Annotated in this window: 59 protein-coding genes and 4 tRNA genes; 3 read left to right on the top strand and 60 right to left on the bottom strand. The window is 28.4% G+C overall.

What is annotated here, in order from left to right:
* Nucleotides 1-165: 165 nt before the first annotated feature.
* The 23 genes from KGF42_RS11190 to KGF42_RS11080 all read right to left on the bottom strand — a co-directional run bounded on the left by KGF42_RS11190 (nucleotide 166) and on the right by KGF42_RS11080 (nucleotide 20,196).
* The gene (locus tag KGF42_RS11190; protein WP_413927012.1) at nucleotides 166-363 is read right to left on the bottom strand and encodes a DUF2268 domain-containing putative Zn-dependent protease; all 198 of its coding nucleotides are present in this window, start codon (nucleotides 361-363) and stop codon (nucleotides 166-168) included.
* Nucleotides 364-419: 56 nt separating this feature from the next.
* Nucleotides 420-869, bottom strand: coding sequence for a GNAT family N-acetyltransferase (locus KGF42_RS11185; RefSeq protein ID WP_227820912.1), 450 nt, complete (start codon nucleotides 867-869; stop codon nucleotides 420-422).
* A gap of 175 nt (nucleotides 870-1,044) precedes the next feature.
* Nucleotides 1,045-1,449 (bottom strand): YmaF family protein, encoded by a 405-nt coding sequence (locus KGF42_RS11180; protein ID WP_054275464.1) that lies wholly within the window; start codon nucleotides 1,447-1,449, stop codon nucleotides 1,045-1,047.
* Between the two features lie 113 nt (nucleotides 1,450-1,562).
* Nucleotides 1,563-2,429, bottom strand: coding sequence for a pentapeptide repeat-containing protein (locus KGF42_RS11175; RefSeq protein ID WP_227826328.1), 867 nt, complete (start codon nucleotides 2,427-2,429; stop codon nucleotides 1,563-1,565).
* A gap of 588 nt (nucleotides 2,430-3,017) precedes the next feature.
* The gene (locus tag KGF42_RS11170) at nucleotides 3,018-3,362 is read right to left on the bottom strand and encodes a zinc ribbon domain-containing protein YjdM (RefSeq protein WP_227826327.1); all 345 of its coding nucleotides are present in this window, start codon (nucleotides 3,360-3,362) and stop codon (nucleotides 3,018-3,020) included.
* Between the two features lie 180 nt (nucleotides 3,363-3,542).
* Nucleotides 3,543-4,160: an ABC transporter ATP-binding protein gene (locus tag KGF42_RS11165; protein ID WP_003435768.1), complete on the bottom strand. Its 618-nt coding sequence runs from the start codon at nucleotides 4,158-4,160 to the stop codon at nucleotides 3,543-3,545.
* A gap of 4 nt (nucleotides 4,161-4,164) precedes the next feature.
* A complete protein-coding gene (locus KGF42_RS11160) occupies nucleotides 4,165-6,327 on the bottom strand; it encodes a DUF1430 domain-containing protein (RefSeq protein WP_227826326.1) in 2,163 nt (720 codons plus the stop codon).
* Between the two features lie 132 nt (nucleotides 6,328-6,459).
* Nucleotides 6,460-6,708: a hypothetical protein gene (locus KGF42_RS11155; protein ID WP_227826325.1), complete on the bottom strand. Its 249-nt coding sequence runs from the start codon at nucleotides 6,706-6,708 to the stop codon at nucleotides 6,460-6,462.
* 23 nt (nucleotides 6,709-6,731) lie between these two features.
* Nucleotides 6,732-6,974 carry a hypothetical protein gene (locus tag KGF42_RS11150; protein WP_227820918.1) on the bottom strand — a complete coding sequence of 81 codons (243 nt, stop codon included), beginning with the start codon at nucleotides 6,972-6,974 and terminating at the stop codon, nucleotides 6,732-6,734.
* 160 nt (nucleotides 6,975-7,134) lie between these two features.
* A complete protein-coding gene (locus tag KGF42_RS11145; RefSeq protein ID WP_227826324.1) occupies nucleotides 7,135-7,767 on the bottom strand; it encodes a ketohydroxyglutarate aldolase in 633 nt (210 codons plus the stop codon).
* A gap of 96 nt (nucleotides 7,768-7,863) precedes the next feature.
* Complete coding sequence (gene dapA, locus KGF42_RS11140) at nucleotides 7,864-8,769, bottom strand: 4-hydroxy-tetrahydrodipicolinate synthase (RefSeq protein WP_227820920.1); 906 nt, start codon at nucleotides 8,767-8,769, stop codon at nucleotides 7,864-7,866.
* A gap of 4 nt (nucleotides 8,770-8,773) precedes the next feature.
* The gene (locus tag KGF42_RS11135) at nucleotides 8,774-9,373 is read right to left on the bottom strand and encodes an SIS domain-containing protein (protein WP_227826323.1); all 600 of its coding nucleotides are present in this window, start codon (nucleotides 9,371-9,373) and stop codon (nucleotides 8,774-8,776) included.
* 56 nt (nucleotides 9,374-9,429) lie between these two features.
* A complete protein-coding gene (locus KGF42_RS11130) occupies nucleotides 9,430-10,701 on the bottom strand; it encodes a PTS ascorbate transporter subunit IIC (protein WP_227820922.1) in 1,272 nt (423 codons plus the stop codon).
* A 26-nt stretch (nucleotides 10,702-10,727) separates the two neighbouring features.
* Entirely contained in the window at nucleotides 10,728-11,015 is a 288-nt protein-coding gene (locus KGF42_RS11125) for a PTS sugar transporter subunit IIB (RefSeq protein ID WP_054275472.1), read from the bottom strand.
* 14 nt (nucleotides 11,016-11,029) lie between these two features.
* The gene (locus tag KGF42_RS11120) at nucleotides 11,030-13,117 is read right to left on the bottom strand and encodes a PTS sugar transporter subunit IIA (RefSeq protein ID WP_227820923.1); all 2,088 of its coding nucleotides are present in this window, start codon (nucleotides 13,115-13,117) and stop codon (nucleotides 11,030-11,032) included.
* Between the two features lie 785 nt (nucleotides 13,118-13,902).
* Complete coding sequence (locus KGF42_RS11110; RefSeq protein WP_227820924.1) at nucleotides 13,903-14,727, bottom strand: type II CAAX endopeptidase family protein; 825 nt, start codon at nucleotides 14,725-14,727, stop codon at nucleotides 13,903-13,905.
* Between the two features lie 103 nt (nucleotides 14,728-14,830).
* The gene (locus tag KGF42_RS11105; RefSeq protein WP_227820925.1) at nucleotides 14,831-15,625 is read right to left on the bottom strand and encodes a MerR family transcriptional regulator; all 795 of its coding nucleotides are present in this window, start codon (nucleotides 15,623-15,625) and stop codon (nucleotides 14,831-14,833) included.
* A gap of 15 nt (nucleotides 15,626-15,640) precedes the next feature.
* Nucleotides 15,641-15,769 (bottom strand): hypothetical protein, encoded by a 129-nt coding sequence (locus tag KGF42_RS19865; RefSeq protein ID WP_255643218.1) that lies wholly within the window; start codon nucleotides 15,767-15,769, stop codon nucleotides 15,641-15,643.
* A gap of 389 nt (nucleotides 15,770-16,158) precedes the next feature.
* On the bottom strand, nucleotides 16,159-17,013 hold the full coding sequence (locus tag KGF42_RS11100) for an acetyl-CoA hydrolase (protein ID WP_413927011.1): 855 nt from the start codon (nucleotides 17,011-17,013) through the stop codon (nucleotides 16,159-16,161).
* 31 nt (nucleotides 17,014-17,044) lie between these two features.
* Nucleotides 17,045-17,557, bottom strand: a complete 513-nt coding sequence (locus KGF42_RS11095) for a DUF1097 domain-containing protein (protein ID WP_227820927.1) — start codon at nucleotides 17,555-17,557, stop codon at nucleotides 17,045-17,047.
* Nucleotides 17,550-17,774, bottom strand: a complete 225-nt coding sequence (locus tag KGF42_RS11090; protein WP_107594883.1) for a hypothetical protein — start codon at nucleotides 17,772-17,774, stop codon at nucleotides 17,550-17,552. The genes KGF42_RS11095 and KGF42_RS11090 overlap by 8 nt, the downstream gene beginning before the upstream one ends.
* Before the next feature lie 52 nt (nucleotides 17,775-17,826).
* The gene (locus KGF42_RS11085) at nucleotides 17,827-18,780 is read right to left on the bottom strand and encodes an NAD(P)H-dependent oxidoreductase (protein ID WP_227820928.1); all 954 of its coding nucleotides are present in this window, start codon (nucleotides 18,778-18,780) and stop codon (nucleotides 17,827-17,829) included.
* 27 nt (nucleotides 18,781-18,807) lie between these two features.
* Nucleotides 18,808-20,196 carry a hypothetical protein gene (locus tag KGF42_RS11080; protein ID WP_227826322.1) on the bottom strand — a complete coding sequence of 463 codons (1,389 nt, stop codon included), beginning with the start codon at nucleotides 20,194-20,196 and terminating at the stop codon, nucleotides 18,808-18,810.
* 270 nt (nucleotides 20,197-20,466) lie between these two features.
* On the opposite strand from KGF42_RS11080, the gene KGF42_RS11075 reads away from it, so the two are divergent.
* Entirely contained in the window at nucleotides 20,467-21,348 is an 882-nt protein-coding gene (locus KGF42_RS11075; protein ID WP_227826321.1) for a LysR family transcriptional regulator, read from the top strand.
* A 76-nt stretch (nucleotides 21,349-21,424) separates the two neighbouring features.
* On the opposite strand, the gene KGF42_RS11070 is transcribed toward KGF42_RS11075, so the two are convergent.
* The 20 genes from KGF42_RS11070 to KGF42_RS10980 form a co-directional block, all read right to left on the bottom strand.
* Nucleotides 21,425-22,417: a sugar kinase gene (locus KGF42_RS11070; RefSeq protein WP_227826320.1), complete on the bottom strand. Its 993-nt coding sequence runs from the start codon at nucleotides 22,415-22,417 to the stop codon at nucleotides 21,425-21,427.
* 4 nt (nucleotides 22,418-22,421) lie between these two features.
* Entirely contained in the window at nucleotides 22,422-23,162 is a 741-nt protein-coding gene (gene dagF / locus KGF42_RS11065; RefSeq protein WP_227826319.1) for a 2-dehydro-3-deoxy-phosphogluconate aldolase, read from the bottom strand.
* Between the two features lie 72 nt (nucleotides 23,163-23,234).
* Nucleotides 23,235-24,344, bottom strand: a complete 1,110-nt coding sequence (locus KGF42_RS11060) for a DgaE family pyridoxal phosphate-dependent ammonia lyase (protein WP_227826318.1) — start codon at nucleotides 24,342-24,344, stop codon at nucleotides 23,235-23,237.
* 17 nt (nucleotides 24,345-24,361) lie between these two features.
* Entirely contained in the window at nucleotides 24,362-25,495 is a 1,134-nt protein-coding gene (locus KGF42_RS11055) for an amidohydrolase/deacetylase family metallohydrolase (protein ID WP_227822752.1), read from the bottom strand.
* 1 nt (nucleotide 25,496) lies between these two features.
* Complete coding sequence (locus KGF42_RS11050; RefSeq protein ID WP_227822751.1) at nucleotides 25,497-26,591, bottom strand: MupG family TIM beta-alpha barrel fold protein; 1,095 nt, start codon at nucleotides 26,589-26,591, stop codon at nucleotides 25,497-25,499.
* Nucleotides 26,592-26,723: 132 nt separating this feature from the next.
* Nucleotides 26,724-28,025: a PTS transporter subunit EIIC gene (locus tag KGF42_RS11045; RefSeq protein WP_227822750.1), complete on the bottom strand. Its 1,302-nt coding sequence runs from the start codon at nucleotides 28,023-28,025 to the stop codon at nucleotides 26,724-26,726.
* Between the two features lie 219 nt (nucleotides 28,026-28,244).
* The gene (locus tag KGF42_RS11040; RefSeq protein WP_227822749.1) at nucleotides 28,245-28,946 is read right to left on the bottom strand and encodes a GntR family transcriptional regulator; all 702 of its coding nucleotides are present in this window, start codon (nucleotides 28,944-28,946) and stop codon (nucleotides 28,245-28,247) included.
* A gap of 212 nt (nucleotides 28,947-29,158) precedes the next feature.
* On the bottom strand, nucleotides 29,159-29,476 hold the full coding sequence (locus tag KGF42_RS11035; protein ID WP_227822748.1) for a PTS lactose/cellobiose transporter subunit IIA: 318 nt from the start codon (nucleotides 29,474-29,476) through the stop codon (nucleotides 29,159-29,161).
* 47 nt (nucleotides 29,477-29,523) lie between these two features.
* Nucleotides 29,524-29,835, bottom strand: coding sequence for a PTS sugar transporter subunit IIB (locus KGF42_RS11030; RefSeq protein WP_255643424.1), 312 nt, complete (start codon nucleotides 29,833-29,835; stop codon nucleotides 29,524-29,526).
* Nucleotides 29,836-30,149: 314 nt separating this feature from the next.
* Nucleotides 30,150-30,692, bottom strand: a complete 543-nt coding sequence (locus KGF42_RS20475; protein ID WP_413927010.1) for a transposase — start codon at nucleotides 30,690-30,692, stop codon at nucleotides 30,150-30,152.
* 39 nt (nucleotides 30,693-30,731) lie between these two features.
* Nucleotides 30,732-31,310, bottom strand: a complete 579-nt coding sequence (locus KGF42_RS20470) for a transposase (RefSeq protein WP_413927009.1) — start codon at nucleotides 31,308-31,310, stop codon at nucleotides 30,732-30,734.
* Between the two features lie 121 nt (nucleotides 31,311-31,431).
* On the bottom strand, nucleotides 31,432-31,608 hold the full coding sequence (locus KGF42_RS11020) for a hypothetical protein (RefSeq protein ID WP_227826317.1): 177 nt from the start codon (nucleotides 31,606-31,608) through the stop codon (nucleotides 31,432-31,434).
* Between the two features lie 204 nt (nucleotides 31,609-31,812).
* A complete protein-coding gene (locus tag KGF42_RS11015) occupies nucleotides 31,813-33,366 on the bottom strand; it encodes a hypothetical protein (RefSeq protein ID WP_227826316.1) in 1,554 nt (517 codons plus the stop codon).
* Entirely contained in the window at nucleotides 33,341-34,015 is a 675-nt protein-coding gene (locus KGF42_RS11010) for a restriction endonuclease (protein ID WP_227826315.1), read from the bottom strand. Before KGF42_RS11010 ends, KGF42_RS11015 begins: the two co-directional genes overlap by 26 nt.
* Nucleotides 34,016-34,163: 148 nt before the next feature.
* On the bottom strand, nucleotides 34,164-34,643 hold the full coding sequence (rlmH, locus tag KGF42_RS11005) for a 23S rRNA (pseudouridine(1915)-N(3))-methyltransferase RlmH (RefSeq protein WP_227826314.1): 480 nt from the start codon (nucleotides 34,641-34,643) through the stop codon (nucleotides 34,164-34,166).
* Nucleotides 34,644-34,715: 72 nt separating this feature from the next.
* On the bottom strand, nucleotides 34,716-35,018 hold the full coding sequence (locus KGF42_RS11000; protein ID WP_255650953.1) for an EAL domain-containing protein: 303 nt from the start codon (nucleotides 35,016-35,018) through the stop codon (nucleotides 34,716-34,718).
* 40 nt (nucleotides 35,019-35,058) lie between these two features.
* On the bottom strand, nucleotides 35,059-35,505 hold the full coding sequence (locus KGF42_RS10995) for a hypothetical protein (protein ID WP_227826313.1): 447 nt from the start codon (nucleotides 35,503-35,505) through the stop codon (nucleotides 35,059-35,061).
* Nucleotides 35,506-35,523: 18 nt separating this feature from the next.
* A complete protein-coding gene (locus KGF42_RS10990; protein WP_227826312.1) occupies nucleotides 35,524-35,991 on the bottom strand; it encodes a hypothetical protein in 468 nt (155 codons plus the stop codon).
* A 12-nt stretch (nucleotides 35,992-36,003) separates the two neighbouring features.
* The gene (locus KGF42_RS10985; RefSeq protein WP_227826311.1) at nucleotides 36,004-36,801 is read right to left on the bottom strand and encodes an MBL fold metallo-hydrolase; all 798 of its coding nucleotides are present in this window, start codon (nucleotides 36,799-36,801) and stop codon (nucleotides 36,004-36,006) included.
* Between the two features lie 84 nt (nucleotides 36,802-36,885).
* Nucleotides 36,886-38,349: a M1 family metallopeptidase gene (locus KGF42_RS10980; protein WP_227826310.1), complete on the bottom strand. Its 1,464-nt coding sequence runs from the start codon at nucleotides 38,347-38,349 to the stop codon at nucleotides 36,886-36,888.
* Nucleotides 38,350-38,473: 124 nt separating this feature from the next.
* Here KGF42_RS10980 and KGF42_RS10975 point away from each other — a divergent pair, with 124 nt between their 5' ends.
* Nucleotides 38,474-39,532, top strand: coding sequence for a DnaD domain protein (locus KGF42_RS10975; RefSeq protein ID WP_227822744.1), 1,059 nt, complete (start codon nucleotides 38,474-38,476; stop codon nucleotides 39,530-39,532).
* A gap of 8 nt (nucleotides 39,533-39,540) precedes the next feature.
* On the top strand, nucleotides 39,541-40,533 hold the full coding sequence (locus KGF42_RS10970; RefSeq protein ID WP_227822743.1) for an ATP-binding protein: 993 nt from the start codon (nucleotides 39,541-39,543) through the stop codon (nucleotides 40,531-40,533).
* 376 nt (nucleotides 40,534-40,909) lie between these two features.
* On the opposite strand, the gene KGF42_RS10965 is transcribed toward KGF42_RS10970, so the two are convergent.
* The 17 genes from KGF42_RS10965 to KGF42_RS10885 all read right to left on the bottom strand — a co-directional run.
* Nucleotides 40,910-40,984 (bottom strand) — tRNA-Thr (locus KGF42_RS10965).
* Between the two features lie 34 nt (nucleotides 40,985-41,018).
* A tRNA-Val gene (locus KGF42_RS10960) sits at nucleotides 41,019-41,094 on the bottom strand.
* Nucleotides 41,095-41,098: 4 nt separating this feature from the next.
* Nucleotides 41,099-41,173 (bottom strand) — tRNA-Glu (locus KGF42_RS10955).
* A gap of 6 nt (nucleotides 41,174-41,179) precedes the next feature.
* Nucleotides 41,180-41,255 (bottom strand) — tRNA-Lys (locus KGF42_RS10950).
* 328 nt (nucleotides 41,256-41,583) lie between these two features.
* Entirely contained in the window at nucleotides 41,584-42,873 is a 1,290-nt protein-coding gene (locus KGF42_RS10945) for an adenylosuccinate synthase (protein WP_054275498.1), read from the bottom strand.
* A gap of 81 nt (nucleotides 42,874-42,954) precedes the next feature.
* Nucleotides 42,955-43,263 carry a hypothetical protein gene (locus KGF42_RS10940; RefSeq protein WP_227822742.1) on the bottom strand — a complete coding sequence of 103 codons (309 nt, stop codon included), beginning with the start codon at nucleotides 43,261-43,263 and terminating at the stop codon, nucleotides 42,955-42,957.
* Nucleotides 43,264-43,467: 204 nt separating this feature from the next.
* Nucleotides 43,468-44,796, bottom strand: a complete 1,329-nt coding sequence (gene dnaB / locus KGF42_RS10935) for a replicative DNA helicase (RefSeq protein WP_054275500.1) — start codon at nucleotides 44,794-44,796, stop codon at nucleotides 43,468-43,470.
* 18 nt (nucleotides 44,797-44,814) lie between these two features.
* Nucleotides 44,815-45,264, bottom strand: a complete 450-nt coding sequence (gene rplI / locus KGF42_RS10930) for a 50S ribosomal protein L9 (protein WP_054275501.1) — start codon at nucleotides 45,262-45,264, stop codon at nucleotides 44,815-44,817.
* Nucleotides 45,265-47,259 carry a DHH family phosphoesterase gene (locus KGF42_RS10925; RefSeq protein ID WP_054275502.1) on the bottom strand — a complete coding sequence of 665 codons (1,995 nt, stop codon included), beginning with the start codon at nucleotides 47,257-47,259 and terminating at the stop codon, nucleotides 45,265-45,267.
* A 10-nt stretch (nucleotides 47,260-47,269) separates the two neighbouring features.
* A complete protein-coding gene (locus KGF42_RS10920; RefSeq protein WP_227822741.1) occupies nucleotides 47,270-48,226 on the bottom strand; it encodes a YybS family protein in 957 nt (318 codons plus the stop codon).
* Nucleotides 48,227-48,233: 7 nt separating this feature from the next.
* Nucleotides 48,234-48,554 (bottom strand): MazG-like family protein, encoded by a 321-nt coding sequence (locus tag KGF42_RS10915; RefSeq protein WP_003420530.1) that lies wholly within the window; start codon nucleotides 48,552-48,554, stop codon nucleotides 48,234-48,236.
* A 141-nt stretch (nucleotides 48,555-48,695) separates the two neighbouring features.
* Nucleotides 48,696-48,923, bottom strand: coding sequence for a 30S ribosomal protein S18 (gene rpsR, locus KGF42_RS10910; RefSeq protein WP_003420527.1), 228 nt, complete (start codon nucleotides 48,921-48,923; stop codon nucleotides 48,696-48,698).
* Nucleotides 48,924-48,941: 18 nt separating this feature from the next.
* Complete coding sequence (locus tag KGF42_RS10905; protein WP_003420524.1) at nucleotides 48,942-49,376, bottom strand: single-stranded DNA-binding protein; 435 nt, start codon at nucleotides 49,374-49,376, stop codon at nucleotides 48,942-48,944.
* A gap of 36 nt (nucleotides 49,377-49,412) precedes the next feature.
* Nucleotides 49,413-49,691, bottom strand: coding sequence for a 30S ribosomal protein S6 (rpsF, locus tag KGF42_RS10900; RefSeq protein ID WP_054275504.1), 279 nt, complete (start codon nucleotides 49,689-49,691; stop codon nucleotides 49,413-49,415).
* A gap of 216 nt (nucleotides 49,692-49,907) precedes the next feature.
* A complete protein-coding gene (locus KGF42_RS10895) occupies nucleotides 49,908-51,104 on the bottom strand; it encodes a PLP-dependent aminotransferase family protein (protein WP_054275505.1) in 1,197 nt (398 codons plus the stop codon).
* Between the two features lie 102 nt (nucleotides 51,105-51,206).
* Nucleotides 51,207-51,392 (bottom strand): DUF951 domain-containing protein, encoded by a 186-nt coding sequence (locus KGF42_RS10890; protein ID WP_227822740.1) that lies wholly within the window; start codon nucleotides 51,390-51,392, stop codon nucleotides 51,207-51,209.
* A 157-nt stretch (nucleotides 51,393-51,549) separates the two neighbouring features.
* A partial coding sequence (locus KGF42_RS10885) for a transposase (protein WP_227826309.1) occupies nucleotides 51,550-52,308 on the bottom strand: 759 nt, incomplete at its 5' end.

Here is a 52,308-nt window from a genome sequence, read left to right as displayed (position 1 = left end):
ACATGTAATATTAGATACTTTAGATATGAAATCTTAAAACTTTTATATATTGAAATACTTCTATATATATATTATTGTATATTTCTTATAATTTATTGTCAATTTATTTTTTCTCAAAAATAGAATAATTGCATAATTTTTTTCAAATTATGCAATTCATAAAATTTATTCCCAAAACTCTTTTATTGCTTCTATTATCTCACTATAAGGCAATGAAGTAGCTTCGATTATTGATTTGTTTGTCTTTTCTAAATAATACTTAATCATATGATATCCAAAATCGTATCCTGCACAATAAGGTAATCCCACTGGAAAATATCCTTGCATTTTAGCTATGTCATCACCATAAAGATAGGATGTTATATTTTGAAATCCAGTTTCTTTTAAGGCATTTTTGTGAATAAGTGAGAAGTATAATTTTAAATTAATTTCATATGTAATATTGGAAATGGATTACCTTGTCCATCTATTTCAGACCTATCAAACTCTTTAAAGCCTAAGTGAATATAAAATCCCACAGCTTTTTTATTTTGTTCATTTACATCAACATATTTTACATTGTATTTATCTATAGCATATGTTATTAATTTTTTACCAATGCCATTTCCTCTATATTTATCTTCTATAAACAGCATCTCAACTTTATCTTTATCTATCCCTATAAAAGCCTTTATTGAATCATTATCTTTTATACAAACTATATGTTCTACTTCTTTAAGCCCAATTTCAACTAATGGTATCAAAGATTCAATATCTTTTTCTGTTAAAAAATTATGAGTTGCTCTTACTGACGATTCCCAGACTTGCAACATTTCTTCATATTCTGTTGAATTTATTTGTTTCATTTCAAAAATTATTCCAGATTTCATAAAAATTTCCTTTCTATATTACTTTTAATTGTATAACACTTCTTTATACAAAACTTAGAAAGGACTATGAAGGTTAAATATCATAGTCCTCATTAAGTTTAAATATTATCTATTATATATTTTTAGCATTTATATACTATAATCTAGCAAATTTACTACAATAATTCACATTAGTTTATACTAAAGGAGCTTCTATTTGAGTAGTAAAAAGGAATTTATGGCAGTGACCATCATTAACAGTAGTTTCTCCACATACTAAGTGAATGTGTTTATCAGTTCCAGGTATTCTAATTGCTGGTCCTGTTGTAACACATATCTTATGGAAATGGTCAAGGAAATCTACATTATCATTTATTTTATGAACATGATTTGTACCACCATTTATTGGTATAACTTCACCAGTAACTCCTGCTGCACGGTGATTATGTCTATCATCACATTCTTCTGCTAACTTAACACTTTGTGAGTATTCATGAACATGTGTCATTTCCTCATAATCATTATAGCACTTGTTACATTTATTATATTTATAATCATCATATACATAATCTCTTTCACATTTATAATTTTGATAACTCATTTTTATATCTCTCCCTATATTATATTAAGAAATTCTTTTAAGGAATCTCTAATATATAGTATGAATTAAAGTCAAAAAAGTTCATATTTTGTAAAATTATGTATTTATTTTAATTATTTTTCCCAGTATTTAGGATGTACTAGTGAGGTTGGCAACTTCGTATTAGAGTCTCCTTTTGCAGTATTAACTTGTAATTGTGTTAAAAATATACTATTCTCAAGATTAGCACCTCTAATATCACAATCTCTTAAATCTGCTCCTATTAAATTTGCTCCACTCAAATCTGCATCCTTTAAATTTGCTGCTATTAGAAATCGCCACTTTAAATCTGCTCCTATTAGATTTGTTTTTCTAAGGTCTGCTCCTATTAAATCTATATTTTTTCTTAATTTTTTCATATTTTTAAGAGTAGAAGTCTTGATAAATGATTTAGCTTTTTCCATTACAGAATCACTCGCTTGTGATAATAATGAATTAACCTTTGCTCTATGTGATGTGATATCCAAATCAATTAGCTTTTCTGGAGTCATATTAGTTATCTTTTCAGTTTCTTCAATTATTAAGTCAATTTTTGATTTGATTGTGTCTGATATATTTAATACAGATGCTTCTTTAAGGTACCATAACATTTCATGTAGCTGTCTCATAATTAAAAATACTTCAGACATTTGATTTGATACTTCTGGTGATTGCATCCAGTCTATACCCTTATATGTTACTTGTGCTACTTTTTGACCTGAACCAAAACAATCATATGCAGTGCACCCTTTAAAACCTCGCTTCATAAGATTATTATGTACAGAACATTTAAAATCTGATTGCAAATTAATACAGGGCTTTCCTGATTCCTTATCAATAGGAAATCCATCTGAAGCAGAAAAATAAAGAGCTACACAACAAAGTCCAAAACACTTCTTACAGTCAATTTTTAGCTCATCAAATAACTTATTATTGTATATATTTTTATGTATATTTATCATATTTTCTCCTTTTAAACTTTTTTTAATAATATATTATTTATAACTAAGTTATAATCAAATCTCTTATTTAACATTTCTTATGCTTAATTATAATTTAAGATATCATTTATTCCAATAGTATACATAAGTTTCTTGATATTTGTAACAATACTTTTTATGCTAAAGTTTATTTTAAATATAGTTGTAGAGGAGAGAATATTTTAGTATCCAATTATTTTCATATTTCTTCTGAAGATTGAGGAAATGGGGTATGTTGGTTACAAGACATCATTATTTCATATTACTATGGAAAAAGCTCAAAGCCTTTAGTAAAATCCAGTCGTCCTAAAGTTTTTACTCTGTATAATAGATTGGATAAATGTATTGGTGAATATATTAGTAGAAGTGATAACAGACTTTATGAGCGAATAGGTAAAATGTTCAGAATATCTATTGAGGAATAAACCTATTTCAACTATACATTAATAAAATCTGTACTTAATAAAACCATAAGAAAATATAAAGATAAATAAACTTTAATTACTTAATAGACTCTTATGGTTTTATACTGTAATAGAAAATTATAAACAACATAGTTTATTTATAATTTTACGCTTTTTTAACAACAGAAGATTTTAGTTTCATAGCTCCAAAACCATCTATCTTACATTCTATATCATGTCCATCTGATGGGTCATGGATTAAACGTATATTTTTCACTTTTGTTCCAATCTTTATAGATGATGAACTTCCTTTTACTTTAAGGTCTCTAATTACTGTAACAGAATCTCCATCATTTAATACATTTCCATTTGTATCTTTGATAATATTTGAATCTTCTTCAGCTCCCAATCCTAATGCCCATTCATGAGAGCATTCTGGGCAAACTAAAAGAGTTCCATCTTCATAAGTATATTCTGAATTACATTTCGGGCAATTTGGTAAATTTTCCATCTTTATATGTCCTCCATTTGTTATTTTTAGATTTCTTATTATATAAAATTTCTTTTGAGCCTTTATGATATCATATTATACTTATATTTACAAACTACTAATTTACTTAATGTTTAAATTCTATTCGTGGTATTATTAAACTTGATTTAGCTGTAATCTCTTTCTTATATGTTGATATTATTACAATTTTATGACTCTATCTGCCTGCTCCGATAACTCTAAATCATGAGTTACAAATACGATAGTTTTACCATTCTTATTTAGACTTTTAAGTATATCAAATACTATGTCTCTATTTTTTTTATCTAAATTACCTGTAGGTTCATCTGCAAATATTACTTCACATTCTTTTAATATTACTCTTGCTAACGCTACCCTTTGTTGTTCTCCTCCACTCAATTCGTATATCTTTTTTTTATTGTATTTTCTAAGACCTACAGACTCAAGTGCGTAATTTATTTTTTCATTATGGTTGATATTTTTTTGATACTTTAAAGCAATTTTCAAGTTATTTTCAACATTTTCATTCTCAATTAAAGCATAATTTTGAAATAGATAACCATAAAAATCCCTTTGTAAAATTCTTATCTGTTTACTATTTGGATTTTTTATATTATTTATTATAATATCACCAGAATTAGGTTTTTCTAATAATCCCATTATATTAAGTAAAGTTGTCTTACCTGAACCACTGTTTCCTGTTATCGCTACAAACTCGCCCTTAGAAATTTCTAGGTTAAATTTGTCTATTATAGATTTATCTTTAAATTTTTTCGATATATTTATTAATGAAATCATCTTTTTAATGTTCTCCTTTTATAATTTTATTAAATGAACTATTTGAGATAATCTTGTCTAATATAATAGATATAATTAATTCTACAACTAATATTAGAAGTCCTAATAAGATAATGTTGTTATTTAAATCTACTCTTGTTGATATAATGCTTATTGGAATAATATTTGTTAATATTAATGAGATTATTAACAATATACTTCTAGATGTAGTCGAATAACCAAATATTTTTTTAATATATAGCTTATATTTGTTTCTTTCATAGTAGCTAGCTACTATATTGTAGGTAATCATTAAGTTTGATATTGCTATTATTATTATAGTGAAAATCTCACTATTCAAAGATTTTTCTAGTTTATTTATTTCTAAACCATACTCATTGTAAACAGCATGTAAACTTTTAATATACGCTTCTACATCTTGAGCTTCAATAATGTTACTTATATCTGCAAGAGCATCTAATTTCTTAGAATTAAAATAGACACATCTAGATATATAAGAAAGATAAAAAGAATCATCAATATTATCTATGTCAATTATTGCTATTGGGTCATCAATGAGATTTCTATTGTCATCCATAACAAATGAGTTATAAGTAAAATAGCTTTGATTATTATCTACATATATTATGTTAACATTTAAATCTGATTTCTTTGTTTTATTTAAATCTCTATTTAACTCCTCATTATACATATTTTCTACTTCTATTTTTTCAAAGTAAAATAATTCTCTAAATTCTTTTTTAATCTCATTTTCATGTACTTGTAATTTTTTAGGAACTAATAAATTTATAGTCTTATCGTCATAATTAATTAGATTAAATATTTCTTTGCCATTTGAATAAATAGGGTTAACTTTAAGATAGTTCTTATTTATCTTTATATTTTTACCATATTGACTTACTTCTGGGTTTTTACCCCTCGAGTTTATTTCATACATGTAACTTCCATTTTCAAGTTTTTCAAAATTAGTTGTATCAATTAAGAAAGCATCTTTTTCTTCTACTAAACTTTTATAGAAGCCTTTAATCTTAGCATTTTTAATTACTTCTTCCTTTCCTAAAGATTGTTCGCCTGTATCTTTAAGAGTAAGATTATAAACATTTTTTGCTTTATCCCACTCAGATAGATTTCCCAACTGAGTTTGTAGCATATTATAATTTGAAATACAGTTATTTATGGATAATACAAGAAATGATACAAATACAATTTTCAGTGTGAAATGCATTATATTTATAAAACCATAAGATTTTTTCCCATTTAGAGCTAACACATATTTAGAACTTCTACTATTAAAACTAACTATTAATGTGGTTATAAAAATATTTATCAAAATACATGCAATTGAAAATATAACAAAGTATAAACATGCTTTAACACCCAAGTTTAACTTTAAAATATAGATTATATATATTAAGAATGCTGTGATAGATGATAAAATCATAATTCTAAGTATATTTCTTAAAACTCTAATAATTATATCTAACTTAGAATATCCATTTAATCTTAAAATAGAAGCCTCTCTACTCACACTAACTGAATAATGTATTATTGTAGCCAAGAAGCAAAGAATAATTAATATTAAATCTCTAATTATTGAAGGATTTAAGTATAAATTTGAATCAACATATCTATCATGTAGTTTTGCTACAAAAACACTTCTGTCTACATTTAACTCTTTTAATATTTTATTTATTGTATCTTCATTTTGAGTTGAAATATATAAGATTCCTGATTCTCCAACTTCACTTATTTTATCAAAATCTCTAATCAAAATTGATATGTCTTTACTCATAGTTGAGAATTTACCTACTTGATTACTATTATTAGTATTTATATTACTAATAAATTCATTTGAATTAGCATTAGGGAATTCTCCTAATTTTAACTTTATGTTGTTATCCAAACTTGTATCAGTCGTATATATAGATAATTTTTCATTATTATTAAAAACATACTTTGATATGGTCACATCATTTTCATCTGCAATATCTTTAATCCACTTACTATAATTTTTATCTAATTTTTTATAATCTTTAAACATTACAGATATACTTGTTGTATCATTATACAAAATATTATTAATTTCATTATCTTTAACTATATTCAGACCTAATAAAGATACTATTAATAGTTCAATTGTAAATAATACATATATTATCTTTTTCATTTATAGCTCCCCTCCTAATTATTTTCATTCTAAAAGCAAAAATACATTTTACCTTAATTAAAGTATAATATTTTATACCTCTTCTAAACAACTACTATATTGTCACATTCTAAATGGCAAGTGTCTATTTTGTCATAAAGATAAAAATAACCTTAAAACAGTTAATTTTTTATAATCAACTGTTTTAAGGTTATTATTTATTTTTACCAAACAATATTTCAATGATAATGTACTTATTTCTTCTTGCGTCCATAGACATAGCCATGTACATTCATCAAATCCAATAAATCCATTGAAAACTTTACCTTCTCTACATGCACATTGAAGGGTAGAATGAATACATTTGCTAAAGAACAATGCTTCTAGCTCAGGTCTTAACATGTGAATATATCGGCAATAAAAAACTAAATCATCCACAAAAAGATTTTCATAATCTCCATAACACTGAAATCTTTATTGTTTGTTCTACCTTTTTTATTTACACATTCTATCAAATAACCAATTCCCATACCTATAAAACTACCTACTACTCTCCACATAAAATTATCTGTAATAAATCCAATTGATATCCCCACTATAAAACCACATATCATGAAATTCTCTAAAAGTTCATCTTCTGACTTATTTAAATTTTTTCCAAAGTTCAATATTATCACCTCATCTCAACTTAATTATATTTATATATTAATCGATTCACAATCCTTATATAGTTGCATTACTGATTTTATCTATATTCTAAATTAAGGTAACAAAGATTAAAAAGGCTGTATCATAGCAATTATAAACTACTATGATACAGCCTAAAGGTTAAACTTCTCTTATATTTTTAATAATTTCACGAATCTTTTTAGCATTTTCAGCAATATCCCCAACAGTACCTTTAGTTAATAAACCACCAAATCCGCATACATCAACTCCATTTTCCAGCCATACATGTAAGTTTCCAAAATTAATTCCACCACTTGCTAAAACCGGCATATCAGGTATTGGCGTTTTAAATACATTTACTAGTTTAGGTCCATAGAAATCTGATATTGGAAAAGCCTTGATAAAGGCAGCGCCTAAACTCAGTGCCTCTACTGCTTCAGTCAATGATGTACATCCTGGAGCATAAGCAATTTGATATCTATTGCAAGTTTTTGCTACATCTTCATTGTAATTTGGTGCAATAATAAATTGAGCTCCATGTAAAATAGCATGACGAGCTGTTTCACTATCCAAAACCGTCCCTGCTCCCACACAAAGTGCTTCGCCATATTTTTTATTAAGCTCTTGAATTGTTTCTCCAGCATTATTCAAGGTATAACTCATTTCTATAACTGTTATGCCACCTTTTATACAACCTTCAGCAATTTCACATGCACGATTAAGTGTTTCTTCTCTTACAATTGCAAGAGCCCCACATTCTGCCATTCTTTTAGTTATATTCACCTTTTTCATATCATCACCTCTATATTCATCAAACCACTTCGCTTCTCCATTAATTTAAACCTCATTTTATGATACATATGTTAGTCATATACCAGTCTAATTGCCCTATCTACTCTCACTATTTTTATTAAATAATACTCTATAATTTTCAACTACTCTCTTAATTTCTTCAAGTACTTCTCCAGTTGGTTCAGTTACAGGAAGTCGTGCATTCCCAACATTAATTCCATTCAAGGCAACAGTTTTCTTTATAACAGATGGAATTGTTCCAAGCTTTAAGATACGGCGAAGTTCTTCTATACTATTTTGAGCTTTTTGAGCCTCTTTCAAATTACCTTTCATAAAGTTATCATAAATGGCAATATCAATTTCTGTAAGAAAGTTTGCTGTTGCAGCAACAGCACCTTGAGCACCAGCTCTCAAGCTTTCAAGAATAAGTGAATCTGAACCTGAAAATACACTGAAATCCTCACTCTTAGTTACTTCAATATAAGCTTTCATGTTGTCAAGTTTACCACTACTATCCTTAATTCCAATAATAGTCTTTATCTTTGACAATTCACACACTGACTCTGGTTCAATATTAATTCCAGTCTTCCCTGGCATGTTGTACATCATAATAGGTAAATTAACTGAATCAACAATAGTTTTATAATGTAAAATTAATTCCTCCTGTGTTGGTGTTACAAAGTATGGTGTAATAATAGATAGCGCACTTGCTCCAATAGTTTCCATTCTCTTGGATAAACTTATAACTTCACGAGTTGAATTACCGCCTGTTCCAACAAAAACAGGTACACGGTTGTTAGTGTGATTGATAACAATCTTTGCAAATTCAACTTTTTCATCATCTGTCAATACATGACATTCACCATTAGTTCCCAAAATAAATAATCCATAGATTCCTTTTTCAATTAAATAATCGATTAATTTGCATGTTGCTTGTTGATTTATATTTTGATTTTTATCAAATGGTGTTATCATTGCACATATAATGCCTTTATATTTCATAAAATTATATTCCCTCTCTAATAGACTTTCCAAGACTTCCTGCTGGATGCCACTTCAAATACTGTTGTGTCTTAAGACCTTTAGCATATTGTAATGCGACACTTAATGATTGTAATACTATTGTTTCAGCTAGAATTGAAGCACGAGGAGCTTTATTAAGACAATCCCCTTCCTGATTAACTCCTGCGAACAAGAATATATCACAAATATTCTTTAAAAATGAATTAGCATTACCACTTACACCAATTATCCTTGCTCCATTTATTTTTAGTGTTTCAATAGTTGCTTTTAACTCTTGAGTTTCACCACTATTTGATATTGCAATAACAACATCTCCTTCAACTACTTGACCACTTGACCCATGTACTGCTTCTGTACCATGCAATATATATGCTGGTGTTCCAGTAGATGAAAGCAGTGAGGAAATATATCCTGATACATGCCCTGGTTTACCAATACCAGTCACATGTACACGTCCATGATTCCTTTCAGCTTCAAAAATTAAATCACATGCTTTATTTATAGACGTCTCATCTATTGAGGCAATAAATTCTGATACTTCACTAGATAGAGTGTCTAAAAATGCAGATAATGTATTTTCCATAAGACTATCCTCCTTGAAATTATAGTGACTATACTTAGACTTTTACATAATTTAGTCTAAATAGGTTTTATGAATTGTAAAATATTATGTAATATTGAACCAACTACGTTATAATCAATGTTAGGGAAAGTTGCACCCTCTATACCAAGAGTTCCATAAACTGGATATAGTATAACTGGTAAAAATGCAAGTAATAATCCTACAACGAACGACCCAGCAATAGCCCCTCTCCATCCACCTGAAGTATTACCAAATATTGCAGCTGTACCACCTGAGAAGAAACATATGTGAGCAGCTGGAATAATTACTACAGGGAATATACTAGGAAATGATGCCATAATAGCAATCGCTAATAGACCAGCAGCATATGCTGAGATAAATCCAATAATAACTGCATTTGGTGCATATGGGAATACTGTTGGAACATCTAGTGCAGGACGTGACCCTGGAATATACTTTTCTGAAATGATTACGAATGCTGCAGTTATTTCGGCTAAGAACATACGAACACCTGACATCAGTATTGACATACCAGCTACAAATGTAAATGCCTCTATAAGCGGAAATACTAACCAATGTGTTGAGCCAGCAATCTCTTGAGTAAATGCTTGACCAGCTTTTAATGTTGCAATATAAAATAAGATTAGCATAACTATGGATAGACCCATTAAGAAGTCTCTGAATATTGATAACCACTTAGGAAATTCTATAGTCTCTGTTGTATCATCTTTATGTTTCGAAAATAAACGCCCAATATAACCTGATAGACCATAACCAATCATATTAAAGTGACCAATAGCTTGTTCATCACCGCCTGTTAATTCACGCATAAAGGGTTGACAGAATTGAGGCAATGCAGCAGACATAAATCCTAATATAGCTCCACCTATTAAAATAGTGATTGTATTATCGAATCCATGTGCTTTCATGATTAAAACTAATACACAAGAAAAGAATAAACTATGACCTGTTGTAAAGAAAATATTCTTAAACTTTGTAATACGTGCAAATACTAAATTTAATATGAATCCAAGAATTAATGTACATGAAACTGCAAAACCATATGTACCTTGTGCAAGTGCTGTAGCTGCTTCTGGTGAAGCTATAACACCAGTAATTCCAAAGCCATGTTGGAACAGTTTATTGAAATTTTGAAGTGCTCCTGTCATAGCAGAGGCACCAATACCAAATATCAAAAAACCGATAAGTGTTTTTGAAGACCCTGTAAATACTTCAACAGTTGATTTCTTTTGAAGAATCAATCCTATACATGCAACTACACCTAGCAAAACAGCAGGCGTACTCAACAAACTAATAATAAACTCCATAAACATTCCTCCCTATTTTCTTAAATTTATACCTCTTTTGAAGCAAGGAATTTTTCTAGTGCTGTCTTAATTTCGTTTCGGTCAACAATATTGTGAATTCCAATTATATCAAACTTCAAATTTTTATTTTTTAGTTCTTCAGCAACATCAATTAATGTTTCTACAGCATCTCCATTGAATCCATTTAATGAATCCAATGAACCATGTTCTACTTCAATTGGAAAGTTATTTTCCTTAATAATTTGTTGAGTCTTTATTTTTAACATTAAACTTGAGCCAACTCCTGCTCTACATGCGATTAAAATCTTATACATAATTAAATCCTCCTTTATAGTTCGTGTTTTTTTATAAAATCAATAATTTCTTTAGCTTCTTTAGCACTATCCAAAATCTTAAAGAACTCATCTTGTTCCAATAATTCAACCAGTTCAGACATAGCACGTAAATGACTATTATTATCTATTGCACTTAGGCAAAATACATATTTTACAGGGTCATTCTCATCATTTCCAAACTCAATAGGGCTATCTAAGGTAGCAATACCTATTGCAATCTCTTTTGCCCCAGCTTCTGGTCTAGCATGTGGAAGCGCAACATGTTTTGTAATTACTATGTATGGTCCAGATACTTTTGCCGAGTTAATCATGGCATCTACATATCCCTCAGTCACTTTGTTATTTTCAACTAATGCAGAAGCTGACTGTCTAATAGCCTCCTCCCAATTCTTAGCTTTTACCTTTATTTTTACTAGTGTTTCATTAGTAATCTCACTTAGCATAGGCTCCTCTCTTTCCTTAGATGTAAAATTTTCTACTTGTGTAAAATAGGCTAATAACTCACTTGAAAGAATACTTTCAGAAGTTACTTTTGCATATTTTTTTATTATCTCCATAACCTCATCTATTTTAGGTTGTCTTAAAAAAATATCACCTAATTGAATGTACACTTCACGTGTAATTTTATATTTTTCTTTTGTGGTCATAACAGGGCTTACTTTAATCACTGGCACATCTGTTTTTAGACCTTCTGTATTATAATTAGTAGTAAATACAATGTCTACGGGTTCACTGATATTTTCCAATCCAACTGATTCTGACATTGGTATAAAATGTAAGTCAGGGAATAAGTTCGTAAGTTCTGCATGTAAAATAGCTGAACTACCAACACCATTTGAACAAACTATTAATGCTATCCTTTTTCTAAAACCATCAAATTCTTTTTTATTTGAAAAAAGTGTTGCAAAGTGCATTGTCAAGTATGCTAACTCCTCTTCTTGAATTTCTTCTCCAAATAATCCACAAAACTCTTTCATTGCATTACTTACAATTCTATAAACTAATCTATATTCTTCTTTTACTTTTTCGCAAATTGGATTATAAATAGGTAGTTTAAATAAAAGTCTGTAATAGGCCGGTCTAAAATGAGAATATAATTGTTTAAATACTTTTTCTTGACTTATATAATAAACTCCACTTAGATATCCGAATCTTGTCATCATTTTATTTACAATTTTTGAAATTACATCCTTATCTTCTGTATCTTCTTCATAGTTTCCTACTGATATACCTAAAATCCAAGCACTAATATACATTACATTATGAGGTTTTATCTTCTCTTCATTCTCATATACTTCTAATAATTCCTTAGCAAATTTATATTCCTTCATTGAGCTCATAACTGAAATATTGGGAATATCTACATTTTCTTGAATAACTATTCTAGTTGAACACATCCTTGCTTTTAGAAAGATAAATATATATATAAATTCTATTAATCTATCTTCAACAAAAGTAATTTCATATTTTTTTATTAGCTTCAATATAATTTTTTTAGCTTCTTCAAAACTGTCTAAATTATATTCTTTAATAAAAATATCAAATACTCTTGAACTTTTTTCTTTAGACAAAGTTTCTATAATGTTCTTAATAAGTACTCTCCTTATTTCCATTTCATTTCCAACTAAGTAATATCCATTTATACGATTATTCTTGACTTCTATACCCTTTTTTTCAAGATTTGGTATTAAGTCTTTAAAATCTAGATTTACAGTAGACCTGCTTACTTTTATAGAATTTATAAAATGATTAATTGAGATGTCCTCCATATTAATAAAAAGCATTAAATACATATATAAAAGTCTTTCAACTTTACTAAAATAGTAAGTATTCTTAGAATAGTTTTTTTCTAGAATTTCTTTAATTGCTTTTTTTGTTTCTTTTCTAACGATAATATCTTTATCAGCTCTTAAACATATAAGTGGTACGTTTTTTACTTTAAGCATGTCATTGATTTTATTTATTCTATAAGTAATTTGTCTCTTTGATGAGTTAGATTCATCTTGTAATCCATTAGTTGTAATCAATGTGCTATTTAATAAAATCTGGAGAATTGATACAATTTCTTTGTCCACTACCATTAATCCCTACTTTCCTCTTAAGATTAGTCTTCATATTATCATTGGATTTTTTCATCACCTCCACAATACTTATTTTATTTGAGAATTTTATCGTTTTCAATTTCATTTAAGTATAACTTTTGTTTTAGATTGAGACAAAAATTAAACTTATCTAAAATAGATACTATAGTACACCTGTAGATTTTATAAATAAAAAAGGTTTCTTTAGGTAAAGAAACTTAAGAAACATTTATTTAAAGAATAGAAACTATACTAATTATGAATAAATTACTACAAGTAAAAAGCACATTAATTTAAAATAAAATTGATGTGCCTTATTTATAATTCTAATGTATTAAATTTGTTTTTTAACTTGTAATTTTACATCCTTTTTTCTTCAATTAACTCATCTAAATGAAAGATTTAATAATATCTGTTCCTTCTGATTTTAATATTTTAATCCAAGCAAGTTAAAGTTTTTTCTTATATAATAAGTTGATACTTATCTATTTCATTCTTTTAAGTATTTCATCTAATGAAATACACTCTGCATACCTTCCATTCCAGATAAATTCATTGTAATATTTATATGATTGTTATGATGACAAAAATGAATTGTCAATAGTTGTATTTGTGTAAGATGGAACTATTATAACAAGCAATTCTATCCTATAAATTTTTATTTGTGAAAAATCTACTAAAAATATAGTAAATCTTAAGATAATACTTACAAATATTTATTAATTAAAATTAATTAATAAGGAGAATTATTTCACTCATTTGTGATATGGTTCTCACTTATATTATTAAAGCATTTGTGTTGTGTTTTTAGAAAATTTTTTATATAGTGCATTTCCTGGATTTATAGCTATCAATACAATTGCAACTATTAAATATAACATTGCATAGTACTTTATAAGCTCTATTAAATCTCCATTAATTGTCCCAATAAAAAAATTAAATAGTTGATGTATTGTAATAGGTATTATTAAAGTTTTATTTAGATTATAAAAAGTTGTCATTATAATACTAATTGATATAATTGCAATCATAAAAAATATAATATATTTTATTAAATCAACTTCTTTAAATCCTGTTGTAAACCATATTGGTAAATGCCACATCCCCCACCAAAAACCTACTATTATTGATGCTTTTAAAGGAGAATTTTTTTTCTGAAGGTGATTTTGAACAAATCCTCTCCAACCTAATTCCTCACCTAATGGTCCTGCAAATAAATTTTTTAAGAAGAAATATATAAGCACTCCTAATGACGAAATTTTAAAGTTAGGTATTGTTCCATGATTTTTAGATGCTAATATAAGTATAACTACTATAGTTATTAAAACTTGTATACTAATTGCTATTGATACTATTGAAAATTTAAATTTATTTCTAAATTTACCTTTTATATATACTAAAAAATTTTTATCTGGGTAAATTTTTTTAAATAATATCATAAATGCAAAAGTTGATGACCAAGATGATATGCACAGAGCAATATCAGATATCACTGCTGGAAGTTTTAGCATTATAGTTGCTAGTGTCAATAAAAAAAGTGGTAAAAAAATTATATTTGTTAGAATAATAAAACTTACTATAGGTCTTTTTAATACTTTATCTGTTCTCATAAATAATCCTCATTTCAAATTAATATTTAACTGCTATATAAGTTATAACTGCTTATATCATGAGTTTAAACCTATGAGTAAGTCTCAGGTCAATGCTTTTATGTTATTTTATAGGTGCATAAAGCTCTAAAAATATACGCTCAATACCTTCTTCATAAGTAGTAAGCAATATATTAACATAGACTATTCCAAGTAATTCATATTCATTTTCTATTGCTATTTCTCTTAATCTGTCTTTCACTTTATTATCAATACTTTCTCCTCCAGTTGACCATCTGCCATCTTCAATAATAGTATAAATGCAATTAGGATGAGATAAAACTTCACCTTCTATGATTTTGTCATATTCATCTACTTCCCTTACAATTATAAATTTTTCTTCTACTATACCTTCTTCATTAAAACTTATTACTCTTCTTAAATCAGTTAATGTAACTGCTTTTTTTAAGTTGTTTGTATTCTCTTTTAAGACCTTATATTCATCATAGTCAGTAACATGTTTTATTCTACCCTTTACCTCTAAAGGCTTCATTTCTTTTATTATGTATTTCCCAAAATATGTTTTGATTTTGTCACAATCTTCTTTGACTAACTGAATTTTTTTTAAGAGAAGCTTTTTATATTCTATTTCTTCTAGTATGATTTGTTCCTTCTCTTCTAGTAAAAGTTCTAAATCATTTATACTCTTACTTTTTCTTATTTCTTGAATCTTTTTAATTTCTATATCAATTTCTCTATAAAAGTTTATCGTTGTAATATCATATATATCAAACTGATTATATATTCTATATCCATTTTCTTCATTTTTCTTAGGATTTACTAATCCTTTGTCTTCATAAAATTTTAGTGTGTCTCTAGACATTCCTAAAAATTTAGATACTTGTCCAATTGTATACATTATGTCCTCCTATTATTAGATAAATTCTTTATGCTCATTAAACGTATTTCTATTAACAACTACAACATCACCTAAACTTTGAAGTATCAAAACCAGCATAATATTTACAATCTTTGGAATTACTCTTTTTATTTCATAACCCAAGTGTAAACTTGTTAATATAATACGTTATAAATACTATATTGTCTACATATTTCTAACAATGGTTCTTTCACTTTAAGATGTTCTTAAACATATTTAACTTTTATTTCAAAAGATTTCCTATAGATAAAAATGTTCCCTTCATGATAACAGTTTTATTATTTCAACTATCTGTCACCATAAAAGGAACATCTTAATCTTTAAACACATTCTAAATACTCTTTTAACAAATATTATTAAATTATTCTAATGCTATTGTTTCATATTTATTAGTCTTATTTTTATATAAATTTAAATATAAAACTATATATTCACCTACTTTTAAGGGTACATAAGTCTTCTTCTACTAGCAATAGTAAGTGCATCCTCTACTTATCATAAACTATAAATTTTTATCTCATTGTAATATATCCATGATACTGTGAATATGCATCCATAGTTGCTATATCACCTAAGAATACTGATGCAATATTGAATTGTGGTTTTAAATACGGGAATTCCTCTTCTTGTGCCCATTCTGGCTTTTTAATAAAAGCTTTTGCCTCTTCAACCACAGCTTTATACCATTCTTCTTCTCCTTCAAACCATAGTTCTACTACACGGTCAAAGGCAGTTGCTCCATAGTTAATTATTATTTTACTACTGACAAAACGATTAACATAGCAACAGTTTGTAAAATATGGAACTATTTCATCATAAAACCATTTTTCTCCTTCTTCTTTAGAAATTCCATCTGGATACTTAATCATAAATTGCCAACGATAGTTTGGTCCATCTTGTACAGTACGTCCTTTTCCTCTAAAATCTTCTTCCCAATTTATTGGAACAAAGGCAAATATAAATGGTGGACATCCGTTATCTCCACCTACTGCACGTCCTACATCTCCACTTTCTGCATTCTCATGAACCTTTTTATTCTCTACATCTGGTATACATCCTTGCCAACGTAGAACATCCATAGGCATATATTCTGTCATAATTCTATTTGCCATCTCAGGCATATGCTCATCCACAAGCCAATAATGTTCTGTTAGTTGCATCTTACGTACACCAAAACGCTCACCTTCATTTGGTGTAGGATATGCTTGATAAAAGGCATATTTAGTACAATATGGTCCAAAAGTACTAATACTATCTGGAATATGGTGACGATATAACCAGTCCATTAATTTAGGTCTATACTCTTCCTTGGCAAGCCCTACATATATTAAACTTCTCATTATTTTAAATTCAAAACCCATAACCATTCTCCTATAATCAAAGTATATTCACATACTTTCAATTTTCCTTTTTCTTATCTTTACTCAAAATATATCTTGTAAACAAATCTACACCTGCACCCACATACCACACTCCTACTGCCATAGCTACAGCAATTTGAATACAAATATCTTGTAAGTTAATAATATTTTCACTTGTCATAATAGTTAGACCTATAGCCCAACCACAAAGCCATGATGGTAGGAAAATTATTTTTTCAAATAAGGATGCAATTATAACTGCAAAAAAACCTAATATACTAAGTGTTAAAAATAATTCTAGGTTTTGATTGAAGTTTATATATTCCATAATTAAAATAGTCAACACTGCCCATAAATCTCCACACCAAAAACCAAACATTATTTTTAATCCATCTTTTTGTTTATTACCATTAGTTACATATAATCCTGCACAGATTAGTGCTACAGCTCCAGTTTTTATTCCTATATAAGGTGCTAACACTGCCCATAAAGGAGGTAGTAAAGCAATCCCCATAGACAGTGTTAATATTTCTTTTTTCTTTCTATACATTTCCTATATCGTAATTAGTAGCTTCTCTAGCTTGCCTTATCTCTAATAGCTTCATTGCTATTTGATTTGCAATCATAGATACTACAAAATAACTTAAGTATAGTGGTATAAATATAACAATAAATGCTGGAGTTAATCTAACATTGTAATATGTAAGTACTAAACAAATAACTACTAGAATAATTTCAATTTGTTTAAAGCTTGGCTTTTCATTCATACAATAAGCCTCCTATAATATCCCTTAAAAAAGAGTCTTAGTATTTTAATTATTATCCTAATGAAACTCCAGCTTGATTTTCTTTAGTTAATGGTTCTATAAAATTATAAGCTGTTTTTCTTTCTTTAAATTCTGGTGTTTTACGAACTTCTTCATAATGACCTTCCATTTTTTTAATATCATCACCATGTATAAACTTACCTGCTAAAGTATCATGGGCATGACCTAATTGTTCTTCTGGGAAACTAAATACAGTTTTTCCACTTGTAGTATCTAATTCTCCAACTATACCACATAGAGCACATATTGATTTTTTAGTACCTGGCTCAAGGTAGAATAATCTATTGTGACAATGTGGACATACTCCCTCTTCTCCTTGGTATGAAGCTTTTTCAAAATTTTTTGCTGCTTCAACTATATTTAAACCTATTTGATGAACTTGAGCAAGTTTTGTATCATCCATTACCAATTCCTTTGCCCATGGAAACCAAGCATTGTCTATAACTTTCCACATTGGTATTAGAGCTAGCATAGCATGTTCACATTGAACTCTTGTACCCCAGTCAGAACCTCCTATTCCCATGAATGATATTACTTTATCATTAAGTATTCTTGAATCTGGAATTTTTCCTCCTGTAGCTTCTGAAACTTTTGTTCCTATAATATTATTTCCTCTATCTGCTCTTGGTCCAAAACGATCCATTATAGTATGGAATAATCCTGATGCTCCCTCTTCAAAGATAGGGTCTGAAATTATTATCCCATCAGCATCTTTCATTTTGTCAAGTAACCATTCAAAATCATCTTTTAATACACACATACTACCTTTTCCAGATAATAAAGTCTTGACACACGCACAACATCCAGTACAATGTTTAATGTTAATAGATGACATTTGAATAAATTCTACTTCAGCCCCTGCTTCTTGAGCACCCTTAAGTGCAACTTTACACATTGTATCATTATTTCCATTTTTTGTTCCCAAAGAAATACCTAGTATTTTCATTTTTAACTCTCCCTCTTTAGTGTTTATTTAACCTTCTTTCATTTTTAATATATAGAATCCATCATCTAAGGCATCTATGATGATGTAGCCTCTATCATCAACAATAAGATCTTCTGTTACTGCTAAACGTGGTCCTGGGAATCCTGGGAAATAAGATTCTTCTGGCGTTTTATTGGGATTTGGTGGTATAAAATATGCCAACTCTTTGATGTAATATGGATCTGATACATCATAAACCCTTAAACCTGCATGGAAATAACAGCAATATACTCTATCTCCTCTTTGCTCTAGCCATGGCTTATTATCCATTGGTTCATGAAGGTTATGTGGACCAAATGGTCCTGGTTTTCCTAGTCCTGCAACATTAAAGTTAGGATATGGGAAATCTTTTGGCACTTCAGGATATGGGAATTGAGCAATTAATGTTGGTTTTGTTGGGTCACTAACATCAACCATATGTATATTATTCATAGCTTGAGCCTCTGTAATACTCTCTGGTTTAAAAAATTGAAATCGTTCTCCCTCATTTTGAACAACAACTAAATCTCTTCCTGGTAATGGTAGTGCTGTATGAGTTCTTGCTCCTGCAAGCCTACTAGAAAATGCAGGCATAAATGGTAATTCACCTAAGCATTTTGGTCTTGTTAAATCCTCAACATCTAGTACAACTAAGCCAGCTCCTCCATAACCACAATATGCTTTCCCATCTCTTACAAATGGAGGTCCATGAAGCCATCCTTTATCCATAAATTCTGGGCAATGAGGTGCTCCTGGGTCAAAAGTTCTATTTGGATACCCATCTGCATATTGGTCTGGTCTCCACCATTTACCTATTTCCACTGGATTGGTAGGATTTATTATATCTATGACCCTGTAAATCAGACCTTCAAATCCAGCACAGTCACTTGATAAATGTACATATCTTCCTCCGTTATACATAAATCTATGGACACCCATTACATGCTTTAAGCCACAATCCCAATAACCTAAAAACTTAGGGTTTAAAGGGTCTTCTTTTAAACTATATATTCTAATTCCTGCTTCACACTTAATACTTGCTAACTTAGTTTGGTCAACAAGTGCCCCTGGTCCACTTCCACAACTCATAGCTACTATCATTAAATCATCTGCTATTTGAATTTTTGGAGTTGTTGTTGTAGGATACTTTTTGGGGTCTAACATTTGAAAATGTTTTATAAATTGTGGACTATAAGGATTTGTAACATCACTAATCATTACTCCATTTTTTTTACTTCCCCCAAAACAACATCCATATAAATAGTATTTTTCATCTCTTTTATACAGAGCCATTTGAAACATTCCACAAGTCCCATCTAAGTTATTAAAGGAACAAACTTCAAGATTTTTAATATATCCATTATTTCCTTTGCCTTTTGAATAAAATTTATCTTCCATTTTTTCTCCCTTCTTATTTAAAGTATTATCAATTGATATACTTTCATTTTATGAGACAAATTTACTTAAATCCAATATCGTTTTCATGGGAATATATAAGTTATTCTTATTAATAAATTTATAAAATCTGATAAAAATATATACTCAAAACATATATTTTTATACAAATATTTTTCAATATTCTTTAAAAGTAAATTTTCTTATACTATAATAAGTTTTAATTATATAAATAAGGCTTATAAACAATTAAGTTTAAATAGGGGTGATTATTTGAATACTAAACAATTAGAATATTTTATATCTGTAGCAGAAACTCTAAGTTTTACCAAAACAGCAGAAAAATTTTATATTTCCCAAACTGCTGTTACACAGCAAATAAAAGCTTTAGAAGAACGAATAAATGTAACTCTATTTACAAGAAGTAAACGACATGTTGAACTAACACCAGCTGGGAAAGTTTTTTTATCTGAGGCTCGCACTATAATAAAAAATATTAATGATGCTATTGCAAAAACACAACAATTTGCGCATGGTTTTTTTGGAACTTTGAGTATTGGAATCTTAATAGGATATGAAAAAAACAAATTTCAACAATATTTAAAAGAATTTTCTAATACATACCCTAATATATCTATGGATATTTGTACTAATGAGATAACCGAACTTTTAAACTTAGTAAAAAATAATTTTATGGACCTTGCCTTTGTTATTAATCCAGAAAATCAACCGTTAAAAGACTTTGAATATAAAACTGTAGAAAGATATTCTTTGGTAGCCCTTTTACCGTCTGGTCATCCACTTTACAATGAGGATTCTATTGATTTAATTGAACTACAGCATGATAAGTTTATTTTTGTAAAGGAAACAGGAGATGAGTATGGACAAAAATCCATGATACAAAATAGATATCGTGAAGCGGGATTTGTACCTAATGTTGTACAACGTTCAAATAATCTTAATACTATTGAATCATTAGTAGCCTCTAACATGGGGATATCCATTTTACCTTCATTTTGTGTTACAGATACAATGCTAGAGCGTGATATTGCAATAGTCCCTATAAATGAAGTACAAAATAGAATTGAGGTTGTAGTTGTATGGAATAAAAACAATACAAATCCAGCATTGGAAAAATTTATTTCTATAATATAAAATTAATTAATATTGACTATAAAAATAGCATTAGCCACTTTTATATGGTTAATGCTATTTCTACTTAATAAAAATACTATCTCAATATATCTACTTTTTCATTATTCATCAATCTAAATACATGACTTATACTTACTAAAGAATTATCTCCATAAGTTGTATGTGCTAACACTGAACTAGCAACCCCAAACTCAACTATATCTTCATTACTCATATTTTCCAAATATGAATATATAATTCCTGCCACATATCCATCTCCAGCACCAACCCTGTCATATATTTCCAACTTATATTCTTTACTTTCAAAATAACCATCATTATTTGATATATATCCCTTTATAAATCTATTATTCATATCATCAAATCTTCTCATAGTTCCAGCTACAATATCTATATCATACTCTTTTTTAATCAATTCTGAACTCGATTTTATATCTAGATTATCTATATTAAGAATTTTATTTATATCTCTATAACTAGCAAATAATCCGTGGCAATATGGTAGTATTTTCTTATAATCATTTACTAAATCATCATAAGTCTTTTCTGGGTTTAGTGATTGTCTAAAATTAAAATCAAAGAATACTTTTATCCCCTTTTCATAAGACTTTCTAGCTAGTTCTAAAGCAATCTCTTTAACTGAATCTGTAAGTTGCATAGCAATACCACAAATATGGACTACATCAATTCCTTCTAGACATTTATCAATATCATAGTCTTGTAATCTACTCTCACAGAATGAACTATTTAACCTATTTAAATAAGTCACTTCTGAAGGCCTTTCTCCATATCCACTTTCAAGAAAGTATACTCCTATATGATTTCCTCCATATGTAATAAAATCATCTTTTACCCCAAGCTTTCTTATATTTGCACTTGATGCTTTGCCTACGTTATTATTGGGCAATTTTGTCAATATGTAGGTATTGTATCCAAAGTTCTTAAGCCCAGATAATATATTTAATCCTGTACCTGTAATTACATAATTTAGTTCATTGGTTTGTGTTAAGAACTTATAATCAGGCACTGACAGTCTCATCATTATTTCACCAAAAGCTAATATATTCATAAATCTATCCCAATAATTCTTTCATTATTTTGTAAAGTGTTTTTATATCTTCCACTTTTGTATCACCTGTTTTTTTATCGATTATTGATGTATAAACATGAGGGATAACTTTTTCTACACCAGCATCAAGTGCAATTTGAACTATTTCTTTAAAGTTATCTAAGTCTATACCTCCTGTTGGTTCTAGATAAAAATTCTGCTTTGCACAAGCTTTTGCAACTTCTATATATTCATCCTTTGTTTTAAGTCCTCCCATAGGGAAAAATTTAATTGAGCTTCCTCCCATATCTTTCATCATGGCTATGGCTGTTTCTATAGGAACTATACCATCTTTTTCTTTTGAACTTAATGGACCTGTAGATATTTTTACAAATCCTGGTTTACCAGTTGGAGAAACTAATCCATTTATTATACTATCATTTTGACCAAGCAATGCTCTAGATGTAGCCACACCTGTAAACACTTGATTTATATGTTGTGGCTGAAGTTCTTTAGAAATCTGAGATACCATATTTGACTGATTTGGGTCTCCAGCTCCAAGTCCAACAGATACTGCATTATCTATTTCTTTTGAGTATTTTTTCATATCTTCAATAGCTTCTTCTATAGTGCTATAATTCTTCGATAATACTCCTACTAGTACATGCCCATCACAAGCATCATATACTTCTTTAGCATTTTTTATGCTTCCTGCAAGAACATTTAAACAAACTCTATTTTTATAATATTGTGGTATACAATTCATATTTATTCCCTCCATTGGTAAAATTTAATTTATTAAATCACTATAATGTCACTTATTCTATTATCTACTTTTCTACTTCTCTATTATCTCTTTTATTTTATTATAGATTATATCTAAATCACTTCCAGTTACACTCCTTATATCAATCTCAATCTTACCTTCATTGGCCTTATAGTCCCTAGTGTATATGGCTATCTCTCCTCCTCTAAGTTCATTTATAATTTGTTGTGTTGACTTATTTATTATATCTTCATTAAATTCAATTTCTCCACGAAGTATTTCTCTACCTGCTGAATCTCTAGTTATACTAGCACTCACTCCCTTTAGAGTATTTATCTTATCTATAAATGGATTTAGCTTGTCCACCATTTCTTTTAAAGTTACCTTATCATTATTTATATATCTCTCAATTGCACATGTTAGACCTATGATATTTTCTTTTCCTATTTTCATAGCCCTTCCTATACCCTTTGATTGAAGCTTTACATTATCTATGTATTTTTTCTTACCTATTACTAACCCCGAGCTAGGACCCTCTATAGCCTTAGCACCACTGTATATTACTAGGTCTGCGCCCAATTCATAATATACACTTAAATCTTCTTCTGCCGCTGCATCTACTATCAAAGGTAAATTATATTCTTGGGAAACTTGTACTGCATCTAACACACTCAGCATACTCTTTTGAACACAATGATGCGATTTAATATACATAATTGCTACTGTATTTTCATTTATCTCTCTTATTATATGTTCCTTGTTACACATATTGGAATAACCAGCCTCAACAACTTCTCCTCCTCCAAGTCTTATCATTACTTCTACTGGAACTCCATAATCAACATTGTGCCCTTTTGGAATTATTATTTCCCTTTTTACTTGTTTCTTAGGACTATTTACATTGTAAACTAGACCCATATCATCTTTTGCTATTACTGCTCCCACACTCTGTGCAATCCCAGCAGATGCACTAGAAACTATTACTGCACTTTCACACCCTAATAAATTTGCTATATATTCACCTGTTTTATTTACAAGTTCTTCTATTATAAAGAAATTTTTACACCCTTCACCTATTGCTTCAATAACTTCCTTATCTACTGTTGATACTCCTAGTATAGTCATCTTTCCCGAAGCATTTATAACTCGTCTTACAGAGTACTTTTCAAATATACTACTCATACAATAGTTTCTCCCCTCTACTCATTCTCTTCTATAGACTCGCCTATATTTAAATATTCTCCATTAACTATTACCGCTCTTGGCTTTATAGATGTGTTTGTGATTACTGACTTACTCAAAGAATCTTGAAGTTCTTTTTCTTCATTGACCACATCAAATATAGTTAAATCAGCATCATATCCTTCTTTTATTAAACCTTTATTTTTTAAACTTATTGCATCTGCTGCATTCTTAGTAACTTTATTTATTGTATCTTCAAGTGAATAGCCCATATATATAAACTTTTCCATTGTTGTAGACAGGTTATAGACTGGACCATTTATTCTGTTTTTAATATATATATCTGTACTTATGGTGTCTGGAAAAATCCCTGCATCCTTAGATTTCATTGCAACATCTATACTAAAACTTTCTGTACCATGACCTACATCAAGGATTATACCTCTTTCTCTAGCTTCTATAATTTCCTTTTTAACCTTATTACCTCTAAGTATTCCGTTTGGCTTTCCATTATATATATGAGTTAATATATCTCCTTTTTCCATATATTCGAATATATCCTCTATCGTTGGAGGAGAGCTACCAAAGTGAACCATCATAGGTAGATTAAGTTCATTCTTTATTCTTTTAGCTAATTTTAAAGGTTCAATACCGTTTGAAATTACAACACTTTTACTCATTCTAGCTTTGATTCCAACAATAAAATCTTTGTATTTTTTAACTGCATTTTTAAGTTTGTCTTCATCAATGTTCATCATATTTGAAAGTTCATCTTGAGATGTTATTCCCTGCTTAGCAATATTTATTAAAGCATATACATTTGTTTTATACTTTTTAGTATCTTCATAAAATTTGTCTATATCTAAAGCTCCTGTTGTTCCTGCATCTACTACAGTAGTAACTCCACTTTTTATTCCAACCTCATCAGGATAGTCCTTATAAAGGTCTAGTCTTTCATAGCAGTGTGTATGTATATCTATCCACCCCGCACTAATAAATTTATCTCCATCTAGGTTTATAATTTGGCTTGCCTGATACTTAGAATCATCTATCTGATTTTTTACTTCTATTATTTTATTATCTAATATAGCTATATCAATTATACTTTTATCTACTGTTTTTCCACCTTTTATTAATATGTCTATCTTCACTTTACTCTCCCTCTAAAATAATCTTAAATTTACTCCAAGGTTCAATAAAGTCTAAAAGTACTATTTCGTCTTCCTTTATTCTACCTACCTTATTTTTTCTTTCATCTGTACAATCTTGAAGTATCAACTGTAATTCCCCTTTATACTTTCCAAAGTCATCATTACCAATCACTACATCTCCTCTTTTAAAGATGGTCGTATTATCATGTTTAGGGAAATTTTCTTTAGCATATTTTTTTCTTACTTCTGTAGACCTTGCTACCTGATTAGTTATGTCCCCTCTTCTAAAGTGTTGCTCATTTACCATTATTGTCTTCTCTATTTCAGAAGTTTCTTCCTCGGCTACTACATTAAATACAACTTGATATTTATTTACTTCAGACATTTTTTTTAATTCATCTTCACTTGCATATGCATTTCCCACAATTACATCATCAATCAATCCAGTTGCGAATAAGTGCTTAGTTGCTGTAGATATATCTAAGTTTCTATGCATTTCAAGTGTACACAGTCCATCATTTATGTTCCAAGGTCCTATTGTTGCATGTTTTGAGTTAACAAAAGCAGCAGTTCTTATTCCATACTTTTTAAATCTATTTGAACATCTTACAAAGAAATCATATGGTAAGCCTGTACCCCTTTGAGGATAAAAATTATGACAACCATATATATTATTTACATTTGGCTTGTACGTAATTATATTATCTAAGTATGCTACATCATTACTCATATTTAGTTCTACTTTCAAATCATATGGATTGAAAGAAATCATAGCTTCTTTACTTCCATCATATCCATAGTCAAGCCTTATTCCGCTAGCATTTAACTCATTAAAGAATGTTAAATCATCATAAGATATTTCTAATATATCAAATATATTTGGAGCTATGTCAAGGATTACTTCAAATCCTAATTCTCTTGCATAAGTTATAATCTCTTTAAAATGTTTTTTAACTTCTTTCTTAGGTCTTGTAATTGAAAGCATACACATAAATATTCTTTTAAATCCATATTTTGAAGCCATTTTTATATATGCTTTATCATCTTCCATATTACTATGTTCTGGATAAACTGATATTCCTAATCTTCTTTCCATCTTTCTCCTCCTCGAATTACACTTTTTAAAATATATAAAATAAAAGTGAAGGTAATACCTCCTACCTTCACCTTTAATAATTTATAAGCTTTTTCCTATGTTTATAGTACAAAACTTCTATTATATGTATTTTTATAAATTTTTACTCGCTTCTTCTTGTTCTCTTTGTAATTGTTGCTTTTCAAAAACCTTAAAGAATGGATAATAAACAACAAATGATATCACAAAATTGATTAATACTAATATACCTGCCAGTATACTCCAGTTAGTACTCATTACTGCCGCTATTGGTGCTGGCATTGCAAATGGTAATCTTGCTACCATCATAGGTATAATCCCTGTAATAGTAAGAACATATGATAGAACTGTCATTATTATAGGCCCAATTATAAATGGTATTCCTAGTATCGGATTCATAACTATTGGTGCCCCAAATATTATAGGTTCATTTATATTAAATAGCCCTGGTAAAAATCCTAATCTACCTAAACTTTTTAGGTATTGTGACTTAGAAAACATAAACATTACAACTAATGCAAGAGTAGCTCCTGCGCCTCCTATCCACACATACCACTGTAAAAATTGTTCTGTAAATATGTTTGGCATTGCATGAGCTGATACTCCTTCTGTGAATGCAGTTATATTTTCTGCTATAGACATATCCCATATAGGTCTTATTACTGGCCCCATTATAGCTGGACCATGTATTCCAAGTACCCAGAATACTGTTATTAAGAATACTGTTAATATTCCACCACCTAAACTATTTCCTGATAAGAATCCTTTTAAAGGTGATAGCATAGCACTTAGTGCTGCACTTATATCAAATCCTAAAATATGTCTTATTACCCAGAATAACATTAATATTACTGCTGTTGGTAATAATGCAGTAAATGAATTTGAAACCTCTACTGGAACTCCTGCTGGCATCTTAATTGTAATATTCTTTTCCTTCATGAAACGATATATCTCAACTGTAATTAATGATGTTACAATAGCTCCAAACAATGATGGTGAATTAAGTTTTGCCATATCCATCCATCTACCAGCTTCTATAACTCCACCTACTGGTTCAACTACTTGAGTTGGAACTATTGTGGAAACTAAAAACGCCATAACTGCAAGCATACCAACACCTGTTGTATCTAAATCGTAGCTTTTAGCAAGTGATGATGCTATCCCAAAGGTAGCATATAGAGATAAAAATCCTACAGTATATCTAAATGGTATATCTAATGTTTCTCTAAATGGAGCTATAAAATCCATATAGGCATCAATAGGTATGTTTAATAATATTGTGAAAAATGACCCCACTATTGTTAGTGGTAATGTTGCTATTATACCTGCTCTTACAGCTCTCATATGTCTTTGATTGCTTATCTTCGCTGCTACAGGCATAACCTTACGCTCTAAAAAACTTGCAAATTTTTCCATAATTCCCTCCTGTATTAGTGATATTCCTCTTTATTTATAATTCAATAACGATTTCACGACAAAAACTAATTTTTATATATTTGATAATATCACTTATTTGTTAAAAATATTATAACATTATAATGTTTAGTTGTAAACATTATAATGTTATAATATTTTTTTATTTTTATAAATAAAAATCCTGAGCATATTATCATTTTAATAAACTCAGGATTTTCATTATATTTCATATTTAATTATGTAATTTTGTACTTCTGTATTATATCTTGCAAATGATAACTCAACTATATTGTCACTCTCATCATAGGTCTTTCTTTTTCTTCCTAATAATATGTCTTTATCTAGATTTAGAGCCTTTGATACTTCTAGTTCTGATTCTTCTATAAAAAATTCATCTTCAAATCTAGTTATATTTATATTTCTTCTATATAAATACATATATAAAGAACTTTCATTATTAAAATTTTCAACAGTCAGGTTTTCATCAAAAGGTATATAATGAGTAAAAAATATATATGGCTTACTATCCAAGTAATACATTCTATTAATCTTGTTACATTTTTCCCCAAATATGCTAAAGACTTGTGAATTTGCATCATTTATTATTTTTTCAATTGAAATAGTCTCTTTAGATAACTTATGACCTTTAGATAAAAGTATACTTGAAAAAGACTCTGCCTTAGATAGTTTATTAAAAAGACTATTACTTACTACTTTTGTCCCTTTTCCACTTTTTTTCTCTACATACCCTTCTGATTCTAATATCTCAATAGCTTTTCTAATAGTAATTTTACTGACCCCAAAGCCTTCCTCCAATTCTCTTTCAGTTGGAATATTTTCATTAATTTTATATTCGTTATTTAATATTTTTTGCTTTAATATATCTACTACTTGTATATATAATGGTTGATTCTTTAACATGATTCACCTCTTAAATTATATGTTATAATATTATAACATATAATCTTATACTATTAATAGTAAATATCTATTAACTTTAAACTCAATACAAAAAGAGTCCTCAAAACAAATCCAATGTACTGCTCACCAAACATTGAACCAACAATCTAGCAATTAGTGTGCAACACACAATGTATATTTTAAGAACTCTCTTAATTTATTGTCTTTAATTTTTATTTACCTTCTAACTTCAAATGTAAATCAACGATTTCCTCAGCCAACTGTTGGAAATTCATACCATTCATTAAGTGGTCCTGTGCATGTACAAGTATTACACTTATTTCAGTTTTGTTTCCACTAGCTTCGTTTTGTATTAATTCTGTTTGATATCTATGTGCCTTATTTATAACTTCCTTAGACTCTTTTAATAATTCTTTTGCTTTTTCCATATTTCCATTCTTAGCTTCTTTTATTGCCTCAAAAGCTAATCCTTTACCTTCACCTGCATAACCTATTATATTAAAAGATATTTCTATAATCTTTTCATCCATTCTTTGATTCTCCCAATTTATATATTTAAAATATATTATATTTTCTATTACTTAGTGTTGTTAAGTTCTATTGCTCTATTTAAAACAGCTTCTCCATTAACTGTTCCATAGTGCATCATATTTATAACCTCTACTGGTACATTATATGGCTTAGCAATTTCCTGAGCCTTAGGTAATATGTATCTAACTTGTGGTCCTAATAATAAGACATCACATTTTTCTATTTCATTTTGTATAGTTGATTCTGGTATTGCCCAAATTTGCGACTCTATACCGTTTTCTTTAGCTGCACTTTCCATCTTAGTAACTAATAAACTTGTAGACATTCCTGCTGAGCAGGCCAACATTATTTTTATCATATATTTTCCTCCAAATTTTTATTAACAACTATATAAACATTATAATGTTATAATATTTTATTTAATTCTACCTTAAATGCTGTATACTTTCAATACTTTTTTGTTATTTTAATATTATTAAGTATCAAATTAACAAAAAGGGGCTGTCGCATTAGCAAATTAAATTTGTTCTGTGACAGCTTTTTTTACTTATCTTAATGGGGATATTTTTAATTGTTTTATATAAAGCTTATGTTCTAAGTAAAATTATGCATAACAAATAAAGGTATAAAAATACCATTTTTTCAGATAATATTTAACTATAAATAATAAATTTAGAATACTTCTTTTAAATGATGAAGATATACTCCACGTTTATTTTTTATTATTTTATTGTGTAGTCTAGAAATGTTATGAGCTATCGCTACAATAATACATTCTGATAGAACATTTTCTTTACCTCGGCTTAAAAATCTTCTAAATTTCATATTTTGTTTTAATTGAGCGAAAGCTCCTTCTGCTTGTATACTTCTATTCATTCTAAGTTGACACCCTTCCGGGCTTATAATTCTCTTTAAATTTTCTTTTCTTTTTTCATGAAATAACTTAGATACTTGTAAATTTTTAGTTCTATTTTCAAGAGGAATCTTACTATTATTTCCCTTAATACAACTGCTTTTATATTGACAATCACGGCATTCTTTACAAATATAACAAGTTATTTTACTTTTATATCCTGTTTTTGATTTTCTATTGATTATTTTATTATCAAATAGTTTTTTGCCATTTTTACAAATATAATAATCATTTTTTTCATCATAATCCATATTATCAATACGCCCTATTATTTTTATATTTTTTAGTTTTACTAATTTCATAATTTGCAGGCTTTATGAAAGATAATTGATTATTACACTCTAAAAATGTATAGTTTCCTCACTTTCATATCCAGAATCAGCTACTATTTTAGGATATTTAAATTTTGTATGCTCTTCAATAGATTTTTTCCAAACAAAAGTATATCTATTGGCAGATGACTCTATTTTTGTACCATTAATAAATAGAGAATCTTTTGAAATCTCCTTATTATCTCCAAGAAAGTTTGTAAACTGTGCAAACAAATTTTTGCTTACTTGTGAAAAATGAATACTGCGAAATCTTTCAATTGTTGAATGGTCTAGAGCGGAGGCTCCGCATAAAAGATACATAAAGTTAATATCTCTTTTACATGCTTGTTCTATTTTTCTTGAAGAATAAATACAATTCATATTTGCATATATTATAATTTTCAAAAGTTGTCTAGAGGTTACTCTATTTCCTCTAATTCGAGAATAAGTCTTATATAACTTTTCTAAATTCATCTCCTTAATAATTTGACTTAATAACCTTATAGAATCATCTTTTGGAATCATGTAATCAATATTTAGTGGTAATTTAAATTGATAATTATTACCATAAGTAGTATAATCAATTTGTATAGTATTTTGTTTTTGCATACAATTATTATACAAGAATCCCAGGCTCTTTTGAACTTGGGATTTATTTTTTAGTGCGACAGCCCCCTTCTATTTCGTCTATGTATTTAGGTATTATTCCTCTTAGTTGATGTTGTTTTAGTTATTCTATACCAGCTTTATCTACTACAACTACGTATCCACCTAAATTTTCTGCTGTTCTTTCTGTACCGTAGTTTTCATCTAGTATTTCTATGTTAGTTTCTATTGCAGATAATACTTCTTTTGGTAGCTCCTTTACCAATTCTAAGTCTTGATTTTTCCAAATATTTATTATCATTATTTTTCCTCATTATTTGGACACAAAATAAGCTAGATGAAGTATTTAACCTCATCTAGCTTCATCATAGTTATAATATATATTTCAAATTGATTTTTAATCCATTGTCTATTATTCTTTAGTTATTGCAATTTCTGATAATGTGTCAAAATCTAATTTCAATTGACTTGAAGATAACTCACTATCAAATTCGATATTATTATTTTAGTTGAAAATAAAACGGTATTCTAAGTAATCATCTTTTGTTATTGCTATATCCACATTAAGTTTATTTTTAATGTCATTAAATTGCTCATAGCTAAAATTATTGTAAATTTTTTCTAAATCTAATCTTTTTAATATTTCTTTCGTATATGGTCTTTTAGAATCTAAGAATGCAATAGATTTCAAGAATGTATTAACTAACTCACTATTTAATAAGATGGTAGTTATCAGTGCATCTTTAAAAGTATCAAATCCTAAAAAGTAACACGTATCATCTAACATAATAGGTTTATTATCACTTCTAAATGCTAAAGAAAATTTAGGTTCTTTATAAAATCCAGATATGCAAACTTTATACGTAGCAAAAGAATAGTCACCTACCCCAAATATAGAAAATCTTGGTGCCTTTTTATATATAGATGATTTTCTCTTATCTAAATATTCTGCATTACTCATTAGATAATTCCACAGATTAGGTGCTTCTAACTCAATTACATTGGTATCTTGACCTACTTTTCTTTGAGTTACGATTACATACTTCCTTGTATCATTTATGATTGTATTTTTTATATCCGAACTTTTTAACATAGGATATATATAGTCTTCTTCTAACTCTATTTCATCTTTATTTCCATTTACATATAGATTATTATTTTTACTCAATTGCATTATTTTTGAACAGTCATGTTTTATACCTTGTCTCCATTCAAGTTTACATTCTCCATCTATATTAGAAATTTGGTTATATTCATTCATATCTGATATGAAAATTTTGTGATCTTCACTCCAACCAAAACTTCTGATGATATCTCTTCCTTCGTATATATTATATACATTACATTTTGTTTCTAACATATTTGATATATCTAATATCAGTAAGCTTGCATCACAAGATATTCCAAATACTTCCTTTGAATCAAAACTAACCATCTCTATACCTCTTATTTTAAAATCAAATGAATTTATATCTCTTACTATATTTCTTATAACTGTATTTTTGCACAACATAGCAATTGTAGCTTTTTTGCCTTGAAATGTTTCTATTAGTTTTAATATTATATACTCTGATATATCAAAATTACTTTTACCTGTCATGGCATCTAATCCACCTAATTTTTTTAGATTTTTTTTAGAAGGTAGATTTATACTATTTATACTCTCTAATTGAGAATTTGTTACCCATGGAGGGTTCCCAATTATCAACAATTCTTCATCATTAGAAATCGAATTATTAATTACATCAAAATTAAAGTTAAATATATTTTCATTAAATAAATTTATCATTTTTTTATGTTTAAATTTTTCTACTATTTCTTTATAGTATGAGTTCTCTATCTCAATTCCATATATTTTTTCAATGTTATCAAAAACATGAATTGATGCATCTATAAAATTACCTAGACCACATGTAGGCTCTATTATTTTTTTTGGGTTACATCCTCTATGCGACTTTATATACTCACATACCACCTTTGCAAAATCCAGCGGTGTTTGGTAATCTCCTCTTTCTAGTTCTGTTAGTTCTAAATTATTTATCAAGTTCGTTCTTTTCAAAGTTAACAATTCCTTCCACACCATTGTTTAGTGTTATTACTCTCTTATATTGTAATCTCCACTGTAATGCATTAGATATAGTTAAATAACCCTGCTTAGGAGTGGCCTCCATTATTCTCTCAGCTATCTGATTATATGTTATCTCATCTCCAGGTAAATTTATATTATAGAAATATGATATTATATCTTCTTCATTCCCATCTGCTTCAATTATATCTCTTATCATTTTAGTAGTTGTAAAATCAGCAGTTCTTTCATTAGGAACAAATGTACAATATTCAAAATCTAATTCGCATCTATCTGCATTATCTTTCTTATTGTAAACAAATACTAAAAGATTATATCCTAATCCAAATATTTTTTGCTTTGAGTCCCTATACGGACATGATGACTGAGGCTGTTTTACTGATGTTACTTTTATATCCGTATTTATATCCTTAGATGGTAAATCTATTCCTTTTGCACTACTTCCAATTTCCATAGTATATTTGTTATTAAGATAATTTTGGAATTTATGTTCTATATATGTCCCTACTGCTTTACCATCTGTAACTCCTAATAATTCTATATGATTCTCTTTGCTTTGTATTTTACAAAATTGTTTAGCTTCTGATATTAGCCTATTTATAGTTAAAACTGGCTTATTCATTGATATTCATACCTCCTGATTATATTCTATTTTAAATTATAACATATCAGTTTAGCATAGTTATCACTTATACAGTAAAATAAGCAACTTTACTAGAAAGTTACTTATTCTTACATTCTCAAATTATTTTTTCAAAAACCGCGCTCCCTTACTTGTGATACGGTTCTCCATTATTTATCCTATAAGCCCTATAAATCTGTTCTAACAATATCAATCTCATCATCTGATGAGGAAAAGTCATCCTAGAAAAAGATAACCTATAATCAGCTCTTCCTAAGACCTCATCAGAAAGCCCTAGAGAACCTCCTATTATAAAACAGAGACTACTATTACCTCTAACTGCTAAATCACTCATATTCTTAGCAAGCTCTTTAGAGGATAAACCCTTCCCATCAATAGCCAAGGCTATAACATAACTATTATGCTTTATCTTCCCTAAAATTTTCTTTCCTTCTTTATCTTTTATAATTTCCATTTCCTTAGCACTCAAACTCTCTGGAGCTTTTTCATCATCCAACTCTATAATTTCTAACTTACAATACTTAGAAAGCCTTTTCTTAAACTCATCAATACCTAATTTTAAATATTTTTCTTTAATTTTACCTACTACAACTATACTTATATTCATATGTTTCTCCTAAACTTAAATTTGTTGCAAATTTATATACTAATAGAACTTACAAACTCTATAAAATTATCTCTATATTTCTTGATTTGCATACTCTATAAATTCCTCGAAAGGTATAGCTTTACTATAATAATATCCTTGATATATTTCACATCCTAATTCATATAACTTATCTCTTTGGTTCAAATTTTCAACATACTCAACAATTATATCAAAATTCAAGTTCTTTGAAAGATTAACAATAGAAATTATGATTTCACTACTTCTTTTATTTGTAAGTACTTCTTTAACTAACGAACCATCTAACTTAACTATATCAAAATTATTATTTTGAAGATATATAAGAGAACTATGCCCCATGCCAAAATCATCCATAATTAGCTTTATTCCTAAGTTATGTATCGCATTTATACGCTCAACAATTATTTGATGCCAATATTTTTGAAATTGAACCTATTTTACCATTATGATTTAGAAGATTAGACTGTTCACCTGTCAATTCATACCTTTTTACTAAGTTTGTTAAGTTTTCTATGTTATTGTTAAATATATATGTATATCTATTTTGCGACATCTTTATAAATGGAATATAAATCATAACTCCCATGCATAGATTAAATAATTGCAACAAACTACCTCTTAGTAAATCTGTAGCCATATATCCACTTAAAAATATAGTGATGTCCATTCTACAGCAGAAACTGTACATGGTACAATCCCTACAGACATAGCCACATAACTTGTAATAGTTAAGAAATATATCTTGAAAGTTTGAACTACCAATTAGACTTATCATTATCACTCTAAAAATAGAAAACAAAAATACTACTATTATGAAAGGAACTATAGCTGAGACTACCATATTAAAGTCTGCATCAGCTCATTCTGTATGAAACTTTACACTTGTAACAAATTCTGTAAGTTTTATAAACAATACAGAAGATGTCATAGCAACAATAATAGCTGTAAATAACCACTTGGTCTTGAATATTTCTATATAGGAATTAAGTTCATTTCCACTTGAAAACACTAAAAAAGAGCACATTGCAACTATAGGAACAAGTACTGTATACTTGCTCCCATATATTTTCCCATAACTATAACTTATTGTTAATAATATTATTAATGAAATAATTCCTAAAGTAGAATCATTTATAAAGTTAAGAAGATTTGCAATTTCACCATTAAACAAGCTTGATAAATACTCTTGATAAGCCTTTATTGGAAGATTTAAAATGACAAGAGCAGTTGAACCAGTCATAATAGCAGGTATCGCTAAAATCATTCCTTGCTTTATAGAATATAAAATTTTATTATCTTCAACATTTTCGAAATTTCTTTTTAGCAAAGTTATTCACCTCTACTTTATCTCATAAACATTAGAAACATCATTTCGTGATAATACATCTAGTTTTACATCTTGTCCAACTACTATATCATTTGATGCTAATACTCCTTTTGAAGTCTCATATGCCAACTCAGGGAAATTATTTTCTTTACTTAAGTGTGCTAATAATATAGATTCTGTACCTTCATTAATAAGCTCAACACAGAAATTAGCTGCATCTTCATTAGATAAATGACCAGTATTTGACATTACTCTTTTCTTTAAAGCATATGTATATGAACCCATCATAAGCATATTAGGGTCATAATTTGATTCTAAAACTACTAACTTAGATTTGTATAAATGTTTTTTTATATTTTGAGTTATACATCCTATATCAGTAGCTATAGATATCTTTTCATCACTCTCTGTATAAAAATTATAGCCAACTGGGTCAGACGCATCATGTTCTATTGAAAAAGGTCTCACTATAATATCTCCTAATGAATAAGTTTTATCATTTTCAAAAACCTTCATATTTTTATCTTTGATATCACCTAGCTTATCCTTCATAGAACACCATGTCTTTATATTAGCAAATACTGGTATATCAAACTTTCTTGATAATATACCTGCTCCTTTTATATGGTCAACATGCTCATGTGTTATAAATATTCCTTTTAATTTATCTACATCTACATCAATGTCTTTAAGACCTGTAGTTATTCTCTTTCCACTTAATCCTGCATCTACTAATATATTAGTATTTTTATATCCTATATAATGGCAATTACCACTACTTCCACTTCCCACTGAACAATACTTTAGCATTCTTTCACCTCTTTTTCTGCCTTATAGATTATATTATACCAAAAAAACAGAGTATTAAATAAAATTTAATACTCTGTACGAAATTTACTTATATTCACTTATAATCTTATTTATGTCTACCCCTTTACTATTCCATAGCTCCACAAAAGCTCTTCCATTAACATTTTTATGCTTATATTTATTATAATATTCATTTAAAGTCTCAAAAAATACTTTATCACCAACTTCTTTTCTTATTTCATTAAATGCTATTGCACCTTTTGTATAAACATTTAAACTGTATTCAGTAGAATTTTTATACTCATTTGCTGGTTTAAATATATTTTCACTCAAATAACTTTTTGTCTGTATCTCCATAGTTTTTATAAGTTTATTTGCTATTTCTTTACCATACTTTTGCTCAAAGTAAACTATTGTAGAATATTCAGTAAGTGCCTCATCCAACCAAGGTTCACTTATTTCATCATTTCCAACAGCAGAATACCACCATTGATGTGCTGTCTCATGAGCAATAACATATTCTAGTAAAAATTCATTTTTTTCATTATATAAGCTTTGGTCTATCATAACAAGCATAGGATATTCCATTCCCCCTATAAAAAAATCACTTGCTACAACGGAGAATTCTTTGTATGGATATTTGCCAAATAATTCACTAAATATATTTATTGAATCTTTAGCAACTTCAGTTGCCTTCTTAGAAAACTTCTTATTTAAATTGTATGTATTAATAGCTACTCCTCTTGAGTCTACTTTATTTACATCAAATTTACTACTTAATATAAATGCAAAATCTCTAACATTTTCAGCTTCTATTTCATACAACATCTTCTTACTGTCATGTTTATCATTAACAAGTTTTCCTGTATGAGCAATTTTATATTTGTTTGGAATCAATAGTTTCACATGAAAATCGCTAGTTTCACTATAAAATGGGTCACCAATAGTTTCATAGCTCTTTAGGTTCCATCCTCTTTCATCATTGACACAGGCTATAGGAAACCAATTAGTAACATTTATAGTATTTTCTCCATATCCAAACCTTCCAACTGAATTTGGTATTTTTACATTATATTTTATATCTAATGATGTTCTTTCATTTGGTTTTAGTTCTTTACCTAATTCTATTTCTAATATATCATTTTTATCCCCTTTAATTTTATATTCCATTTTACTATTATTATTTAATATATTCTTTATATCTATATATCCTTCATTAAATCCATTAGGATAAGCTCTTGTCATTTCATGTTTTTCAAAAGGAGCAAAATCTTTTTTTGAAAAAGCATTCGGATATATGTGGAAATATATTTTGTCTATACTGGATTTTGTATTATTTATGTACTCAATACTCTGATTGCACATTAACCTCTTAGTTTCGTCATCAAATATAACATCTATATTATATTGATTTATTTTTGAATTAGTTTTTTCTTTGAATGTTTCTAAACTGTCATCCTTTTCTATAAAGCAACCTATTATTAATACCATAAATAGAATTGCTACTGATAATGTTCTTCTTACTTTTTGGTTGAATTTTATAACCAAAATATCTCCTCCTTTTCAAAATGAATATTGCTAGAAAATATTTACATGCTAATCTTATGACCTTTTATTTGTTTACAGACAAATGTAATATAAAAAATGATATAATTTAATCTGAGGTGATAAAATGTTTTTCAAAGAAAGCAATGAAATAGATTTAGGTGAAATCACTATTCCCAATATCTTTATAGATATATTTATGCCAATGGCGGACGGGTTATACGTAAAAGTTTATCTTTTGGGCTATAGACAAGCATGCGATATTACTTCTAATCCTAAGTTTGACAATAATTCAATAGCCAAAAACCTAAATATACCATTGTCTGATGTGTTATCTGCTTGGAAATTCTGGGAGGAAAAGAAGATTATAAAAATACACGATAATGGAGAATATGATAGTTTTAATTATTCAATAGAGTTTTTAGATTTAAAAAATTTCTATATTGAGAATATATTAAGTAATAATTCATCTATAAAATCTAATACAGATCAAGTTGTATCTACTTCTGAAAATCCAAGTATTAGAAAAATGTTCAATTCTATAAATAAAATAGTTGGTCGATATCTCGACCCAAGTGAAAAGATAAGTATCATGGATATAATGAATAAATACAATATGAGTCCTGATATGATACTTTGTGCCTATGAGTATGTAAAAGATAAAACTGGTACATCAAAACCAGTTAAATACATTGAGGGCATTATCAGGAATTGGTATGATTCAAATTTATATACACCAAAGGATGTTGAAGAAAGCTTTTTAGTTAGAAGTGAAAGATATATTCTATATAAAACCATTTTCAATGAATTGGGATTCTCAAGACAACCATCGAAATCAGAAAAAGAACTTATGGATACCTGGTTCGATAAATTTGATATGGATATAGACTTGATAATAAATGCATGTTCTAAGTCTAAGAATATTTCAAACCCAAGTATATCTTATATAAATGGTATAGTTAAAAATTGGAATGAAAAAAATATAAAAAATTTAAATGATTTAAAGCAAAAAGAGGAAGAACGTATAGTTAAGGAGAATATTAATAAAAAGCAGATTAATACTACTCAAAACAACAATACTTACAAGAAGACTAAATTTCATAATTTCAATGAAACATTCACTCAGTATACCTCTGATGAACTCGATGAGATTATCAAAAAAAGTCAAAAAGAAAAGTTTAAGTAGGTGATTAAATGAATGAAGATAAAATAAGAAAAATACTTGCTAAATATGCTGAGAGAAGAGATAACAATGAACTCTTATTAGAGCATAGAAAAAATGAGGTATATAATAAAATCCCTGAAATAAAATCTATAGATGATGAGATTTCTAAAATAGGTCTCAATTTAGCTAAAATAGTACTTTTAAATCCTAAGTCTAAAGATGAAATTGTAAATAAGTCTAAAAAAACTATAGAATCTTTAAAAGCAGATAAAGAAAAACTTTTAGTTGAAAATAATATACCTCTTGATTACCTAGAAATAAAGTTTCAATGTGCTTCTTGTAAAGACAAAGGATTTTTACCTAATGGAGAAAAATGTTCTTGCCTTAAACAAGAAATTGTAAATGAAGCTTATAAAATGTCTAATTTAGATAGAATTTTAAGTCTGGAAAATTTTTCGAATTTTAACTTGAATATATTTTCTCCTAATAAAGGTTCTGATGGGGAAATATCTCCTAGAGAAAATATGCTAAATAACTTGAGTATCTGCGAAAATTTTGTTCATGATTTTAAGAAAGATAATAATGATAATCTACTATTTTATGGTTCTACTGGACTAGGAAAAACATATATGTGCAATTGTATTGCAAAGGAATTATTAGATAAAGGTAATGTTGTAATCTATCAAACTTCTTTTAAAATCTTAGATATTCTTGAAGATTATAAATTTAGAAGACACTCAAATAGTCAAATAAGTGAAGATAATTATAAAAACTTGTTTGATTGTGATTTATTAATAATAGATGACCTTGGCACTGAACTTAATAATTCTTTTACTAGTGGAGAAATCTTCAACATTGTAAACACAAGACTTGTTGCTGGTAAAAAAATTATTATTTCAACCAATTTAACACCATCTCAGATAGGAAATACTTATACTCAAAGAACTCTTTCTAGAATTTTAGATAAGTTTAGGATTTTAGAATTTACTGGTGATGATTTGAGATGGGAAAGATTCAAATAAAGTAGCCCTTAAAAAACATTTTTTTATTTTTAAATAGAGAGGTAAGAACAAACTTGCTTCTCTGTTTAAAACTTATAACACATAAATCTATCTATCTTTTAATTTTTCTATTTACAAATCTAATATATCTTAACATAACAAATCTTTTATATTCTTTTTAATTTATATTTATTGACACTATAAGTTTATTATATTCTATAATGTGCTTCTACGATTATTCCAGATTTTAGTTTTAAAACTATAGTGTTACAAGTAGTTTAATATTTTATTGCAATTAATTGTAATTTTTAATACAATAAAAATTACAATTAAAAAAAGATACTTAAAAGTATCCTGTAATATAGAAAATTATATTAATTTAAATTTATGTACTATATGGAGCTGGTGATAGGAATCGAACCTACAACCTGCTGATTACAAGTCAGCTGCTCTACCGTTGAGCCACACCAGCATATAATCTAGTATTTATTTTTTACTCCAAAAATTGGTGGGACTAACAGGGCTCGAACCTGTGACCCCCTGCTTGTAAGGCAGGTGCTCTCCCAGCTGAGCTATAGTCCCATACTGGTGACTCGTAGGGGAATTGAACCCCTGTTACCGCCGTGAAAGGGCGGTGTCTTAACCTCTTGACCAACGAGCCATATTTTGGTGATCTATCCGCGACTCGAACGCGGGACACCCTGATTAAAAGTCAGGTGCTCTACCGACTGAGCTAATAGACCACATTTTTTCGACTTTTTTCGTCGTTTCTTTCACTCACAAGTTATATTATAAATGCTACACAATTTTTAGTCAATAGTTTTTTTATTTTTTTTAGTATATAATTAAAATCAGCTTATGTTATTTATTTTGAACAAAATTCTTTTAAAAACCTGTAATTATATACGCAAGTTCGACCTTAATTCTAATCAGAATATATATAAGTTATTTCAACTGAACAAAAATTTAATATGTATCTAATATAAAAGAGTATCCCTGATAACTATAATCATTATCTTGAGATACTCTTCTTTAATTATTTACAATTTAAATCATTTAATTAATAAAATATTAAGCAAATATATTTTTTCTTATTATAGTTTGAGCTCTATTAGGTCCAACAGAAACCATATCTACACTTACTCCAACTAACTCTTCTATTTTAGCTATATACTTCTTTGCATTTTCTGGAAGGTCCTCAAAATTATCTACTTGAGTTATATCTTCATTCCATCCATCTAATTCTTCATATACAGGTTCACATTTTGCTAAGTCATCTAATGAAGCTGGAAAATCTGTTATTATTTTATCACCCATTTTATAAGATGTACAAACTTTTATTTTATCAAATCCTGTTAATACATCTAATAACATAAATGAAATACTAGTCAATCCATTAACTCTAGCTGCATACTTAACTATAACTGCATCAAACCATCCACATCTTCTTGGTCTACCAGTAGTTACTCCAAATTCATGACCTTGTTCTCTTATTTTATCACCAGTTTCATTTATTTGCTCTGTAACAAATGGTCCTTCTCCAACCCTTGTAGTATATGCTTTTACTATACCAACAACATCTTTTATCATATTTGGTCCTATTCCTGCACCAATCGCAAATCCACCAGACGTTGGATGAGAAGATGTAACAAATGGATATGTTCCTAAATCTAAATCTAATAAAGTCCCTTGTGCTCCTTCAAATAATACTTTTTTACCTGCTCTTATTGCATCATATACAATAACCGATGTATCTGCTACATATTTTCTTATTTGTTCTGCATATCCTAAATATTCATTATACATAGTTTCAAAATCAAATAATTCTTCTTTTCCATATATATTTTTAACTATTTCATTTTTAGCATCTATCTGAGCTTTTAATTTTATAGCAAATTTATCTTTATCCATTAGGTCACATATTCTAATTCCAGATCTCTCTGTTTTATCCATATAACAAGGTCCAATACCTTTTTTTGTTGTGCCTATCTTTAAATCGCCTCTAGCTTCTTCTGACAATGCATCTAGCTCTTTATGATATGGGAATATGACATGTGCTCTATCACTTATTTTTATATTTTCTGTACTTATATTATCCGCTTTAAACATTTCCAATTCTTCTAAAAATCCTTTAGGGTCAAACACTATTCCATTTCCGATTATATTCACTGTATTTGGATTTAAAACTCCAGATGGAATTAAATGTAATGCATATTTTTTACCTTCTACAACTAATGTATGTCCTGCATTATTTCCACCTTGCCCTCTTACTACTACATCTGCTTGAGTAGCAAGATAATCTATAACTTTACCTTTACCTTCATCTCCCCATTGAGAACCAACAATTGCAACTGTTTTCATGTAATTCACCTCTATATTTTATATACTATCGAACGCTTTACTTACTTATTCTATCAAACATTCGTATTTTTTTCAACTTTTTTAGCATTCTCCAATATTTAACATATATTCTTCTATTTTTGAAAACTCTTCTTTCTGTATTATTTCTTTTTCATATTTTATAACTTTTTCCATAAATTTATCCACATCCAAAAGTTTTTCTAACTTACATATGTTAATTATATTACCAAAGTTTGTATTAGTCATGTTTATATAATACTGATTATCCACAATGTTAGCATAAACAACAATAGATTCCTTTAGATTATTATCAATTACTCTAAATAAGTTTATTTCATCAAGTACTTTAATTATATTGGGATATATATATTTCAAGCTTATTTTTTCCATATTATTCCTCCTGATAATTAATAGTTATACACAGATAAAGCAAGCCTAAAGCTTGCTTTATCTACTTATTCACACTTATCAACAGGCTGCCTGTGGATACTGTGGATAATTTTTTAGCTAAATTTCAATGTTTAGACATATTTAGTGACATATATCCACATTTTTCCTGTAGAAAGAAAGAATGTTCTGTGGATATTCGTTAGATTATAGGTCTCTCAACTTATCCCCAAATCTTTGAACTTCACCAAGCCAAACAAGCTCAACAGAACCAGTTTCGCCATGTCTATTTTTTGCTATTATCACTTCTCCTATATTTTTACTCTCAGAATCAGCATGATAATACTCATCTCTATATAGGAACATAACTATATCTGCATCCTGCTCTATTGCTCCAGATTCTCTTAAATCAGATAGCATAGGTCTATGGTCTGCTCTTTGTTCTGGAGCACGCGATAATTGAGATAATGCTACAACAGGACAGTTTAATTCTTTCGCTAATACCTTTAGTGACCTTGATATTTTAGATATCTCTTGTTGTCTACTTTCATTATTACCTTCACCTTCCATAAGTTGAAGATAATCAATAAGCACTAAATCTAGTCCTTTTTCTATTTTTAACTTTCTACACTTTGACCTTAATTCTGATATTTTTATACCAGGAGTATCATCTATGTGTATTTTTGCATCTGATAACACTGCCATAGCATCTATAATTCTAGGCCAGTCATTATCATTAAGTGTTCCAGTCTTTATTTTTTTTAATTCTACACTAGACTGCGAAGATAACATACGTTGTACTAATTGTTCCTTAGACATCTCTAGACTAAATACAGCTACAGAGGCATCACCCTTTAAAGCTGCGTTTTGAACTAAGTTTAAAGAAAAAGCAGTTTTACCCATTGCTGGTCTAGCTGCAATTAATATTAAATCAGTCCTTTGAAGACCATTTATTTTTTTGTTTAAATCTTTAAAACCAGTAGTTATACCAGTCACATCACTCTTATTAGTGTATAATTTTTCTATCATATCATAGGCATCCATCAAAACTAAGTTTATAGGTTTAAAATCATCACTAGTTTTCTCCTGTGATATATCAAATATCCTCTTTTCAGCTTGTTCTAACACATCTTCAATCTTAGTTGCTCCACTATATCCTAGATTTATTATTTCATTAGAAGCTTTTATAAGCTTTCTAAGCACAGACTTTTCTTTTACTATATCAGCATAGTATTTTACGTTTGAAGTTGTCGGCACTATAGTAGAAAGACTTGTAATATAACTGATTCCTCCAATATCATTAAGATGCCCTTGTTTTCTTAGTTCTTCTGTCAATGTTATCAAGTCTATAGGCTCACCTTTATTACTCAAAGTTATCATACATTCATATATTATTTTGTGAGCCTCTTTATAGAAATCATTAGGCTTTATAGTTTCTGTAACCGTTATTATAGCATCTTTATCTAGAAGTATAGAACCTAATATCGATTGTTCTGATTCTACACTATGAGGAGGAATTCTCGTCATATCTTCCATCTTAATCACCTCTAGTTATTACTGTTTTTCTTTTACATCCACTCTTATTTTAGTAGTTACTTTTTGATGTATTTTTATTTCTACAAAAGTTGAACCTAAAGTTCTTATTGGCTCATCTAATAATATTTTTCTTTTATCTACGTCTATGTCTTTTTGTTTCTTTAATTGCTCCGCAATTTCTTTAGCTGTTATTGAGCCAAACAGTCTTCCACCTTCACCTGATTTTGAATATATTTCTATATTGATTTCTTCCATTTGCTTGCCTAATAAAACAGCTTCTTCATATTCTTTTTGTGCTTTTATTTCTTTAGATTTATTCTTTTCATTTAATTCTTTTATTGCTACACTATCCGCTTGTACAGCCATCTTTTTAGGAAACAAGAAATTTCTTGCATATCCATCACTTACTTCTTTCATTTCCCCTTTTTTACCAGTTCCTTTTACATCTTTTAATAATATAACTTTCATCTATTCTTCCTCCTCTAAATACTCCTCTATTATTTTATTTACCATTTTATAAGCTTCTTTTAGAGAAACATTTTTTAACTGTGCTCCAGCTATATCTATATGTCCCCCGCCTCCTAATTTCTCCATAAGTACATGTACATTTATTTGTCCTAAAGACCTAGCACTTATAAATACAGTATCATCTTTTTCACCTAATACAAAGGAAGCTTCTACTTCTTTGATGTTTAATAACTCATCAGCAGTTTGAGCTATTATAACATTTATACTATCTATCTCAGTACTTGAATATGCTAAGCATATTCTATTATTAATTATTTTAGTACTTTGAATTATTTCAGCTTTTATTATGAAGTCTTTTACATCCGAATTAAAGAACTTCTTAACCTCTATAGTATCTGCTCCAACTTTTCTAAGATAAGAAGCAGCTTCAAAAGTCCTAACACCTGTTTTAAATGCAAAATTTTTAGTATCTAGACTTATACCTGCTAAAAGTCCTTCAGCTGTAAGTTTATTTATTGTTACGTCTTCATCCATATATTGAACTAACTCTGTAACCATTTCACATGTTGAGGATACATATATCTCATGGAATAAAAGTACTGCATCATTTATAAACTCCACACCTCTTCTATGATGGTCTATAACTACTATCTTCTCTGATAGCTTTAATAGCTCTTCACATTCAGTATAATTGGGTCTATGAGTATCAACTACTACAACCAATGTGTTTTTAGTACAGTTATCAATAGCCTCCTCTTTCCCAATAAACAACTTCTTGTAATAATTGTTTTCATTTATTTTATTTATAAATATTTCTATAGATTCATTTACAGATTGTAAAACTATGTTTGCGGTTTTGTTACAGGATTTACATATATCATAAACTCCAACTGCTGCTCCCATAGCATCCATATCTGGATATTTATGTCCCATTATATAAACTTGGTCACTTTGTTGTATAACCTCTCTTAAAGCATGACCTATTAATCTGGATTTTACTTTGGTTTTCTTTTCTACAGCTTTAGACTTTCCTCCATAAAATACAAATTTATCTTTTGTTTTTACAACGGCCTGGTCACCACCTCTACCAAGTGCTAAGTCAAGAGCACCTGTAGCAAGCTTTAGGTTCTCATTTAATGTATCTCCATCTATACCAATTCCTATACTTATAGTAACAGGAAGATTATTTCCATAATCAATATGTCTTATTGTATCTAAAATAGAAAATTTCTCAGATTCTAATTTTTTCAACTCTTTTTTATGCATCACTAAGAAGAATTTATCTTTTGAAGTTCTTCTCAATGCGCCATTTGAAGTTGATTCTAAAGCAGAAAGTATTTTTTCTACTTCAACATTAATTAAAGCTCTCTTATCTTCTGCTGCACTTTTTAATACTTCATCGTATCCATCTACTTGTATTAGCATCATTGCATTTTTTTCATCATCATAGTCTTGTTTTACTTTTAAATATTCAGTCTTGTCTATCCAGTATAATATCATCAAATATTTAGGATTCTTTTCTTGATCATTTTTTATAACATTATAAATTATTGTATATTCTTTTTCTTTATAGTTTATTTCTGTGTACATCTCTTTATTTTCATTTAATACTTTTCTTAAATTAAGATTTTTAACTATATCTTCTATATTTTTATCTAGTAAATCTTTTTGACCAATCATATCATAAAACTTTCCATTATACCATGATATATTTCCATCAAATTCTAAGATACATAGTGGTATTGGAAGATTTATTATAGCTTTCTTAGTTGTTTCGTCTATATCTAAAGATAAATTTTGAATATACTCTGTCCATTCATTACGTCTGATATTAGTTGTTCTCCAATTGTGAAAAACCATATATACAAAAATACAGAAAAATAAACACCCTACATACAAGTTGTAATAAAGCAAAATTATACTAGAAATACCAATAACAATTATATATAAATTTATTTCTGGCATATTTAATTTAAAGGTTTGTTTATTACTCATTTCTATCCTCCTAAGTGGATTTATAACTTCTTACCTTTCTAAAGTCAATTATACTATCTACCATACCAACAAAAGATATTCCCATAAATCCAAATAAACATAAAATTATCCCTGAAAGAAACATAATTTTATTTGGTCCTTGTCTTATCCATTTCTTTAAAAAATAAATACAAACTGCTATACCTTGAATTACAAACATTAAATTAAAAACTAGCTGTAAATTAGTCATTATTAATTCTGTATATAGTTTTGAACCAATAATCTGAATACATAAGACTAATAAATAAAGTAAGAAAGTTGTGAGTATAGCATTTCCTGGTAAATAAAAGTCAGCAAATTTAGGAAATCTTATATTCATCTTTGTAATTCTTTTGATAAAAAATACACTTAAATAATATGTTACAAACGCTGATAACAACCCTTGTAAAAATAACATCATTGGTAGCATATTTGTAAAATAACTTACAATCTCATCAGGCTTCATTTTATCAAACACTTTAAGTTCAGTTGCAGAAAAACTATTTTTTTGAATATTTACAATTTCTGTTATCATTTTAGAAACTTCATCCAATAGATTTACATTTAAAAATATCTTTAATACAAAGAAATATACAAGCATTGAAAGTACAAATATTATCGTTCCACCATATATTGGTTCAAATTTATTACTATCCTCTTGTTCAAAACTTCTCTTTAGCATCTTTCCTATTGCTATACCTGGTAAAGAATACATTATACATATATTTAATGCATAAGAAATGTCTGCAAATAGAACCAGTACACAAAGTGTAATCAAAATAGATATAAGAGAATACTTTCTATCAGTAATAGCACCTATAATTACATATGGAACAGCTGCTAATATACTAAACATTCCTAGCATTGGAATATAGGCTATTACTAAAGCGATTATTATAGCTAAAACTATTATAGACATTGCTTTAGATAGTCTAATTTTATTATTCAATTTAATATCACTCCCTATTATCCATATGTTTTTTTAAATTAGATAAATCTCCATACCATCTTTCAACGCTATGGTCTTCATCTATACCAATTTTTATTTTTTCCTTGACTTTATAATCCACATCTCTAAAACTAATTCCTAATCTCTTTGCTAAGAGATATGTTATCATTATTATATTTGCTAAAGTATCTTGAATTGCTTCATCTAATGGTTTTACCCCTTTAAACAATAAATTAAACAAATCACTTACACTCATTAATATTTCTGTTTTCATCCACTCTATTATCTTTATGTTTCTCGTTATCTCAGAACCTTTATCTATTTTCACGTTTACAACCCTCCTTAATATATAATATTATATCATAAATAATAATATATTTAAGTATATAAACAAAAAAACGAGCTTTATAGCTCGCCTCATTTAGATAATAAATGTATATAATAAAAAATGAGCACAAGGCCCATTTTTTTAGTCTAATGTATATGGTAAAAGTGCTATATTTCTCGCTCTTTTTATAGCAACTGTTAATTCTCTTTGATGCTTAGCACAAGTTCCAGATATTCTTCTTGGTAATATCTTTCCTCTTTCAGTTATATACTTTTGTAATCTTTGAGTACTTTTGTAATCTATTTTAGCGTTTTTGTCAGCACAAAATTGACAAACTCTTTTTTTCTTACGTCTTTTTTTATTCATCATGACTTTTTTCCCTCCTTTTTAAAATGGTATATCGTCATCATCTATAGCTTGAAAACCTTGTGGGTCTAAACCTTGAGGTTCAAAGCTTGGCTCAAAAGCTGGAGCACTCTCTCTATATGAATTTTCCGATTTATTCTTACTATCCAAAGCTTGTACTGATCTAGTACTCACTTTTGTAAAAGTTCTCTTTTCACCTGATTGTGTCTGATAATTGTCTACTCTTATAGATCCTTGAAGTGCAACTAATCTACCTTTAGTTATGTAGTTAGCACAAAATTCAGCAGATTTACCCATTACTTCAACAGGTATAAAATCAGTTTCTTTAGATCCATCTTTTTTTACATAGTCTCTATCAATGGCTATTGTAAAGGATGCCACTGGTGTTCCTGTACCTGGGATGTATCTTAATTCAGGGTCTCTAGTCAATCTTCCCACTAATACAACTTGATTCATAAAAACACCACCTATTTTTTATAATAAAACCAGTTATTAAGCAACAACTATCATGTGTCTTATTACATTTTCATTTATCTTTAAGTTTCTGTCTATCTCTTTAGGAACGTCTACTGCTGATTTGAAGTTAACTAATACATAGAAACCTTCTGTAAACTTAGCTATTGGATAAGCTAATTTTTTAGTTCCCCAAGTATCAACTTTAACTATTTCTCCGTCAGTTGCAACAACTTCCTTAACTTTGTTTAGTATAGCCTCTCTTATTTCTTCATCAGAGTTTGGCTTTACCACATAAACTAATTCATAATTTTTCACTATAATTCACCTCCCTTTGGACTTAACGGCTCTACACTCTTAGAGCAGAGAAATGAGACTAAAATCTCATACCTACATATTTTATCATTTATTCTTATTTCTGTCAATTTAAATTTTGGACAAAGTTTAGTATGAGGTGAATTATATATTCTTAAATTAACAAGGGATGGCAACAGCCATCCCTTGTAATATATCTATATAAGTTATTATTTTTAATTAAGCTTCTACACCCATAGCTTCTTTTAACACAGCTGCTATATTTTTTATACCTTCTATTATTTTTTCTTCTGGCATATTTGAATAGTTAAGTCTGAAAGTATTTTCTCTACCACCATTAGGGAAGAATCCTCCTCCAGCAACATAAGCAACATTCTTATCTAAGCATTTTGGCATTAATTCTTTAGCATTTAAGTTACTTGGAAGCTCTACCCATGTAAATAATCCACCTTCTGGATGAGTAAATACTAATCCTTCTGGGAATTCTTCTTCCATAGTCTTAAGCATTACATCTCTACGTTTAACATAAACTGCTTTTATTTTGTCAACGTGTTCATCTAAGTCGTACATATCCATAAATTTGCTTACTTCCATTTGAGATATAGTTGATGCTTGTAAGTCTGCACCTTGTTTTGCAAAGTTAAATTTAGATAATATTTCTGGAGAAGCACAAGTCCATCCTAATCTGTATCCTGGGCAGAATATTTTAGAGAAAGTTCCTAAGAATATTACTAATCCTTTTGTATCCATTGATTTTAAAGATGGTAAAGTTTCTCCTTCAAATCTTAAATCTCCATATGGATTATCTTCTATTACTGGTATTTCAAATTTGTTTACTATTTCCATGAATTTTTTACGTCTTTCAAGTGGCCAAGTTCTTCCTGTTGGATTTTGGAAGTCAGGTATTACGTAAATCATTTTTATTCTATCAGTTGTTTCTAGTATTTTTTCTAATTCTTCCATTATCATTCCATCAGAATCTGTTGGAACATCTATAAATTTAGGTTGGTAAGATTTAAATGCGTTTATAGCTCCTATGTAAGATGGACTTTCACATAAAATTACATCACCCTCATCAATAAATACTTTTCCTGCAAAATCTAGACCTTGTTGAGAACCACTTGTAACTAATATATCATCTTTATTTACATTAGTTTTATTTTTCTCATTCATTCTAGCTGCTATTTTTTCTCTTAATGGTTCATATCCTTCTGTTGTAGTATATTGCATAGCTGATCTTCCATTTTCTTCAAGCACTGCAACTGATACTTTTTTCATTTCTTCAACTGGAAATAATTCTGGAGCCGGCATTCCACCAGCAAAAGATATTATTTGTGGTTGTTGAGTAAGTTTTAAAAGCTCACGTATTTCTGATCCTTGTAAACCTTGCATTCTTTTTGCATATTTAACTGCCATAATTAAAGCACCCCCATGAAAATGTTTTCTTCAACTTTTATTATACCAAAATTTTGGATATTAATATACGGTATTTGACATTTTTTAAATGTTAAATTTATATCATTTTTTTATTAGCTTTTTTACTCTCTTTTCTAAGGTCTCTCTATCAAGCATTATTAGCCTTGAACATTTAGTACATTTTATCTTTATATCCATTCCAGTTCTTACGATTTCAAACTCTTTACACCCACATGCGTGTTGCTTTTTTAATTCAACAATATTCCCTATTTTTAAATCCATTGGCATAAATAATTAGCCTGCTACTCAAAATATGGTCAAATATATCCATATCGAGATTTTTCCTTCTTCATTGAACCTCGCCTTGCATAAGCTACTACGATTTGGTATAGTTCTCCAAAGGCTTAAATTCCGAAGTTAGCCCTCCGTACATATATAAGTACTTTTAAGCTATCTTATATTTTTTAGCATTTTTAAGATTAATACTTGCATTTAAATCTCTATCAATAGATAATCCACATTCACATTTGTACACTCTATCTTTAAGTTTTAAACCTTTATTAACCTCTCCACATTGGCTACAAGTCTTTGATGATGGATACCATCTATCAACTACTCTAAGTTCTATATTATTTTGTTTGCATTTAGCAGTTAGTTTAGTTCTAAATTCAAAAAACTTTTGACTTGATATAGCCTTTGATAAATGCTTATTCTTCATCATTCCAGTAACATTTAAATCTTCAATGGTTATATAGCTTGGCTTTTGCTCTATTACCTGGGATACTGTTTTATTAATATAATCAGTTCTTATATTAGCTAATCTTTGATGAATTTTTTGTACTTTGACTATCTGTTTTTGGATATTCTGACGAGTAGCCACTCCTTCTTTTATATTTTTATTTCTTACTTTTAAACTCTCATATTTTCTTGAAAGTTTTCTTTGTTCTCTTTTTAATTTCTTTTCAACTTTTTTGACAGTTGAAGTCTTATTTATATTTTTAAATTTACTTCCATTTGAAGATATTGCAAAATCTTTAATTCCTAAGTCAATACCTATTCCTTCATTAGTACATTTAAATACTTGAATATCATCTTCCTCAACTAATATAGATACATAGTATCTATTAGATTTTTGACTTACTGTACCACTTTTAACTATTGAATTTGTTGGTATATATCCAAATTCTTTTAGTCTTACCCAACC

The sequence above is a fragment of the Clostridioides sp. ZZV15-6383 genome, assembly GCF_020657735.1.
In the GTDB taxonomy this organism is placed as follows: domain Bacteria; phylum Bacillota; class Clostridia; order Peptostreptococcales; family Peptostreptococcaceae; genus Clostridioides; species Clostridioides difficile_D.
Note: the sequence above shows the minus strand (reverse complement) of the source record. Positions and strands in the feature narration are given on the sequence as shown.

Bases quoted from the DNA above. Each gene is read 5' to 3' on its own strand.
- KGF42_RS11100 (WP_413927011.1), bottom strand. From the start codon at position 17,013: ATGGTTATGGGTTTTGAATTTAAAATAATGAGAAGTTTAATATATGTA.
- KGF42_RS11145 (WP_227826324.1), bottom strand. From the start codon at position 7,767: ATGAAAAAGGTGAATATAACTAAAAGAATGGCAGAATGTGGGGCTCTT.
- rplI (WP_054275501.1), bottom strand. From the start codon at position 45,264: ATGAAAGTTATATTATTAAAAGATGTAAAAGGAACTGGTAAAAAAGGG.
- KGF42_RS11105 (WP_227820925.1), bottom strand. From the start codon at position 15,625: ATGTATACAATTGGACAAGTATCTAAATTTTTAGGAATGTCTAGAGAC.
- dagF (WP_227826319.1), bottom strand. From the start codon at position 23,162: ATGAATTGTATACCACAATATTATAAAAATAGAGTTTGTTTAAATGTT.
- KGF42_RS11170 (WP_227826327.1), bottom strand. From the start codon at position 3,362: ATGGAAAATTTACCAAATTGCCCGAAATGTAATTCAGAATATACTTAT.
- KGF42_RS11095 (WP_227820927.1), bottom strand. From the start codon at position 17,557: ATGTATAGAAAGAAAAAAGAAATATTAACACTGTCTATGGGGATTGCT.
- KGF42_RS10890 (WP_227822740.1), bottom strand. From the start codon at position 51,392: ATGCCAATGGATTTAAAAATAGGGAATATTGTTGAATTAAAAAAGCAA.
- KGF42_RS11175 (WP_227826328.1), bottom strand. From the start codon at position 2,429: ATGATAAATATACATAAAAATATATACAATAATAAGTTATTTGATGAG.
- KGF42_RS11130 (WP_227820922.1), bottom strand. From the start codon at position 10,701: ATGGAGTTTATTATTAGTTTGTTGAGTACGCCTGCTGTTTTGCTAGGT.
- rpsR (WP_003420527.1), bottom strand. From the start codon at position 48,923: ATGATGAATAAAAAAAGACGTAAGAAAAAAAGAGTTTGTCAATTTTGT.
- KGF42_RS11070 (WP_227826320.1), bottom strand. From the start codon at position 22,417: ATGAATATATTAGCTTTTGGTGAAATAATGATGAGACTGTCAGTGCCT.
- KGF42_RS11045 (WP_227822750.1), bottom strand. From the start codon at position 28,025: ATGGAAAAATTTGCAAGTTTTTTAGAGCGTAAGGTTATGCCTGTAGCA.
- KGF42_RS10925 (WP_054275502.1), bottom strand. From the start codon at position 47,259: ATGAGTAATAAACAAACCTTTAAATTAAATATGCCAGAAATAAATTTA.
- KGF42_RS11185 (WP_227820912.1), bottom strand. From the start codon at position 869: ATGAAATCTGGAATAATTTTTGAAATGAAACAAATAAATTCAACAGAA.
- KGF42_RS11060 (WP_227826318.1), bottom strand. From the start codon at position 24,344: ATGAGTAGTATATTTGAAAAGTACTCTGTAAGACGAGTTATAAATGCT.
- KGF42_RS11165 (WP_003435768.1), bottom strand. From the start codon at position 4,160: ATGATTTCATTAATAAATATATCGAAAAAATTTAAAGATAAATCTATA.
- dapA (WP_227820920.1), bottom strand. From the start codon at position 8,769: ATGAAATATAAAGGCATTATATGTGCAATGATAACACCATTTGATAAA.
- KGF42_RS10895 (WP_054275505.1), bottom strand. From the start codon at position 51,104: ATGGCAGTTAAATATGCAAAAAGAATGCAAGGTTTACAAGGATCAGAA.
- KGF42_RS11155 (WP_227826325.1), bottom strand. From the start codon at position 6,708: ATGTTAAGACCTGAGCTAGAAGCATTGTTCTTTAGCAAATGTATTCAT.
- KGF42_RS11180 (WP_054275464.1), bottom strand. From the start codon at position 1,449: ATGAGTTATCAAAATTATAAATGTGAAAGAGATTATGTATATGATGAT.
- KGF42_RS11160 (WP_227826326.1), bottom strand. From the start codon at position 6,327: ATGAAAAAGATAATATATGTATTATTTACAATTGAACTATTAATAGTA.
- KGF42_RS10985 (WP_227826311.1), bottom strand. From the start codon at position 36,801: ATGCTAAAGTATTGTTCAGTGGGAAGTGGAAGTAGTGGTAATTGCCAT.
- KGF42_RS20475 (WP_413927010.1), bottom strand. From the start codon at position 30,692: ATGAAATTAGTAAAACTAAAAAATATAAAAATAATAGGGCGTATTGAT.
- KGF42_RS10945 (WP_054275498.1), bottom strand. From the start codon at position 42,873: ATGAAAACAGTTGCAATTGTTGGTTCTCAATGGGGAGATGAAGGTAAA.
- KGF42_RS11050 (WP_227822751.1), bottom strand. From the start codon at position 26,591: ATGGAAAGAAGATTAGGAATATCAGTTTATCCAGAACATAGTAATATG.
- KGF42_RS11135 (WP_227826323.1), bottom strand. From the start codon at position 9,373: ATGGAAAATACATTATCTGCATTTTTAGACACTCTATCTAGTGAAGTA.
- KGF42_RS10940 (WP_227822742.1), bottom strand. From the start codon at position 43,263: ATGGAAAAAATAAGCTTGAAATATATATATCCCAATATAATTAAAGTA.
- KGF42_RS11125 (WP_054275472.1), bottom strand. From the start codon at position 11,015: ATGTATAAGATTTTAATCGCATGTAGAGCAGGAGTTGGCTCAAGTTTA.
- KGF42_RS11000 (WP_255650953.1), bottom strand. From the start codon at position 35,018: ATGGATGATTTTGGCATGGGGCATAGTTCTCTTATATATCTTCAAAAT.
- KGF42_RS11085 (WP_227820928.1), bottom strand. From the start codon at position 18,780: ATGAAAATACTAGGTATTTCTTTGGGAACAAAAAATGGAAATAATGAT.
- KGF42_RS11080 (WP_227826322.1), bottom strand. From the start codon at position 20,196: ATGGAAGATAAATTTTATTCAAAAGGCAAAGGAAATAATGGATATATT.
- rlmH (WP_227826314.1), bottom strand. From the start codon at position 34,643: ATGAATATAAGTATAGTTGTAGTAGGTAAAATTAAAGAAAAATATTTA.
- KGF42_RS10995 (WP_227826313.1), bottom strand. From the start codon at position 35,505: ATGGTAGTCTCAGCTATAGTTCCTTTCATAATAGTAGTATTTTTGTTT.
- KGF42_RS20470 (WP_413927009.1), bottom strand. From the start codon at position 31,310: ATGCAAAAACAAAATACTATACAAATTGATTATACTACTTATGGTAAT.
- KGF42_RS11020 (WP_227826317.1), bottom strand. From the start codon at position 31,608: ATGATAATAAATATTTGGAAAAATCAAGACTTAGAATTGGTAAAGGAG.
- KGF42_RS10975 (WP_227822744.1), top strand. From the start codon at position 38,474: ATGTTTTTCAAAGAAAGCAATGAAATAGATTTAGGTGAAATCACTATT.
- KGF42_RS11040 (WP_227822749.1), bottom strand. From the start codon at position 28,946: ATGTTAAAGAATCAACCATTATATATACAAGTAGTAGATATATTAAAG.
- KGF42_RS10905 (WP_003420524.1), bottom strand. From the start codon at position 49,376: ATGAATCAAGTTGTATTAGTGGGAAGATTGACTAGAGACCCTGAATTA.
- KGF42_RS10970 (WP_227822743.1), top strand. From the start codon at position 39,541: ATGAATGAAGATAAAATAAGAAAAATACTTGCTAAATATGCTGAGAGA.
- KGF42_RS11030 (WP_255643424.1), bottom strand. From the start codon at position 29,835: ATGATAAAAATAATGTTGGCCTGCTCAGCAGGAATGTCTACAAGTTTA.
- KGF42_RS11090 (WP_107594883.1), bottom strand. From the start codon at position 17,774: ATGAATGAAAAGCCAAGCTTTAAACAAATTGAAATTATTCTAGTAGTT.
- KGF42_RS11120 (WP_227820923.1), bottom strand. From the start codon at position 13,117: ATGGTAGTGGACAAAGAAATTGTATCAATTCTCCAGATTTTATTAAAT.
- KGF42_RS11110 (WP_227820924.1), bottom strand. From the start codon at position 14,727: ATGAGAACAGATAAAGTATTAAAAAGACCTATAGTAAGTTTTATTATT.
- dnaB (WP_054275500.1), bottom strand. From the start codon at position 44,796: ATGGAAGATATGACGAGAATTCCTCCTCATAGTGTAGAATCAGAACAA.
- KGF42_RS11010 (WP_227826315.1), bottom strand. From the start codon at position 34,015: ATGAATAAGCCAGTTTTAACTATAAATAGGCTAATATCAGAAGCTAAA.
- KGF42_RS11035 (WP_227822748.1), bottom strand. From the start codon at position 29,476: ATGGATGAAAAGATTATAGAAATATCTTTTAATATAATAGGTTATGCA.